The 57,671-nt window shown below is 45.7% G+C and carries 56 protein-coding genes, 1 rRNA gene, 4 pseudogenes and 1 riboswitch (1 of these 62 running past the window's edge); of the genes and pseudogenes, 34 read left to right on the forward strand and 27 right to left on the reverse strand.

The window, feature by feature from the left end:
• Positions 1-472 (reverse strand): 16S ribosomal RNA (locus L2755_RS11690); the annotation flags it as partial.
• Between the two features lie 763 nt (positions 473-1,235).
• Here L2755_RS11690 and L2755_RS11695 point away from each other — a divergent pair.
• Complete coding sequence (locus L2755_RS11695) at positions 1,236-1,694, forward strand: RNA recognition motif domain-containing protein (RefSeq protein WP_248980878.1); 459 nt, start codon at positions 1,236-1,238, stop codon at positions 1,692-1,694.
• A gap of 1 nt (position 1,695) precedes the next feature.
• Here L2755_RS11695 and murI read toward each other — a convergent pair whose 3' ends face one another.
• The gene (gene murI, locus L2755_RS11700) at positions 1,696-2,499 is read right to left on the reverse strand and encodes a glutamate racemase (RefSeq protein WP_248980879.1); all 804 of its coding nucleotides are present in this window, start codon (positions 2,497-2,499) and stop codon (positions 1,696-1,698) included.
• Positions 2,500-2,685: 186 nt separating this feature from the next.
• Between murI and trmA the strand changes: the two genes are divergently transcribed.
• Positions 2,686-3,783, forward strand: a complete 1,098-nt coding sequence (trmA, locus tag L2755_RS11705) for a tRNA (uridine(54)-C5)-methyltransferase TrmA (protein ID WP_248980880.1) — start codon at positions 2,686-2,688, stop codon at positions 3,781-3,783.
• A gap of 58 nt (positions 3,784-3,841) precedes the next feature.
• On the opposite strand, the gene fabR is transcribed toward trmA, so the two are convergent.
• Positions 3,842-4,456 (reverse strand): HTH-type transcriptional repressor FabR, encoded by a 615-nt coding sequence (gene fabR / locus L2755_RS11710; protein WP_248980941.1) that lies wholly within the window; start codon positions 4,454-4,456, stop codon positions 3,842-3,844.
• A gap of 140 nt (positions 4,457-4,596) precedes the next feature.
• Here fabR and L2755_RS11715 point away from each other — a divergent pair, with 140 nt between their 5' ends.
• The 3 genes from L2755_RS11715 to mnmH all read left to right on the forward strand — a co-directional run bounded on the left by L2755_RS11715 (position 4,597) and on the right by mnmH (position 7,988).
• Positions 4,597-5,703: an acyl-CoA desaturase gene (locus tag L2755_RS11715; RefSeq protein ID WP_248980881.1), complete on the forward strand. Its 1,107-nt coding sequence runs from the start codon at positions 4,597-4,599 to the stop codon at positions 5,701-5,703.
• 150 nt (positions 5,704-5,853) lie between these two features.
• The gene (gene selD / locus L2755_RS11720; protein WP_248980882.1) at positions 5,854-6,891 is read left to right on the forward strand and encodes a selenide, water dikinase SelD; all 1,038 of its coding nucleotides are present in this window, start codon (positions 5,854-5,856) and stop codon (positions 6,889-6,891) included.
• Positions 6,891-7,988, forward strand: coding sequence for a tRNA 2-selenouridine(34) synthase MnmH (mnmH, locus tag L2755_RS11725; protein WP_248980883.1), 1,098 nt, complete (start codon positions 6,891-6,893; stop codon positions 7,986-7,988). The genes selD and mnmH overlap by 1 nt, the downstream gene beginning before the upstream one ends.
• 67 nt (positions 7,989-8,055) lie before the next feature.
• Here the strand turns inward: mnmH and L2755_RS11730 are convergent, their stop codons facing one another.
• The 3 genes from L2755_RS11730 to nudE form a co-directional block, all read right to left on the reverse strand.
• The gene (locus tag L2755_RS11730; RefSeq protein WP_248980884.1) at positions 8,056-9,717 is read right to left on the reverse strand and encodes an MFS transporter; all 1,662 of its coding nucleotides are present in this window, start codon (positions 9,715-9,717) and stop codon (positions 8,056-8,058) included.
• A 105-nt stretch (positions 9,718-9,822) separates the two neighbouring features.
• Positions 9,823-10,638 (reverse strand): 3'(2'),5'-bisphosphate nucleotidase CysQ, encoded by an 816-nt coding sequence (cysQ, locus tag L2755_RS11735; protein ID WP_248980885.1) that lies wholly within the window; start codon positions 10,636-10,638, stop codon positions 9,823-9,825.
• A gap of 41 nt (positions 10,639-10,679) precedes the next feature.
• Positions 10,680-11,234, reverse strand: coding sequence for an ADP compounds hydrolase NudE (gene nudE / locus L2755_RS11740; protein ID WP_248980886.1), 555 nt, complete (start codon positions 11,232-11,234; stop codon positions 10,680-10,682).
• A gap of 98 nt (positions 11,235-11,332) precedes the next feature.
• On the opposite strand from nudE, the gene yrfG reads away from it, so the two are divergent.
• Positions 11,333-12,007 carry a GMP/IMP nucleotidase gene (gene yrfG, locus L2755_RS11745; protein ID WP_248980887.1) on the forward strand — a complete coding sequence of 225 codons (675 nt, stop codon included), beginning with the start codon at positions 11,333-11,335 and terminating at the stop codon, positions 12,005-12,007.
• A gap of 62 nt (positions 12,008-12,069) precedes the next feature.
• Here yrfG and L2755_RS11750 read toward each other — a convergent pair whose 3' ends face one another.
• From L2755_RS11750 to gspC, 12 genes and pseudogenes are all read right to left on the reverse strand, one after another.
• Positions 12,070-12,828: a type II secretion system protein N gene (locus L2755_RS11750; protein ID WP_248980888.1), complete on the reverse strand. Its 759-nt coding sequence runs from the start codon at positions 12,826-12,828 to the stop codon at positions 12,070-12,072.
• Positions 12,829-12,837: 9 nt separating this feature from the next.
• Positions 12,838-13,314, reverse strand: a complete 477-nt coding sequence (locus tag L2755_RS11755; protein WP_248980889.1) for a type II secretion system protein M — start codon at positions 13,312-13,314, stop codon at positions 12,838-12,840.
• A 1-nt stretch (position 13,315) separates the two neighbouring features.
• A complete protein-coding gene (gspL, locus tag L2755_RS11760; RefSeq protein WP_248980890.1) occupies positions 13,316-14,506 on the reverse strand; it encodes a type II secretion system protein GspL in 1,191 nt (396 codons plus the stop codon).
• A 44-nt stretch (positions 14,507-14,550) separates the two neighbouring features.
• Positions 14,551-15,531 carry a type II secretion system minor pseudopilin GspK gene (gene gspK / locus L2755_RS11765; protein WP_248980891.1) on the reverse strand — a complete coding sequence of 327 codons (981 nt, stop codon included), beginning with the start codon at positions 15,529-15,531 and terminating at the stop codon, positions 14,551-14,553.
• A 15-nt stretch (positions 15,532-15,546) separates the two neighbouring features.
• Positions 15,547-16,176: pseudogene (gene gspJ, locus L2755_RS11770) on the reverse strand (type II secretion system minor pseudopilin GspJ); the annotation flags it as partial.
• Positions 16,157-16,528: a type II secretion system minor pseudopilin GspI gene (gene gspI, locus L2755_RS11775; RefSeq protein WP_248980892.1), complete on the reverse strand. Its 372-nt coding sequence runs from the start codon at positions 16,526-16,528 to the stop codon at positions 16,157-16,159. The pseudogene gspJ and the gene gspI, both read right to left, overlap by 20 nt.
• 44 nt (positions 16,529-16,572) lie before the next feature.
• Complete coding sequence (gspH, locus tag L2755_RS11780; protein ID WP_428847796.1) at positions 16,573-17,166, reverse strand: type II secretion system minor pseudopilin GspH; 594 nt, start codon at positions 17,164-17,166, stop codon at positions 16,573-16,575.
• A gap of 1 nt (position 17,167) precedes the next feature.
• Entirely contained in the window at positions 17,168-17,602 is a 435-nt protein-coding gene (gspG, locus tag L2755_RS11785; RefSeq protein ID WP_248980894.1) for a type II secretion system major pseudopilin GspG, read from the reverse strand.
• A 70-nt stretch (positions 17,603-17,672) separates the two neighbouring features.
• Entirely contained in the window at positions 17,673-18,896 is a 1,224-nt protein-coding gene (gspF, locus tag L2755_RS11790) for a type II secretion system inner membrane protein GspF (RefSeq protein WP_248980895.1), read from the reverse strand.
• A gap of 3 nt (positions 18,897-18,899) precedes the next feature.
• Positions 18,900-20,471 carry a type II secretion system ATPase GspE gene (gene gspE, locus L2755_RS11795; RefSeq protein ID WP_248980896.1) on the reverse strand — a complete coding sequence of 524 codons (1,572 nt, stop codon included), beginning with the start codon at positions 20,469-20,471 and terminating at the stop codon, positions 18,900-18,902.
• Complete coding sequence (gene gspD, locus L2755_RS11800; RefSeq protein WP_248980897.1) at positions 20,464-22,611, reverse strand: type II secretion system secretin GspD; 2,148 nt, start codon at positions 22,609-22,611, stop codon at positions 20,464-20,466. Before gspD ends, gspE begins: the two co-directional genes overlap by 8 nt.
• Positions 22,612-22,695: 84 nt before the next feature.
• Positions 22,696-23,613, reverse strand: a complete 918-nt coding sequence (gene gspC, locus L2755_RS11805) for a type II secretion system protein GspC (protein WP_248980898.1) — start codon at positions 23,611-23,613, stop codon at positions 22,696-22,698.
• Between the two features lie 270 nt (positions 23,614-23,883).
• Between gspC and hslR the strand changes: the two genes are divergently transcribed.
• The 7 genes from hslR (at position 23,884) to L2755_RS11840 (ending at position 30,706) form a co-directional block, all read left to right on the forward strand.
• Entirely contained in the window at positions 23,884-24,282 is a 399-nt protein-coding gene (gene hslR / locus L2755_RS11810; RefSeq protein WP_248980899.1) for a ribosome-associated heat shock protein Hsp15, read from the forward strand.
• Between the two features lie 15 nt (positions 24,283-24,297).
• A complete protein-coding gene (gene hslO / locus L2755_RS11815) occupies positions 24,298-25,158 on the forward strand; it encodes an Hsp33 family molecular chaperone HslO (RefSeq protein WP_248980900.1) in 861 nt (286 codons plus the stop codon).
• Positions 25,159-25,374: 216 nt separating this feature from the next.
• Positions 25,375-26,916, forward strand: coding sequence for a phosphoenolpyruvate carboxykinase (locus L2755_RS11820; RefSeq protein WP_248980901.1), 1,542 nt, complete (start codon positions 25,375-25,377; stop codon positions 26,914-26,916).
• 218 nt (positions 26,917-27,134) lie between these two features.
• On the forward strand, positions 27,135-27,560 hold the full coding sequence (locus L2755_RS11825) for a hypothetical protein (protein ID WP_248980902.1): 426 nt from the start codon (positions 27,135-27,137) through the stop codon (positions 27,558-27,560).
• Positions 27,557-27,766, forward strand: a complete 210-nt coding sequence (locus L2755_RS11830) for a helix-turn-helix transcriptional regulator (RefSeq protein ID WP_248980903.1) — start codon at positions 27,557-27,559, stop codon at positions 27,764-27,766. Before L2755_RS11825 ends, L2755_RS11830 begins: the two co-directional genes overlap by 4 nt.
• A gap of 166 nt (positions 27,767-27,932) precedes the next feature.
• The gene (locus tag L2755_RS11835) at positions 27,933-28,655 is read left to right on the forward strand and encodes a helix-turn-helix domain-containing protein (protein ID WP_248980904.1); all 723 of its coding nucleotides are present in this window, start codon (positions 27,933-27,935) and stop codon (positions 28,653-28,655) included.
• 188 nt (positions 28,656-28,843) lie between these two features.
• Complete coding sequence (locus tag L2755_RS11840; protein ID WP_248980905.1) at positions 28,844-30,706, forward strand: M14 family metallopeptidase; 1,863 nt, start codon at positions 28,844-28,846, stop codon at positions 30,704-30,706.
• Positions 30,707-30,772: 66 nt separating this feature from the next.
• Here the strand turns inward: L2755_RS11840 and L2755_RS11845 are convergent, their stop codons facing one another.
• On the reverse strand, positions 30,773-31,576 hold the full coding sequence (locus L2755_RS11845) for a class I SAM-dependent methyltransferase (RefSeq protein ID WP_248980906.1): 804 nt from the start codon (positions 31,574-31,576) through the stop codon (positions 30,773-30,775).
• Between the two features lie 226 nt (positions 31,577-31,802).
• Between L2755_RS11845 and L2755_RS11850 the strand changes: the two genes are divergently transcribed.
• The 3 genes from L2755_RS11850 to L2755_RS11860 all read left to right on the forward strand — a co-directional run bounded on the left by L2755_RS11850 (position 31,803) and on the right by L2755_RS11860 (position 34,277).
• Positions 31,803-32,558: a DUF4097 family beta strand repeat-containing protein gene (locus L2755_RS11850; RefSeq protein ID WP_248980907.1), complete on the forward strand. Its 756-nt coding sequence runs from the start codon at positions 31,803-31,805 to the stop codon at positions 32,556-32,558.
• A gap of 851 nt (positions 32,559-33,409) precedes the next feature.
• Positions 33,410-33,730, forward strand: coding sequence for a hypothetical protein (locus L2755_RS11855; RefSeq protein ID WP_248980908.1), 321 nt, complete (start codon positions 33,410-33,412; stop codon positions 33,728-33,730).
• Positions 33,731-33,932: 202 nt separating this feature from the next.
• Positions 33,933-34,277, forward strand: a complete 345-nt coding sequence (locus tag L2755_RS11860) for a hypothetical protein (RefSeq protein ID WP_248980909.1) — start codon at positions 33,933-33,935, stop codon at positions 34,275-34,277.
• Positions 34,278-34,759: 482 nt separating this feature from the next.
• Here the strand turns inward: L2755_RS11860 and L2755_RS11865 are convergent.
• Both L2755_RS11865 and L2755_RS11870 read right to left on the reverse strand, forming a co-directional pair.
• Positions 34,760-35,017, reverse strand: a pseudogene (locus tag L2755_RS11865) (GIY-YIG nuclease family protein); the annotation flags it as partial.
• Between the two features lie 11 nt (positions 35,018-35,028).
• Entirely contained in the window at positions 35,029-37,236 is a 2,208-nt protein-coding gene (locus L2755_RS11870; RefSeq protein WP_248980910.1) for a S9 family peptidase, read from the reverse strand.
• 139 nt (positions 37,237-37,375) lie between these two features.
• Positions 37,376-37,632: riboswitch (FMN riboswitch) on the forward strand.
• 188 nt (positions 37,633-37,820) lie between these two features.
• On the opposite strand from L2755_RS11870, the gene ribB reads away from it, so the two are divergent.
• Complete coding sequence (gene ribB / locus L2755_RS11875; RefSeq protein WP_248980911.1) at positions 37,821-38,459, forward strand: 3,4-dihydroxy-2-butanone-4-phosphate synthase; 639 nt, start codon at positions 37,821-37,823, stop codon at positions 38,457-38,459.
• Positions 38,460-38,865: 406 nt separating this feature from the next.
• A complete protein-coding gene (locus tag L2755_RS11880) occupies positions 38,866-42,087 on the forward strand; it encodes an EAL domain-containing protein (protein ID WP_248980912.1) in 3,222 nt (1,073 codons plus the stop codon).
• A 91-nt stretch (positions 42,088-42,178) separates the two neighbouring features.
• On the opposite strand, the gene ftnA is transcribed toward L2755_RS11880, so the two are convergent.
• Positions 42,179-42,703, reverse strand: a complete 525-nt coding sequence (ftnA, locus tag L2755_RS11885) for a non-heme ferritin (protein ID WP_248980913.1) — start codon at positions 42,701-42,703, stop codon at positions 42,179-42,181.
• A 381-nt stretch (positions 42,704-43,084) separates the two neighbouring features.
• Between ftnA and moeA the strand changes: the two genes are divergently transcribed.
• The 14 genes and pseudogenes from moeA (at position 43,085) to L2755_RS11955 (ending at position 53,856) form a co-directional block, all read left to right on the forward strand.
• Positions 43,085-44,329: a molybdopterin molybdotransferase MoeA gene (moeA, locus tag L2755_RS11890; RefSeq protein WP_248980914.1), complete on the forward strand. Its 1,245-nt coding sequence runs from the start codon at positions 43,085-43,087 to the stop codon at positions 44,327-44,329.
• Positions 44,330-44,373: 44 nt separating this feature from the next.
• Positions 44,374-45,153 (forward strand): molybdopterin-synthase adenylyltransferase MoeB, encoded by a 780-nt coding sequence (gene moeB / locus L2755_RS11895; RefSeq protein WP_248980915.1) that lies wholly within the window; start codon positions 44,374-44,376, stop codon positions 45,151-45,153.
• 269 nt (positions 45,154-45,422) lie between these two features.
• Complete coding sequence (locus L2755_RS11900) at positions 45,423-46,670, forward strand: HlyD family secretion protein (RefSeq protein WP_248980916.1); 1,248 nt, start codon at positions 45,423-45,425, stop codon at positions 46,668-46,670.
• Complete coding sequence (locus L2755_RS11905; RefSeq protein ID WP_248980917.1) at positions 46,670-48,829, forward strand: peptidase domain-containing ABC transporter; 2,160 nt, start codon at positions 46,670-46,672, stop codon at positions 48,827-48,829. Before L2755_RS11900 ends, L2755_RS11905 begins: the two co-directional genes overlap by 1 nt.
• Positions 48,830-48,925: 96 nt before the next feature.
• Positions 48,926-49,075, forward strand: a complete 150-nt coding sequence (locus L2755_RS11910) for a hypothetical protein (RefSeq protein WP_248980918.1) — start codon at positions 48,926-48,928, stop codon at positions 49,073-49,075.
• A gap of 78 nt (positions 49,076-49,153) precedes the next feature.
• Positions 49,154-49,339, forward strand: coding sequence for a hypothetical protein (locus tag L2755_RS11915; protein ID WP_248980919.1), 186 nt, complete (start codon positions 49,154-49,156; stop codon positions 49,337-49,339).
• Between the two features lie 266 nt (positions 49,340-49,605).
• Positions 49,606-49,818, forward strand: coding sequence for a hypothetical protein (locus L2755_RS11920; RefSeq protein ID WP_248980920.1), 213 nt, complete (start codon positions 49,606-49,608; stop codon positions 49,816-49,818).
• A 56-nt stretch (positions 49,819-49,874) separates the two neighbouring features.
• Positions 49,875-50,024 (forward strand): hypothetical protein, encoded by a 150-nt coding sequence (locus L2755_RS11925; RefSeq protein WP_248980921.1) that lies wholly within the window; start codon positions 49,875-49,877, stop codon positions 50,022-50,024.
• Between the two features lie 158 nt (positions 50,025-50,182).
• Positions 50,183-50,569: an IS4/Tn5 family transposase DNA-binding protein gene (locus tag L2755_RS11930; RefSeq protein WP_248980922.1), complete on the forward strand. Its 387-nt coding sequence runs from the start codon at positions 50,183-50,185 to the stop codon at positions 50,567-50,569.
• Positions 50,570-50,915: 346 nt separating this feature from the next.
• Positions 50,916-51,119 (forward strand): class IIb bacteriocin, lactobin A/cerein 7B family, encoded by a 204-nt coding sequence (locus L2755_RS11935; RefSeq protein WP_248980923.1) that lies wholly within the window; start codon positions 50,916-50,918, stop codon positions 51,117-51,119.
• Between the two features lie 139 nt (positions 51,120-51,258).
• On the forward strand, positions 51,259-52,185 hold the full coding sequence (locus L2755_RS11940) for a M23 family metallopeptidase (protein ID WP_248980924.1): 927 nt from the start codon (positions 51,259-51,261) through the stop codon (positions 52,183-52,185).
• A gap of 151 nt (positions 52,186-52,336) precedes the next feature.
• Positions 52,337-52,459: pseudogene (locus L2755_RS11945) on the forward strand (ISAs1-like element ISKpn9 family transposase); the annotation flags it as partial.
• A gap of 513 nt (positions 52,460-52,972) precedes the next feature.
• Positions 52,973-53,074: pseudogene (locus L2755_RS11950) on the forward strand (molybdopterin-synthase adenylyltransferase MoeB); the annotation flags it as partial.
• A gap of 197 nt (positions 53,075-53,271) precedes the next feature.
• On the forward strand, positions 53,272-53,856 hold the full coding sequence (locus tag L2755_RS11955) for a DUF333 domain-containing protein (protein ID WP_248980925.1): 585 nt from the start codon (positions 53,272-53,274) through the stop codon (positions 53,854-53,856).
• 29 nt (positions 53,857-53,885) lie between these two features.
• Here L2755_RS11955 and L2755_RS11960 read toward each other — a convergent pair whose 3' ends face one another.
• From L2755_RS11960 to L2755_RS11980, 5 genes are read right to left on the reverse strand one after another with little or no spacing between them, the layout of a single operon-like run.
• On the reverse strand, positions 53,886-54,608 hold the full coding sequence (locus L2755_RS11960) for a hypothetical protein (protein WP_248980926.1): 723 nt from the start codon (positions 54,606-54,608) through the stop codon (positions 53,886-53,888).
• A 7-nt stretch (positions 54,609-54,615) separates the two neighbouring features.
• The gene (locus L2755_RS11965; protein WP_248980927.1) at positions 54,616-55,104 is read right to left on the reverse strand and encodes an RNA polymerase sigma factor; all 489 of its coding nucleotides are present in this window, start codon (positions 55,102-55,104) and stop codon (positions 54,616-54,618) included.
• Positions 55,097-55,894 carry an HvfC/BufC N-terminal domain-containing protein gene (locus L2755_RS11970; protein ID WP_248980928.1) on the reverse strand — a complete coding sequence of 266 codons (798 nt, stop codon included), beginning with the start codon at positions 55,892-55,894 and terminating at the stop codon, positions 55,097-55,099. Before L2755_RS11970 ends, L2755_RS11965 begins: the two co-directional genes overlap by 8 nt.
• Entirely contained in the window at positions 55,885-56,739 is an 855-nt protein-coding gene (locus L2755_RS11975) for an MbnB/TglH/ChrH family RiPP precursor modification enzyme (RefSeq protein WP_248980929.1), read from the reverse strand. The genes L2755_RS11970 and L2755_RS11975 overlap by 10 nt, the downstream gene beginning before the upstream one ends.
• Entirely contained in the window at positions 56,739-57,023 is a 285-nt protein-coding gene (locus tag L2755_RS11980; protein WP_248980930.1) for a BufA1 family periplasmic bufferin-type metallophore, read from the reverse strand. The genes L2755_RS11975 and L2755_RS11980 overlap by 1 nt, the downstream gene beginning before the upstream one ends.
• Before the next feature lie 241 nt (positions 57,024-57,264).
• On the opposite strand from L2755_RS11980, the gene folX reads away from it, so the two are divergent.
• Together folX and folE are read left to right on the forward strand one after the other, a co-directional pair.
• The gene (gene folX, locus L2755_RS11985; RefSeq protein ID WP_248980931.1) at positions 57,265-57,630 is read left to right on the forward strand and encodes a dihydroneopterin triphosphate 2'-epimerase; all 366 of its coding nucleotides are present in this window, start codon (positions 57,265-57,267) and stop codon (positions 57,628-57,630) included.
• Positions 57,631-57,663: 33 nt separating this feature from the next.
• Positions 57,664-57,671, forward strand: the 5' portion of a protein-coding gene (gene folE / locus L2755_RS11990) for a GTP cyclohydrolase I FolE (RefSeq protein ID WP_248980932.1). The gene runs 631 nt beyond the window's last position; only the first 8 of its 639 coding nucleotides appear in the window; its start codon is at positions 57,664-57,666; its stop codon lies beyond the right edge, outside the window.

Here is a 57,671-nt window from a genome sequence, read left to right on the forward strand (position 1 = left end):
GCTATTAACACTTGAACTTTCCTCCTCGCTGAAAGTACTTTACAACCCGAAGGCCTTCTTCATACACGCGGCATGGCTGCATCAGGCTTTCGCCCATTGTGCAATATTCCCCACTGCTGCCTCCCGTAGGAGTCTGGACCGTGTCTCAGTTCCAGTGTGGCTGATCATCCTCTCAGACCAGCTAGGGATCGTCGCCTTGGTGAGCCATTACCTCACCAACTAGCTAATCCCGCCTAGGTTCATCCAATCGCGGAAGGCCCGAAGGTCCCCTCCTTTCCCCCGTAGGGCGTATGCGGTATTAGCAGTCGTTTCCAACTGTTATCCCCCACGACTGGGCAGATACCTAGGTATTACTCACCCGTCCGCCGCTCGACAGCAAAAGTAGCAAGCTACTTTCCTGTTTCCGCTCGACTTGCATGTGTTAGGCCTGCCGCCAGCGTTCAATCTGAGCCATGATCAAACTCTTCAATTAAAGTTTTTTGCCTTACTCCGTTAAGAGCAAAGCGGCTCAATGAATTATACTGTTTTTCAAATACCCGAAGATATTCGAAGTTTACATATTGCTATGGTCACTCAGTGGTTCATTGAGTTAATATTTTTGATTGCCGACATTCCGAAGAACAGAAGGCAATTTCGAATAACTCAACACCTGTGAGTGCCCACACAGATTTGCTTGTCATATTGTTAAAGAGCGTGAAGTCATCTTTCATACTTCGCCGAAGACGCTAGGTCGTTGGCTTGAGGAGGCGTATTCTACACTCTCCAGTGTCGGCGTCAAGGGCTTATTTTAATAAGTTTTTCAAGCGATGATTTCTTAATCACTCTCGTGAAAAGAAGCAAAACCCGAAGCCCTTAAAGCGCTTGTCACCTGAGTCAAATCTCGTGAGAAATTTAACTCTCTAACACCGCTGCAAGTCCCGTACTATCTAACCTTGCGGTAAGTTAGTTGGCCTGCTGTGCCGTGTCAGTGGGTGCGAATTATAGGGAATTTCTGAGCAAGCGCAAGGGCTTTTTTAAAAGAAAAGGATCGCTTGCCGATCTTTTCACCAAGACGGTCATTTGTGTGCATTAATCGTGCTTTTTATGATGATAATTGCGTCTATAAAGGGGAAGAATGTAGATAAAGTTCATTTTTTCAGCAACACACTAGTGTATTGGTTAATAATTCATTACCATAAGCAAGTTATTAACAGTAAGTTATAGATTCATTCATTTACACTTCAGAGACTATATATATGCAGAAGTCATTCTTTATCGTTTTAGCCGTTGCCATTATTGGTGCATTAGCTATTTTTCAGATCGCTCCAGATCTAAACGCTGCCATTGCTTTCTTTACTGGCGCTATCATCGCAAGCGTTATCTTTTCTATCCAATCTAAATCAGGAACGTCTGCAGCTACCAGCAACGAACCTTACACTGGCCCTACTATGACTTTATATGTAGGTAACCTGCCATACCGTGTTCATGAAGGTGAAGTGAAAGCTTTATTCGGTGAGTATGGTCCGGTCAACTCTGTACGCTTAGTGCGAGATCGTAAAACAGGTCGCCGTAAAGGCTTCGGGTTTATCGAGATGTCTGAAGCTGGTGCAAAGAAAGCCATGTCCAAATTAAACGAATACGATTTTCAAGAAAGAACCCTTAAGGTTCGTGAAGCTAAGTCTCAAGATTCAGATAAAGCAGAAAGCCAGGAATAGCCTAGCTAAGGTGTGTTGAGGAGTGTGGTTCTACTTTGGTGAACCCCTCTTCAACTAACTTTTCTCTCAGTCCTACCGCAATGTCGTCTGTAGTATGCACCGCGCTATAATCCACACGTTTTTTACCATCTGATTTCACCGCAGCATCTATCAGTAAATACGCGACCCGATCTGCTACCGCTTTACCCGAATCTAGCAAAGTAATGCTATGTCCAAGCACTTGCCTAATTTCCGCTGCCAGTATTGGGAAATGAGTGCAGCCTAAAACTAACGTATCAAGTGCTGATTCTCGGATAGGGCTAAGCAGTAGAGCGAGCTTTGTAAGATCTACTGCTGTGCCTGCTAATTTGGCTTCTGCCATCATAACAAGTTCAGACGAGCCAAATAGATCAACTCTGCACTCCTCAGCAAATGCATCAATCAGCTCCTTAGTATAAGGACGTTTAATCGTACCCGGTGTTGCGAGTAACCCTATATGCCGCAGTTTCGATATTTTGGCTGCGGGTTTGATCGCAGGGACGACGCCAACGATTGGGATTGATAATCGCTTTCTTAGTATAGGCAGCACTAAGGTACTGGCAGAATTACATGCCACCACGACGATAGCCGCATTAATCTGTTTTGCTTGTTCGCAGATAAGCGAGACACAGCCAGCAATAAGTTGTGACTCTTCTAACTCACCATAGGGTAAACGTGCATTATCAAATAAGTAGCAGCAGTCATGGTCAGGAATCACTTTTCTGATCTCATCCAGAATAGATAATCCACCGATTCCAGAGTCAAAAATAAGAATAGGTCCAGACAAATGTGTTCTCCACGATTATGTAAATGCGTTCATATCACCGCCAAGTTAGGGTAACTCTCGGCAGAATTGGCTATATTGGATTAGAATTTTCCCACAAGCGTGGCTAAATCGGAAGCGGGAAACTGGACATCCCTGCTATCTAGTATAATATTCCGCCCCTAATTTAATGCTCACGGTGATCAAAATATGAATTTAGCAGCAATGGATCCTTCAACCTATGATGTGCAACTCGAAGCAAAGCGCGTCAAACTAAAGCAGCTATTTACCGATTTTGATACTCCAGAACTTGAATCGTTTGGTTCTGAACCTGCCCATTATCGTATGCGTGCTGAGTTTAGAATGTGGCACGAAGGTGAAGACCTCTACTATTACATGTTCGATAAAGAGCTCAATAGTAAAGTGCGTTGCGATCAGTTCCTACCAGCCAGTGAGCTTATCAACAAAATGATGCCTGTTTTGGTTGAGCTATTAAAGCCTAACACTATCTTGCGTCATCGCTTATTCCAAATTGATTTCCTGTCGACACTCAGTGGCGAAATTTTAGTATCACTGCTTTATCACAAGCAACTCGATAGCGAATGGGAAGAACAAGCTAAAATCTTAAAGCAAACACTAAGCAGTCAGTTTAAGGTTAACTTAATTGGTCGAGCTCGTAAGCAAAAACTGGTCTTTGATAAAGACTTTGTCATCGAATCCCTTACCGTTGCTGGCGAGCAGTTACAATATCATCAAATTGAAAATAGCTTTACCCAGCCCAACGGCAAAGTGTCAGTCAAGATGCTTGAATGGGCGATTGATGCAACTAAGAACAGTAGCGGCGATCTGCTTGAGCTTTATTGCGGTAATGGCAACTTCTCTATCGCACTGGCACAAAACTTTGAGCGAGTATTAGCAACCGAACTGGCTAAGCCATCAGTTGAGTCAGCGCAATACAATATCAAAATGAACAACGTTGAAAATTTACAGATTATTCGTATGTCAGCGGAAGACTTTACTGATGCGATGGCTAAAAAACGTAGCTATCGACGCTTAGCGGGTATCGATCTTGACGGTTATAACTGTAATACCATTTTCGTTGACCCACCTCGCGCAGGACTGGATGACAATACGGTTAAATTAGTACAGGGTTACGAGCGTATTGTTTATATCTCATGTAATCCAAATACACTGTTAGAGAATCTAAAAGAGTTAACTAAAACCCATAAAATCACTCGATTCGCGTTATTTGATCAGTTCCCGTATACCGACCATATGGAGTCTGGTGTTTTTCTAGAAAGAAAATAAATCCTGTCATTAAACAAAAACGGCATCCAAATGGATGCCGTTTTTGTTACTAGACTGGTTACTTATGCTCTCTTTTACTCTGTAGAGCATCTGCACCTTTAGCAATCATATGCAACTGAATGACCAATCGGTCTGCCAACACTTTACGATCTGTGCGTTTCATATCCAGTGCTGCAGCGCCGGCATTAAACACCAAGGTAACCAATGCTTCGGCTTGCGCATGCGCCAAGTCAGGCGCTCTATTGGCTGTAGCTTCGGTGTAGTGCGCTAATTCAGAGATAAAGTGCTCTATCTCTCTCGCTACCGCGGCTCTAAATGGCGCTGAAGTGCCAGAGCGTTCATGCAATAGAATTCGAAACACGTTTGGATTCGATTCCATCACTTCCATAAAGGTCTCGACCGAAATACGGATGACACTGCCACCCGCCTCAGCACGTTGACGGCCTTTACGCATCATTTGTCGTAAAGTAAGTCCACCTTCATCGACCATGGTTAAGCCCAGCTCATTCATATCTTTAAAATGACGATAAAATGAGGTCGGAGCAATTTTGGCTTCACGCGCCACTTCGCGCAAGCTCAGGCTAGAAAAGCTACGTTCAGCACTCAACTGATTAAACGCTGCATCGACAAGTGCGCGTCGAGTCTTCTCTTTCTGTTGTGCTCTTATGCCCATGTTGAACCTACTCATAAAAATTATGCTTCGAATAATACCGCTTTTTCAGATAAAACGCAGCATCAACAAACTTGACCCCAGTTGTTATCCAAGTTAAATTAGCGTACAGCTGTACGCTCAACTAGAGATTATATACAATAATGAAAAAACCTCCTCTTATTTGGATGAATGTGAGTCTATTTAGCATCACATTCGCCAGCGCGGTAATATTCGTTCCTTGGTATGGTATCGCCTCTGGCTTTGACGCCATAGAGTGGGTTGCTTTTGTAGTACTGGCTTTTGCTAGCGGCTTGTCGATCACTGGCGGCTACCATAGACTCTGGTCTCACCGTACTTACAAAGCTCATGCTTCGGTACGCTTCCTCTATGCTCTTGGTGGCGCATTAGCGCTACAAAACAGTGCACTACATTGGTCATCAGATCATCGAGTTCACCACAAGCATGTCGATAACAATGATAAAGACCCCTATTCTGCCAAAATGGGATTTTGGTATAGTCATATCGGCTGGATGCTGCGTGAATATCAATCTCAGCGTTACCATGACTACAAAAATGTGCGCGATCTACAGAATGACAAAATTGTGATGTGGCAGCATAAATACTACCTACCGTTACTGATCATCATGAATTTTGGCTTGCCAATTTTGCTTGGTTGGTTAAATGGCGACATCCTCGGCATGCTACTCCTCGCGGGTCTGCTGCGCTTAGTGGTGGTGCATCACTGCACTTTCTTTATCAACTCGCTTGCCCACATTTGGGGTTCACAGCCATATACCGATAAAAATACTGCGCGTGATAACGGTTTTATCGCCCTACTGACCTACGGCGAGGGTTACCATAACTACCATCATATTTTTGAGAATGACTACCGTAACGGTATTCTCTGGTGGCAGTACGATCCAACCAAGTGGTTAATTGACGGTCTAGCATTAGCTGGCCTGACCCATAGTCGACGCATTGTGCCACAAGAACGTATTGAAAGTGCTCGCTTACAGATGCAGTTAAAGCGCACTCAAAATAAGGTCGCTAATCTACCGAATAGCGACGAAATAGTCGAAAAGCTGCAAGCTGAATATGAAACATTGAAAGCCCATTTAGCTGAATATTACGCTGCTAAAAAGGCCTTGCTCGAAGCCAAGCGTAAACAACTGGCTAATAGAGACCTTATGGCGGAAGTCAAAGCCCTCAAACTTCGCTTCAAACAACAACAGAAGAGTTGGCACAGTCTTACCGCTAGCTTCGGCTAACATTAGAGCCACTCAATCGAGTGGCTTTTTTTATCTGTACCTCTAAGTTATCAGCAAGATTAGGCTTAAGCTTTATTGCTTCATTGAAGTCATAGGGTGATGGGTCTATGATGATCGGCTAATTAGCTTCTTTTAGGGCGTTTCAAGCTCATGTCAGATCAACAAATCAAACTTACCGAGTATAGCCACGGCGCGGGTTGCGGCTGTAAAATTTCTCCGAAAGTGCTTGGCACAATACTCGCGACTCAATTGCCAGTATTTGACGACCCTAAGCTGCTTGTCGGTAACCAGACCCGTGATGATGCCGCCGTTTATAAATTGAACGAAACCACTGGCATTATCAGTACCACTGATTTCTTTATGCCGATTGTGGATGATCCATTCACCTTTGGACGCATCGCTGCGACCAATGCCATCAGCGACATCTATGCCATGGGCGGAACACCGATGATGGCCATAGCTATCCTGGGTTGGCCGGTCAATAAATTACCCGCTGAAGTCGCTCAACAAGTCGTGGATGGTGGCAGACAAGCCTGTGCAGATGCCGGCATTATGCTGGCAGGTGGCCACAGTATCGATTCGCCTGAGCCTATTTTTGGCTTGGCCGTCACCGGACAAATACCGCTTGAAGAGCTCAAAAAGAACAATACCGCTAAAGTCGGAGACAAACTTTATCTCACCAAACCTCTCGGCGTCGGTATTTTAACCACAGCGCAAAAGCAGAAAAAGCTTGCTGACGCTGACCTTAATACCGCTGCTGATGCTATGTGCCAACTCAACATTTTGGGCCCTGATATCGCCAAGATCCCTCAGGTCAACGCATTGACTGACGTAACAGGGTTTGGATTAGCCGGACATCTTCTGGAAATGTGTCACGGTGCAGATCTTGGTGCCAAAATTGATATCAGCTTGCTACCGCTTTTACCGAATGCACTACACTATTTAGCAATGGGCTGCATTCCTGGAGGAACGCACAGAAATTTCGACAGTTATGCTGAGCACCTACCTCCGTTGACTGACGAACAGAAAGCGATTATTTGCGATCCTCAGACAAGTGGCGGCTTACTGATTTCAGTTTCAGCTGACGGCGACGCTGCGTTACAAAAATTGCTTGCCGATAACGGCGTAGAACCTATCTGCATCGGCCAGTTTGTCGAAAAAACAGCTACGACTGTGGAGCTTATCTAATGTCACGCAACGTTGTCAGCGCAACTGAATACCGACGAATACTCGTCAGTGATCATCCCATAATGGATGCGCGAGCACCTGTTGAATTTGATAAAGGCGCGTTTCCTGCCAGCACTAATCATCCGTTAATGGAAGATGAAGAGCGCAAACAAGTTGGCACCTGTTATAAAGCTAAAGGCCAAGAAGCAGCCATCGCACTTGGCCACTCGCTAGTAACCGGAGCGGTTAAACAGCAAAGGCTTGATGCTTGGCTGAGCTTTTTTACCGAAAACCCTAAGGCTTACTTGTACTGCTTTCGCGGTGGCCTACGTTCTCAATTAACCCAGCAATGGTTAAAAGAGGCTGGCATCGACGTCCCCTATATTGAAGGGGGTTATAAAGCGATGCGTCAGTTTTTGATTGAAACCATCGATAATGCACCAAGCCAAAAGCCAATGTTGATCCTAAGCGGGATCACCGGCAGCGGCAAGACTGACTTTTTATTACAACGCAATGATGCGGTCGATCTTGAGGGTATTGCTCACCATCGTGGTTCAAGCTTTGGCCGTTATCATGAACCTCAACCAACGCAGATTAACTTTGAGAATGCGCTTGGGGTGGCACTGCTAAAACACCAAGATAGCGATGCCAAACATCTGCTACTTGAGGATGAAAGTTTTCTTATTGGCCGCTCCGCACTGCCAAAGCCTTTCTATCATGGGATGCAAGCAGCTAACATTGTAGTGTTAGATGAGCCGCTAGAAGCCAGGTTGACGCGTTTACTTAATGAGTATGTGCATAAGATGCATGACGGCTATATTGAGCGTTTAGGTGAAGAAGCGGGATTTAATGCATTCGCAGAATACCTGGCGTTAAGTATCACAGGCATTAAGAAGCGTCTTGGTGGAAAGCAGCATGACGAATTCCAAGCCATCATTACTAACGCACTTAACATTCAGCAAAGCCGTGGCGACACCACAGCACATCTTGAATGGATTGAATTGCTGCTAAACAAGTATTACGACCCTATGTATCAATATCAGATTGATAAAAAAGCGCAGCGTATTCTATTTAAAGGCAACCACGCTGAAGTTCACCAATGGCTAGATGCAATCTAACCATTAAAACAGCAGCAATCGGTTATCAGGCAAAGCTTGCAGGTAACCGATTGTTCATAGCAACTGTTCATACCGAAAAGCCCACCTCTATTTCTCCTCTTAGCCTACTGCCTGGCTTATATTCGATACTGCAGTTAATTGTTTTGGCGTTTTCTATGGATGGCCGAGCTTGGGCGCCTGGGATGCAGACCAATACTGGTGCAGCTCCTGACCATACAGCACCTTCCCACAATCGCTGATTAATAATGTACCCCAGCAAACCCGTTTGTGCAGCTTTTTGCGGGTCGGTCACGAAATACACTGAACGATTAAACATTCCGTGAATAATCAACAAGGTTCGCCAATTGAGCAAGACTGATTCAACAATGAGCGGAATGCTTTTATCCTGCAGTAACGGGGTAAACTGAGCCTTATTAAACACTGTCACCCTATTCAGCATTCGACGCACAACATAACTCATCACGCTGATCACAAGCTCAGGCCAAAAAACCAAAAACAGCAAAAGCACCAACACGTTACCCCAAGAAAGTAGTAAAAACAGTTGCTCTATATTCCACTGCAATGCATTTAAGACTAGCATCGCAAAAATGGCTGATGCCACCATAAAGAGTGCATTGATGATGTTGTTACTGGCAATAGCTTGCGCGCACTCTGTTTCGTCAGCGCGAGCTTGAATAAAGGTATATAACGGCACGATAAACAGACCACCGCCAACGCCTATCATGAATAGATCAAACATCAGTCGATAATGGCTAGCCTCGGCGATAAAGGCGCTGATATCAAAGACCGGATCTGACACTAAGACCACGGGTAATGCGCTATACAGATCAATACCAAAGTAGCCAAGCATAATAATGCCAATGGGGGCGACACCTAATTCGACCTGCTTAAATGACAAGCGCTCACAAACGAAAGAGCCAATACCTATGCCGACAGAAAACAGTAGCAGTAACAAAGACACCACGGTTGGATCTGCATTAAGCGTGATTCGGGTAAAGTTTGGGATCTGGGTTAAGTAGGTTGCCCCCACAAACCAAAACCAGCTAATAGCCAAGATGGCTAACCAGATATCTTTATTTTTTTTAGCCTTGCGAATACTAGCAACCGTAGCCGAGATAATCGAAAACTTGGGCTTTACGCGATTGAGGGTTGGCACATGAGGGATCATCCAGCTGGCAAGCATACCAAGTAGCGCCAATATTAAGACACTGCCAGCCGCCCAATAAGTGGCATGGTCACTGGCGACAATCAGCCCCGCTGACAACGTGCCGCTTAAAATAGCTAAAAACGTGCCCATTTCTACCCAAGCATTACCCGACACTAGTTCACTTTCTTTGAGGACTCGCGGCAATAACGAGTACTTAACGGGACCAAAGTATGCCGACTGCGTTCCCATTAGAAACAGCAAAAGCAACATAATAAGATAACTATGGGAGAGTATGGCGAACACTGCCACCGACATAATCAAAAATTCGACAGCTTTGAGGCGACGAATAAGTATTGCTTTATCGACACTATCGGCAATTTGACCCGCATGAGCGGAAAAGAGTAAAAATGGCAGAATAAACAAACCCGCTGCGAGGTTTACAAATAGATGTACATCTATCGGTAGCGCCTCTATTTGCGAGTAACTCACCATCAATAACAGCACATTTTTAAATACATTGTCATTTAGTGCCCCTAAGCACTGAGTGATGAAGTAGGGCAAGAAGCGGCGGCTAAATAACATAATTTTCCTTTTGAAAAGACTTACGATATTTACAGTTAAATGATAATGACATAATGAGCCAATAAAAAAGCCATCACACTGTGATGGCTTTAGGCTGCTGAAGACTTAGCTCTCAGCAGTGAGGATCTCGTCCCAGGCTAAATTTGGCGAACCCACAACAATGAAATTTGGATTCTCTAAACTTTCACGCTCATTATAGCTAAGGGGTTGCAGCTCAAGATCCATAATCTGTCCGCCCGCCTCCTCCACAATAATCTGCGCAGCACCTGTATCCCACTCCCCTGTGGGGCCAATACGCACATAACTATCGGCGCGACCTTCAGCCACCAAGCAACTCTTCAATGCAGCCCCGCCGAGTACCACCAGTTCACAGTGCTTATTTTGGTTAAACAACTTAATCACCGATTGAGGATCTTGGCGTCGACTTACCGCCAATCGCAACGGGCTATTATCATCTTTGCTGATCTGACGACTACTGATGCGTAGATCATTACCTTTGACCCGCTTATAAGCACCTAGCCCTGCAATGGCGTAATAACACACTTCGGTCATCGGCACGTACACAACCCCTACGATAGGACGGTTGTGCTCGACCAGTGCGATGATGACCGAGAAGTCACCACTGCCCGCTATAAATTCACCGGTACCATCGAGTGGATCAACTAGCCAATATCGTTGCCAGCCGCAACGCTCTGCAAAAGGGATATCAGCATCCTCCTCCGATAATACGGGAATATCGGGGGTGAGCTCATTCAACGCCTTGGTAATAATATTATGCGCTGCAATATCAGCCGAGGTGACAGGGGTGTTATCTGACTTTATCTCGCGTTCATAATCACCTTGCTGGTAAATATCACGGATGTTCTTACCCGCCATAGTGGCGATTTCAATGACTTGATCGATGTAACTCTCTGGCTTCATAACGACTCCAACAGCCTTACTACTTGGATATGTTTGTTGAACTACTTTAGTTGTAGATGCTTTTGCGCCAAAAATAAAGCACTTACACTACGTGACTCAGAAAAATCCTGCTCTTGTAATAAACTCAACCACTGCTCAAGTGGCCATTTGACCAACTCTATCGGCTCAGGTTCATCCCCTTCTAGCTCACTTTGATAAAGATCTTCAGCCAGAAATATCTGCATTTTACTGGCAAAATATCCAGGCGCTAAGCTTAACTCCATTAAATGAGTCAGTTTTTTTGATCCAAAGCCAATCTCCTCCTGTAACTCACGGTTGGCAGCCTCTGCTGCGGTTTCACCCGGATCGATAAGTCCTTTAGGAAAACCAAGCTCGTAACTGTGCGTTCCCGCCGCATACTCTCGACCTAACAGCAGTTGCTTTTGATCCAGCACTGGCACCACCATGACCGCACCACGGTTATTGCCTTTCATCCGCTCATACTGACGCTCGACCTGATTAGAAAACCTTAAATGCACTCGTTCTATTTGAAATAGTCGGCTCTTGGCAACGACTTCAGCGTGCAATATTTCTGGTTTAACGTTCTTTTGAGTCATACACATCCCAGTGTTGATGCAGATAAATTAGCGAGATCAGTTACAATATTACTATTCTATCCCTAATCTACAACCTGAATTTTTAGGATCAGCAAACTATGTTCCCATGGCGCGAAATTGATACCGTTCTACTCGATATGGATGGCACCCTGCTCGACCTTCATTTCGATAACCATTTTTGGCTCAACTTGATCCCCAAAGCACTCAGTGAACAACGCAATATCTCTGAGAAAAGCGCAATGGAATGGGTTGAGAAAAATTACCAAAACGTAGAGGGCACCCTCGACTGGTACTGCTTAGACTACTGGGAGCAGAAGATGGGGTTAGATATTATGACCCTACATAAAACACTCGTAGATAGGATCCAACTGCGCCAAGACAGCTTACCGTTTCTGTATGGGTTAAAACAAGCAGGTAAAAACCGTATTTTGGTCACCAACGCTCACCCTAAGGGCTTAGCGCTAAAACTAGAACATACTGACTTAGCACTTGGGCTCGATGAGATGATCTCTAGCCATGAAACGGGTTACCCCAAAGAGCATCCGTTGTTCTGGCAGCAACTTTTTAGCCGTTTCAATCTAGATCCAAGTCGCTGCTTATTCATCGATGACAATGAAGCGATTCTAGCGGCCGCCAAGCTGGCCGGTGTGGGTTATCAATTGGGTGTTGCTAACCCAGATAGTAACAAGCCCAACAAACAATTCGCCGACTTTCCGGCCATCGCGGACTACCACCATCTGTTAGATGATTTACTCGCCAGCAATAGTATTTAGCGCAGACTACAGATCTAAAAAAGGCACTTAAAAGTGCCTTTTTTGATCATTAACAATGCTGGTTAGATAGGTAGTCGGCCTTGATAAGTTATTGGATAATAGCCTTGGCTATCTTTCTTACCCAAAAACCCCAGTGCTTTTTTCAAATCATCCGGCTGAGTATTCACTTCACGTATCTTGGCATTTACCTGCATCATCTTATTGTCGGCTAATACGATGGTGCCATCTAACCCCAACCCATTAAGCTTTTCATCTGTGGCTAACTGCACATTACCATCGATACAACTTAAACCCAAAGCGATGTCACCGAGTGGGTAGTTACCAAACTGGTTGGTCACTTGCACCCTATTTAAAAACAGCTTACCGACAAGCTGCTCGCACCAAGGTAATCCTTGAGAAAAAGTGTCAACTAACGCACTCACATCGCCATTGATCTTAGTCTTAAACGGTAAACGCGTATTGCCTAGTAAAAAATCACTTGGCGCTTCAAAACGTAAACCACTGACATCAAGCCCACCAAACGAATAAGCCACGACACCTTTGCCGTTAACGGCACTGCTGCGAGTACCGATACTGATGTCGGCCTTAATCGTTCCGGTTAATAATGACGCGATACTTAAATCCCAACGTACCAGTTCAACTTGACGCTTTTTCACGCTAAGCATATCAATGCTACCGGACCAAACAGTACCCGACACCCCACTGATAACAATGTTTGCAGGGATGGGTGCCAACTTAACGGCCATACTCGCTGGAAACAAAATCACTAGGAACACCAAATAGATGAAAAAACCTAGCGCTATTTTTTTTACTAATTTCACAACAACATCCTACTTGGATAACTGAATTCGGCGAACATTGACAAAACCGGGTGTATCAGACTCAGCCAAATCGAGGCTCTCTAAAGACAAACCCTGATTTTGAACCAGCTCATTTAGGTAGCTAAGCAAGGTATCGAACCGTACTTCATCCATCCATACTTGGATTTTATTCCCTTGGGGCTGCATCCGAGTAATGGTCAAACCAAAACTGCCTGCAGTCTGGTTAACCGCGGCACTTAAGCTGCCTTTAAAAGCACTAGCTTGACCTGTCTGTTTCAAGCCTTCGATACGGTTAGCGGTTTGCTTTACATAATTTAGGGTACTAAGTTGCCCTTCAAGATTACGCTGTGCCTCAATTTCAGCGTTAGCAATTGGGGTCCAAATACCCCAATACAAAATGCCGATCAATAACACTACACCACACGCGCTGACCATCTGCTTTTCACGCAGAACCAGTCCAGCCCACCATACTTTGATGTTATCCATCTTATTTGCTCCTTATGGTCAAGGTGCTAGTGACTTCTGATTCACCGCTATTCATTGCGCCACCGTCGAGCTTGTATGAGCGAGAGATAATCTCTTTAAATTTTTCAATTTGATCGTAACTCTTAGCTTTAACCTGCATACGGATCTCGCTACGACCGCTGTCAAAGCGCAGTGAAGTTGGTTTTAAATCCGTGACTTGAGCAAATGCTGCTTTTGTTCCTTCCAGCATCGCAAAAAATTCACTACCGCTGCCGCTGCCCTGCATCTTACGCACATAGCTTTCCATTTGAGCCCGCAAATTAACCACGCGAGAACTGCCCGGAATAACCTGCTTATAGATCTGTTCGCTCTGGGCCTTTACCGCATCTGCTTTGGCATTCATCTGGTGAATATTGAGGCCTTTGTTCACTAGCGCCAACACCACCACAACTGCAAACACAATGGCGGCATTACGCCATAGGCTCAAATGTTTACCATATTCGCGCTTAGGCTGATAAACACCAGACAGAAGGTTCATTGGCGCATTGAGTATGCCCCGAGCTAATACCAACATAGGCAAGTCGAGCGGCTGCGCTTTAACCTCGGCTCCTGTCAACGCCAATTCGGTATAACCTGCAACTGTTGTTGTGCCAGTGTTATCCGCTAACAATTGCGGCAAAACCACATCTAACCAGTCTTTGTTAAGACTAGTACCGCTTCCCTCACCGGTACGCAGCAAAATATCTTGGCCAAAGGTAATCGCTGCCCAGTCACATTCTGCCAGTGGCAGTGCTAAACAATCAGGCACGATACATTTAACTTTAAGGCCCGCCTCTCCTAGCCATTCAATCCAATTTTGCATCTGCTCATGGGCGACAACCGCAATACTGAGTGTATCGCCTTGACGTGGACCGACAACAAAATGCAGTTCATCAACATCTTGCGCCAAATTTTCTTCCAGCATAAACGGCAGCGCTTTAATCGCTTGACGCTGCCCCTTTTCCGGTAGTTCCACCGCGGTCAATGTCACGCTAGATGCTGGGACTAAAACGTCAACCGCACGGTTACCCGCTCTTTCAGTAAGCGTCGATAGCGCCCTGGCATCACTGAGTTCGCCAGAACCTATAATTTCTTGCTCCTGTTCAGACCAAATGAGCCACGAACATGGTTGCTCAAATGATTGCCCTAAACGGATGAATAGTCTTTCACTCACTGATCTGTCTCCACGAGTCTCTTTAACTCATTAAAGGACTGTTGTTATTTTTGTCCGCCAAACTGCCGGGATAACACTTCTAAATTTTTGCCATCGACTTTGAGTACGCTTTCGAGCCTAAATACCGCGCTATCAACTTTGGCCCCCGCTTCCAGTAAAAAATAACTACTGGTCACGCCAAAGCTTGACTTAAGCTGTATATCACTGGCTAAACTGCTGATAGAGGAGTTTTCCCAAAACTCATCTGGTGTCTCAAAACCGTCACCTGGGCGTTGGTTAATGATGCTTTCGGCTTCACCCACCGAAATTTTATTATCAAGCATGCCCGCAATTAACGCTGCATGTTCGACAGGCACAGTATTAACATTTAGCACCTGGGTGTTATTACCCGGTACAGCACAAACATAGGGTGCTATTTTCAGATAGATATCTTGGGTAAAGCCCATCACAGCACGCAGCTCGCTTTTATGACTCATCAAGGTGTTGGCTGCGCGATAAGGAACATTACGCGACTCATACTCGGCATCTTCAGCACCGTATGGCCCAGCAGTCATATCCTCATCGATATAATCTTTTAAGGTCTGCGCTAAGCGCTCAGCGGCAAAATCATCCATACCCAATGCCACTAACAAGCCTTTAAATTGCACCGCAGGCAAAGGCATTTTGGGTTGACCATTTTCTACTTTCTTGGTCATTTGTGACAACGCATTTAGGTTAAAACATGACTGCATATCACTAATTTTACCGGCGATCTCACCCTTTTCTGCGGGGAAAATCACATCGGCTTGCGCCCAGTACTGCTGCATATGCACAGTATCTGAGTCGTCTAAATCTTGTTTCAGTACTTTCTTGGCTATCTCTTCGGCGGATATGGCGTACCAAAAGGCTTGATCGTATTGCGCTAGGTTTATCGTACGCCTAACTGACAACTGATTTCTTGAAGTGATATTGGTGGCAATAATAGCCACTATCGCCACGATCAATAACACCACAATGAGTGCAACGCCACTTTGTTTAGTCGGCATAATTAATCACCATTAGCTACTACCGCCAGCAGGCGCACCTACCGGCAATAAAAACTTACGCTGCACCTTGCCTAGGTCTTCAAATTCTATTTCCATGGCAATTGCCTTGGGCAGATTAGTCGCATCTGTTTTGCGTTCCCACTTATCGTTAGTGAAAAAGGCGTACTCAACAGAGATAACCTTTTCCATTATTACGGTTTTAATCGGTTCAGCGCCTATTTCAGGCTCAGGATAGGGGTAATACCAACGCTGCAGTTGCCCCTCTATCACCACATAAGCAACTGACTGCAAGCTGCCACGAGGCAACATTCCATCAGGGTTGAGCCAGCCCAATCGGAAAAAGACTAATGACTCAGATTCTGAGTCGAGCATGTTGTCACCGGTCTGAAATACCGTGGTAGCACGCCCCCCTTCCAGCAGCCTTGTCGTGCGAGCCACCATCTGATTTAGATCGCGCTCAATAATGCCAAAGCCTTGTTGCATCGCTTTTAATTTGCCCGCGAACTCGCGAGTCACAACGTCGTTTTGCAGCACTGTGTGCAATACCGTATTGGCGGCAAGCCCTAACATGGCAAAAATTGAGATAGCGATCAGCATCTCTAGCAGCGTAAAGCCACGGTTAGATCTAGTCTGACTTGAGGACATAACTGCTCACCTCAGCAATGACACGAGCAAAACGTTCATCGTCGCTGATGGTTATCCGTATCATTCTAAAATTATCATCGGTGGTCTTAACAACCTGTTTGCGCCAGTACCAATCTTTGCCCGCTAACTGCTCTTGACCATCTTTACGACCAATATCGGGGAATGTTGACTCTAAACGAGCTTCAACCATTTGGTTATGCGCGACCCACTGTGCCATAGTGCGCTCTTCCAATATCGGCATATTGGCCATCTGCTCGCCTAAACTCTTGGTAATCGATACCGCGGCAATAGAAAAGACCGCTAAAGCGACGATGACTTCAAGCAAGGTCATACCGCGCTGCTTATTAAACATAAGCACTCATGCTATTGCTAGCTGTTGTAAATTGCCGTGAATAGCTAGAGTTCATCATCTTCATGATCCAATTTTAATCTCCCCAACACATCACCGACCACAACCACTTCGATCTCTTTATCCATTTCATTTTTAGTCACAAATGACAGCTCAAAGGCACTCATTTCGCCACTTGGGAACAGCAAGATTTGCGGCTCCGGATATTTCTTTTTATCGTCAGCTGACTTCTCAATCAGAGGTTCATCAAACCAGCTGTCATCCTCTTCGTCGTCTTGTACTAGCGGTAAACCATCCAGCACAAGGTGCAACTCAATACCAGGTTCCATCTGCCTTGCAGATAAAAGCCGGTCTTGCTCTAAACGTTTCCATTTACCCTCTTCGTCGTAATAGACATATTCATAACTGTCCTTTTCGACCACTATGCCGATGAATTGGCCACTGAGTACCGTTTCATCTAGCACCATCTCTGCTGACATCATAAATTGCACCGCCAGACGTTCGAGCCCTTTCTGTTGGCTAGCGCCGCCCATACTTAAGGTCACAGCCGACGCTGCTAACCCCATCAGTAACACCACGAGCAACACCTCCATTAAGGTGAAGCCTGCTTGACGTGCTTGAGCAACGCGTGGCGATGTCATCTTATTGGAAGTTCTGCAGATTCCAGTTACCAATATCATCTTCTGTGCCAGCCTGACCATCAGGTCCTACACTGAAGATATCTAACTTGCCATTTTCACCTGGGCTTAGAAGCAGGTAGTCATTGCGCCATGGATCTTGTGGTAAACGCTTAACATAGCCATCTTCACGGTAGTTGCGTGGCTCTGGCGACATATTTGGCTTTTGCACTAATGCTTCTAGACCTTGCTCTGTCGATGGATAGATACTGTTATCTAATCGATACATATCTAGCGCATTTTCCAGCGCGATAATGTCTGAAACCGCTTTTTGTTGATCGGCTTTATCTTTGTTACCCATCAAGTTAGGCACAACCATTGAGGCTAAAATACCTAGAATAACGATAACCACCATCACTTCTAAAAGCGTAAAACCTTTTTGTTTATTACGAGTTTGCATTAAAAAACTTCCTTTAACTGAATGACTTAAATATCTCACAATATGGCAATGCCAACATCGAAACGATTAATTAACCACCGATCAGATTATTCAGCGCTAAAATCGGCTGAAGAATCGCTAACACAATAAAGAGAACTACCGCCGCCATGCTAACAACCAACATAGGCTCAAAGACACCAAGAGCAATGGTAACATTTGACTCAAACTCACGATCTTGGTTATCTGCGGCCCGCTCCAACATCTGTTCAAGTTGGCCACTTTTTTCACCCGAGGCAATCATATAGAGCATCATTGGCGGGAAAAGTTTGGTATTAGCTAATGCCGTTCCCAAACTGGTACCCTCACGCACCCGCAGAGTGGCATCTTCGACGGCGGCTTTGACTCTTACATTAATCAATACATCACTCGCAATACGCATGGCCTCAAGCAATGGCACCGAACTCGCGGCTAAAATACTCAAGGTACGCGCAAAACGAGCCGTGTTTAAACTTTTACTGACTTTGCTGACCACGGGCAAGCGCAACAATAGCGTATCGTATTTCATTCTATTGGCGGGCACCACGAGTAAGCGCTTCAATAACACAAACAGTCCGATAAGCAACCCAATAACCAGCAAGCCGTAATCTCGGATAAAATCTGACGCGCTAATGAGTAACTCAGTGGTCCACGGTAGCTCTTGGCCCATATGCTCAAACTGACCAACAACTTCTGGCACTACCGCTGCCAGCAAAATGGCAATCACACCAACAGCGACACAGGTCAGTACGATCGGATAGATCATCGCTTGGGTCATTTTGCTTTTCAGCTGTTGACGACGTTCGGTATAGTCTGCGAGACGGTTCAAGACCACTTCTAAGTGACCCGACTTTTCACCTGAAGCCACCATAGCGCGATAGAGTTCGTCAAAAATATGCGGGAACTCCGCCATGGAGTCGGCTAAGCTATAACCCTCAACAACGCGTGAACGAACCGCCATAATCATACTGGCTAGACGATCTTTTTCACATTGTTGGCCAACGGCTTTAAGCGCCTCTTCTATCGGTAACCCCGCGGCAACCAAGGTGGCAATTTGACGCGTAAGCAATGCCAGTTCAGACACCGATATGCCGCGCTTAAAAAAGCTTGCGCCAGCGGATTTAGCCTTACTCTCTTTTTCTACCACTGGCGTTATTTCCAGTGGCATTAAACGTAACTCTCTTAGTTGGCCTCGGGCATGCCTTGCGGTGTCTGCTTCAACAACGCCTTTTTGTTGCTTGCCGGCCTTATCTAATGCTTTATATTCATATGCTGGCATCGGTTATTCCTCGCGAGTCACGCGCAGCACTTCTTCCAGAGTGGTTTTCCCTAGCAGTACTTTACTCATACCGTCATGACGAATACTCGGCACCGTTTTGCGAATATGTTTCTCAATCGCTAACTCGCCGCGACCCGTATGGATCAACTCACGCACGCTATCATCAACAGTGAGCAGCTCATGGATCCCCGTACGACCGCGGTAACCATTATGGCCACACTCTTTACAACCTTTAGCACGACAAATAGTGCGTGGATCATCAAATGCAATACCCAGCAGCTCTCTTTCACGCTCGTCAGGTACATGTTCCTCTTTACAGTGCTTACATAAAGTTCTGATCAATCGCTGCGCGAGTACGCCTAGCAAGCTCGACGATACAAGGAAAGGTTCAACCCCCATGTCTTGTAAGCGCGTAATAGAACCTGAAGCCGTATTGGTATGCAGTGTTGATATCACCATGTGACCGGTTAACGAGGCTTGCACTGCAATTTGAGCGGTTTCAAGATCGCGAATTTCACCAATCATCACCACATCGGGATCTTGACGCAAAATAGCACGCAGACCACGAGCAAATGTCATATCAACTTTGGCGTTTACCTGTGTTTGACCAATACCCTGTAATTCGTACTCGATAGGATCTTCGACGGTTAGAATATTGGTGTCGATTGAATTGAGTTCAGTTAAGCCGGCATACAAGGTGGTACTTTTACCGGAACCGGTTGGCCCAGTGACCAAGATAATACCGTGGGGTTTGCGGATCAGTTCATCGAACTGCAGCCGCACAGCTTCGGTCATGCCCAGTTGGACCAGATCTAAATTACCGGTATTTTTATCGAGTAGACGTAGTACCACACGCTCGCCATGGCTTGATGGCATCGTCGATACACGTACATCGACCGCGCGGCCAGCAATACGCAGTGAAATACGGCCATCTTGTGGTACTCGTTTTTCAGCAATATCTAATCGTGCCATTACCTTAATACGCGATACTAACAGTGATGATAGTTTGCGGTTCGGCTTTAGGACCTCTTTTAAGATACCGTCGACACGGAAACGCACCACCAGTTGTTTTTCATAGGTCTCGATATGAATATCGGACGCTTCTTCTTTAATCGCTTCAGACAGGAGCGCGTTAATCAGTTTAATGATCGGTGCGTCATCGTCACCCTCTAGCAAGTCCTCTGTTTGAGGTAGCTCTTCAGCGAGGGTAAACAGGTCCATCTCGTTACCAATATCTTCCATCATCTGCTGCGCTTCTGATGAATTAGCTTGATAGGCTTGGGTTAAGCGTGTTTCAAACGCTACCTCCTCTAGCTTAATCAATGGTAACGACTTACCACTATAACGACGAGCCTCCAATAATGCTTCTAGAGGCGTGCCGGTCGTATGATAGAGCGATAAGACACCATTCTCATCTTTATCTAATGCGGCATTAAACCGATGGGCAAATGCAAAAGGCAGCCGCTCTTTGCTGGTCGAATGGAAAACTTCGTCAGCTTCCGCTTCAGACACGAGTCCAAGTTCATTTGATACTTGTGCTAGTTCATCATCTGCTTGGATCTTATTATCACTCATCAGCTACATCTTTTTCAGTGTCAGCTGTTTCTACCGCTTTCTTTGCGTCAGCATCTTTGCTCTCAGAGATCCGCTTCAACGCTGGGTCGGTTTGGCGCATTTTAGTGTCTAGCCCTTTACCTGCTTTATAGCGATTCAGAACTTCATTCACCTCTTCAGGTAGATACGCCTCTTGATCCCACTCTTCTAGAATAGGTACATTAGTATTTGGCATTAAATTAACACCACGCGCTTGCTGCTCAAGTTGCAGCGCACGGAAGTACTTATATTTGCGGCCAGCAATACCTTGCATGGTGATGCCATCACGAATAATCGTTGGTTTGATAAACACCATCAAGTTAGTCTTTTTCTTGCCACTTGAAGATGACTTGAACAGATGACCAATGAAGGGGATATCGCCTAAGAACGGCACCTTTTGCACCGACTCTTGTACCTCTTCCTTAATGAGACCACCGAGCACCACAATCTGGCCGGAGTCTGCCATTACCGTGGTGGTTAAGCGGCGAGTCGCGAAGGTCACATCGACACCGGTTTTACCGTTGATGCCCGACACTTCTTGCTCAATGGTTAACTTAACCGCATTGCCTTCGTTGATCTGTGGGATCACCTTAAGCTTAACTCCGACCTCTTTACGTTCTACCGTCTGGAATGGGTTACTGTTGCCATTACTAGAGTTTTGGCTACCCGTAAGGATCGGTACCTCATCACCGACAATGAATGAGGCTTCTTGGTTATCAAGGGTGGTAATTGACGGTGTTGCTAGTACGTTGGACTTGGTATCACTCGACACTGCTTGAATCAGTGCGCCAAAGTCTCCCATCGCCACGCCCCATGCCATACCATTCACTTTACCTAAAGCTTGTGCCAGCAGGGTAATATCACCTTGTGTGTCAGGATTCTCGGTACAGGTTCCGTTCTCTGTACAAACAGTGGTCCCTTCCTCGCCCTGCGCCTGCCATACACCGGCGCCAATCTCACCAATGGTTGGGCCTAAGTTGTTAAACTGCGTTCCACCGCCTGCGGCCGTGGCCCACTGCACCCCGAAGCCGACATCATCACCTTCGCCGACTTCGACAATAATGGCTTCAACCAGCACCTGCGCCCGGCGAACATCTAACTGATTAATCACACTCTCAATGGTGCGCATCTGATCGGGATCGGCGGTGATCACCAAGGCATTGGTGTCGGCATGGGCCATGATATTAATTTCTTTACGGCGCTTGTTACCACCTTGCGCTGAGCCGCCCTTGTCATCTCCCAGCTGCTGGGCAAAGCCAGTTAGCACTTCGACTAAGTCTTCAGCATTGGCGTAGTATATATAGCGTACTTTAGTATTGCCCGTGCTCGCTTGCTCGGCATCCAATTGCCTAATGAGCTTAACAACCCGTTGACGACTCTTTTCGTCACCACTAACAATCACGGAATTAGTCCGTTCATCAGCCACTACTTTAGGCGCTTGACCCGGTAGCTGCGCTTGATTCGCCGTGGAGCGATACAGGGCATCGACGATACGGACAATTTCACCTGCTGATGCAAATTTAAGATTGACCACTTCGACCGCGGTATCTCCCTGTTTATCGACGCGACGGATGATCTCAACCAATTTGTTAACCACGGCGGCACGGCCGGTGATCATCAATACATTTGAGGGGTTGTAGTTAACCACATTACCGCCGCCGGCATTATCGTTTAGCTGACGTAATAAGGGCGCAAGCTGTTTGGCATCGGTGTTATACACCGGCACGATACGGGTAACCATCTCATCACCGATCCCCGGTGTATCATCGTCAGCAATGCGAATCGATGCGGTTTTGGCATCTTTATCCTTGATGACCTTAATGATGTTGTTTTCCATCTCAACCACGGCATAACCGTAGACTTGCAGCGTGTTGAGAAAGAATTGGTAATACTGCTCATCGTCTAGGAGATCGTAGCTACGAACATTGATTTTGCCGCGAACGGTAGGATCGACAATAATAGTGCGGTTTAAGTTTTTACCAACAATGTTGATAAATTCTTGAATATCTGTGCCCTTAAAGTTAGCCGCATATTGTTCAGACCAGGCAAGCTGCGGCGCTAATAATGACGCCCCCATGACCATGCCGGCAATTAGTCCGCGTCTAATCCTTTTATTATTCATTGTAATACGTCCCCTAAAACCTTTAATTGCGGCAAGCTCAATGAGTTATTGCAGCAGCCTTTATTGTTATTGGTTGCTGCTCTTCTATTGCGGCAAGCTAAACATGATTTCGATCAGTTGACCTTCGCGTTCAACCATTAAGGCAATTTCAGTCATCTCTGGTAATTGCCCCATTACCTCTAATGCCTGACCCATATTAGTCAAGTCGTAACCATTTATCGACTTTGCCAAATCATTGGGTTTAAAACCTGCCTCGATAAATAACTTTCTGTCTTTACCTGGATTGAGGCGATAGCCCGCAAGCTCTCCATCTCTTTTAACTGGAGAAATCGCTAAGTAATCGGTGATTTTGCTCGGGTCAGCTAAGATCTGCTCACGTGATTCGCCTAACTCTCGGGCCACTTCACGGTTTTGACGTTGATCTATTCTGTTACCCTTAGGTAAGCTCTTGGCTCTTTGCAGTTGCTGATTAGCATTACTGTTGGTGTTGTATTCAAGACCATCCAGCATCAGGGTTTCGTATCGCCCACTGTTGGTGATGATAATACGATCGGCATAAACCTCTTTTAACGAGGCCGATGTGCCTTTAATTTTGTCGCCTAAGCCGTAAGTATCTTGGCTACCCCCTGATGCAATGACCGCTAAGCCCTTTTGCTCGGTCGTTGACGCGACCACACCAGTCAACTGAATTGACAGCGAGGTTTTAGGTGCATCGGTAATCACTTCTTCTTTCGGAGCGACCTTAGGCTTGGCTGAAGCACTATCGGCGTGACCAAAAAGCCCTAATTCTTGCAAAGCAGAAATGTTTATCACCCCAGAAGATGTCGAAGAGACAGGCGTAGGCGTCCAGCGAGAAACAGCTGAATTTTCAGGAACTAGCTTCCATGTGATCTGTGCTAATAGCAATAGCGTTAGCACGACACCTAGACCAAATATCGCTGAGCTAACGGGCTTTTGAGGCACACCCGCCGCTTTGGTTAAAAACTTATCTAATAAATCCATATTTATGTGGACCCTCTGCACAGGTCTCTGTTCTGATAATGATAATTTAGCAAATCCTGACTCATGCTAACCCACACTGCACCCTGCAACAAGCCCATAACAGCAGCAATGTTGGCGATAATAGGCCAAATATGCTAACTTTACGCGCCTTAAAAGGGTGTGAAGCTTGCCACTCTTTTGCGAGTAGAGGCGTAAAGATTTGTATATTAATACTCAGCTTGTGAACTTCCCCCTACTTTAATCAAGGTTAATCTACCACTGGAGTCGCTCATGAATGACAACGAGCAACAAACATTAAAAGTCCGCTTAGATAAATGGCTCTGGGCTGCACGCTTCTATAAGACTCGCGCCATCTCAAAAGAGATGATTAATGGTGGTAAAGTACACTACAACGGCCAACGCTCAAAATCGAGCCGATATGCAGAGGTTGGCGCGACCATTAGATTAAGGCAAGGGTATGACGAAAAAGAGATCGTCATAGTAAAAATATCCGAACACCGCCAGAAAGGGTTAATCGCGCAAACCCTTTATGAAGAAACACCACAAAGCATAGCGAAACGTGAGACATATGCCGAACAAAGACGCTTGAATATTCTTCATAATCCGGCACCCGACCATAAACCGGATAAGAAACAGCGTCGCCAAATAATGCGCTTTAAAGAAAGCTAACACTGGAATACCGAAATGACTAAAGACAATTTATATCGCTACCTGTTTGAAAATGCCAGCGTGCGTGGTGAACTGGTACAACTAGAGAAGAGCTACCAAGAAGTGATAGCCGCCCATGACTATCCGTTAGCAATTCAGCATCTATTGGGCGAATTGATGGCAGCAACATCACTGCTAACGGCGACCTTGAAGTTCAGTGGCGATATTAGTATTCAATTGCAAGGTGATGGTCCAGTATCGTTAGCCGTAATCAATGGTAATAACCTGCAGCAGCTGCGCGGCGTGTCTCGCTGGACTGGCAACATTGCTAATGACACACCAATACAAACCCTGTTTGGCAAAGGACACATGGTGATCACCTTAACGCCAGATGATGGCGAGCGTTATCAAGGTGTGGTTGCACTCGATAAAGAAACACTAGCCGAATGCTTAGAAACATACTTTGAACAATCAGAGCAGTTACCAACCAAAATAAAGCTGTTTGCCAATACTCAGCAAGCAGCGGGAATGTTCCTGCAGGTGTTGCCTACTAACGGCGACCATAATGAAGAGTTCGAACACCTATCTGTATTAACTGAAACCGTTAAACAAGATGAACTCTTTGCGCTTGAAGCGGAAGAGGTACTGCATCGTCTCTATCACGAAGAGGAAGTGCTGCTATTTGATCCGGTAGCGATTACTTTTAGCTGCACTTGTTCAAAAGAGCGTAGCGCGCAAGCGATTCGCACCGTCGCTAAAGCAGAGATCGATTCGATTATTGCCGAGCAAGGTAAAATCGAAATGGGTTGTGAGTACTGCAACAGCAAATACATTTTTGACACCATTGATGTCGAAGCCATTTTTACCAATGCAGCAAGCAGTGACGTCACTCAGTAAGTATTTACCCTATTAATTCGATTAAGGCGCTCATTGAGCGCCTTTTTTATCCCATCATCAAGCAACCATCCTTTAGTAGTACCTCTGTCACTTTTTGAGCTTTTTTTTGATCTTGTGCACATATTCAATTGCGCATACGTTACAATCGCTTCAAACAAAATAGCTGGCGCCATAGACCGGCACATAACAACGACCCTACTGATGGAGACCTTACACATGGCGGATGGATCTAACCGCGAGTACCTTAACCTTTCTACAGGCCAATTAGTCGAGCTTGCGCTAGCGCGTGGCGAAGGTGAATTGACTGCAAACGGTGCTTTAGTTGCAAAAACTGGCGAACGATCTGGTCGTTCACCCAATGACCGTTTTATCGTTAAAGAGTCTAGCTCAGAAGCTGATATTGAGTGGGGAGCAGTCAATAAACCATTTGCAGCTGACGCATTTACTGCCCTTTGGAATCGTGTTGAAGCTTATCTAGCAGATAAAGACACTTTCGTATCGAATCTTGAAGTTGGTGCAAGCAAAGAGCATTATCAGCCAGTGACTGTAACCACTGAATATGCATGGCACCAACTATTCGCCCGTAACCTTTTCATCATTCCTGAAGAGTTTAATGCAGCAGATAAGCCGACTTGGCAGATCATCAATGCACCGGGGTTTGAGTGTGTACCAGAACGTGACGGTACTCATTCGGACGCGACTGTTATCTTGAACTTTGCAGAACGCAAAGTGCTACTTGCTGGCCTTAAATATGCTGGCGAAATGAAGAAGTCGATGTTCTCAGTGCAGAATTTCCTACTGCCAGCGAAAGGTGTATTACCAATGCACTGCTCAGCTAACGTGGGTCACGACGGCGACACTACGCTGTTCTTTGGTCTATCAGGAACAGGTAAAACCACACTTTCAGCAGATCCAAAACGTTTCCTTATCGGTGACGATGAGCACGGCTGGGCACCCGGTGGCGTATTTAACATCGAAGGCGGTTGCTACGCAAAATGCATCGACCTTAGCGAGAAGAACGAGCCGGTAATTTGGGATGCGATCCGTTTCGGTACAGTACTAGAAAACGTCGTTACTGATGAGAACCGTGTACCTGATTACACTAACTCTTCATTGACAGAAAATACTCGCGCAGCCTACCCGCTTGAGCACATCGCTCAACGTAAAGAAGAAAACTGCGGTGCAGAACCTCATGCCGTTGTATTCCTAACGTGCGACGTTTCAGGTGTATTACCACCGGTTTCTAAGCTCACTAAGGAGCAAGCAGCCTATCACTTTTTATCGGGTTATACCGCTAAAGTGGGTTCAACTGAAATGGGCTCAACGGCAGCCATTCAGTCAACGTTCTCGACCTGCTTCGGCGCACCATTCTTTCCACGCCCCGCTGGCGTATACGCCGAACTGTTAATGAAGCGTATCGAATCCTTCGGTAGCCAAGTTTACTTGGTCAATACGGGTTGGACAGGTGGTCCACACGGTATCGGTAAGCGTTTTGATATCCCTACGACGCGTGCCATTGTCGATGCGATAGTCAGCGGTGAACTCAAAGATGTTGAAACCCAGTACCTTGAAAAGTTAAACCTGCATGTACCAGTGGCGGTAACAGGGGTCGACAGCAACTTATTGAACCCAGTCAACACATGGGAAGATAAGCAACAGTACGCAGAGTTTGCACAGCGCCTCGCTGAAAGCTTTAAAACTAACTTTGAAAAATACCAAGTACCTGATTCAATCAAGAATGCTGGGCCAAACGCCTAACGCTACCCACTAGCGTAAACGCTTAAGGATCCCAATTTAGCTAAGCTAAGTTGGGATTTTTTTTGGATTAAAGATTCTCCATTTAACAATGGATTACGGTCGCCTACGAGTAAAGCACCTTGAACTTTAAGTAAAGCATGCTTGACATTTATATCAAGTAAGCATAACTTTAAGTCAAGCTTACTTTACAGGCAAGCAAAACAAAAGGAACTGTACCGATGAAAAAACTACTAGAAGCAATCTGCGTCAAAGGGCTGCCAAAGCGCGATATTAAAAATGCCAACCTGGTTAATCTATTAGCACTGCTGTGGGCTGTCTCCCTTTTGATTGGCACCTACCTTGCCGAAGAAGGCATGCTGGACAGCCCGTTAACCATTGCTATTGCCTTTGGGATACATACCATTATCGGCATCGCCATGCTGCTGTCTTATAAACGCTTTCTAATCCAGCTCGATGAAATGGAACGTAAAGTGCAGCTAGGTGCACTAGCACTGGCTGTCGGTGTGGCCATCATTAGCTTTTCAAGCTATTCAATTTTAGAAAGCGCAACGACCTTGCCACCCTTACAAACCTCTTATCTCATTGCGCTTATGGCCTTAGCCTATTTGGTTGGTATTATTAAAGGAAGGTTGGCTTACCGATGAAAAATCGCTTAAAAGTACTCAGAGCGGAACGAGATTGGACTCAAGCTGATCTAGCCGACAAACTTGAAGTATCACGGCAAACTATCAATGCGATAGAGAAGGGGAAATACGATCCCAGTTTGCCACTCGCCTTTAAAGTTGCCCGCCTATTCGAGATGCCCATTGAGGCCATCTTCGAAGATGAAACAGAACTTGAAGTGGGTTAGTTATAATAGGTCCTCCGTATTGGAGGACTTATTTGTTAGCGCCAGGATTTAGCTAATATTCCTTGTTATGCTGCAATATTCCACTTCATATTTATCCATGAATAGCCAAGAGTAGTCACTGTTTCACGAACTAAATAACTTGAGATGGATAACAAAGGATTGAACTATGACATTAGGTAATCAAATTAAACAGTGCCGCACAGCTCGTGGCTTGAGTCAGCCGGAGTTGGCTGAAATGGTGGGAATTGAGCAGTCTTACTTATCGAAACTAGAGAATGACAAATCAGTGCCGTCCAATGATGTGTTTCGCAGCCTACTTAGCGCCTTATCGCTCAGTATCAACGAATTCCTAGCTGCTATCGACACTAAAATGTACCGCCAGCAACTCAACCAAGTCGCCGACATAGAAGCGATATTGTCTCAAAAAGACAATCTAAAGATCCGCTCGCTGCGGCGCTTTCTCTATCTTGCTGCCACGCTAATAGTCTTAGGCATTACGACCTTCTACGCAGGTTATAGCCGACAGATCTTTTCAGAAAATCAATACCAGTACCAATCCCTAGGGGTAGTACAGCCAGGTGAGCCACTCGATATCTATTCGTCTTGGAGCCGCACTTTGGACGCAACAGTTGAGAATAGCCATTCTATTAGAGAGCAGAAAAGGGTTGAAATGGCTAAGCGCAGAGATGACCACTACCTGCTAACGACTGACAACAGAAGCCAAAGATTTAATATCGACGTTGATGGCGGAAAAAGGATGTATTCCCTCGATAAAAAGGTCTCGGTACCACGAGCAATCAATGCATGGCTGCAGCTATTGGGAGTCCTGTTTTTTGCAGCAGGTATTGTCGGTTTTGGCCTAGAGCGACGCTTATACCAACGACAATAAGGCCATACACAGAATATCTAGCGGCAAACATCCATCTTTAGCAGCGCAATATCAATGACAATGCGGACAGATTCAGTCGAACAGTCCGCATGATTCGACACAGTTATCCTCTTGCACTCATCAGCATTTTGATGAAGTATAACCCCTTATAATAATTCTAAATTTATCTAAAAGATGGATGCCCTATCATGCGCCTAACACCGATATTGACTCGCAGAGCAGCCCTTACCAGTCTAGTTGCTCTTGCGACCAGTGCCATCAGCTTAAGCACCATTGCCGCAGAGCACGATGCCACACCTCAATTAGCGACCACTTACGTGAATGACGCCATTTTGCCGCCGATGATTGAATGGCACGGCAAAAGCGAATCACTATTGGTCGCACCAGATAGTGAGTGGGCCACTCCATTTGAAAAAAATGGCCTTAAAACTAGTCCAAGCTATGACGAAACATTCATCTGGTTAGATAAGCTTATTGCTCAAAGTAATATGCTCAAAAAAGTCAGCATAGGTAAGAGCCCACAGGGACGCGATATTTGGATGATTGTCGCCTCTAAAGAGGGCGCAGAAGATGCAGCGGCACTCTCAAGCAACGATAAGCCTAGCGTATTGGTGCAAGCTGGGATCCATTCAGGCGAGATCGATGGTAAAGACGCTGGCATGATGTTGCTACGCGACATTGTATTTGGCAATAAGTCAGCCTTGCTTGATAATGCCAACCTCCTGTTTGTACCGATTTTCAGTGTCGACGCCCATGAGCGTTCAACTCAGTTTAATCGCGTCAATCAAAGAGGCCCTGTCAATATGGGCTGGCGTACTACCGCCAATAACCTCAACCTCAACCGTGATTACGCCAAAGCAGACACCCTCGAGATGCAGCACATGCTGCGCGCCATCAATATCTGGCAACCCGACCTGTACATTGATGCGCACGTTACCGACGGCATTGACTATCAATATGACGTCACCTTTGGCTACAACCTTGCGCAAGGTCTTAGCCCTGCAAGTTATAAGTGGTTAGAGAACAGCTATCGCCCTGGGATTGAATCCGCACTCACCGATGAAGGTCATGTCCCAGGGCCATTAGTTTTCGCACTCGATAATACCGATATCACCAAAGGCATGTCTTTATGGAATGCAGGCCCACGCTTCTCCAACGGCTACGGCGATGCCCGTCACTTGCCGACCATTCTAATAGAGAACCACAGCTTAAAGCCGTTTAAGCAGCGCGTACTCGGCACCTATGTGATGCTCGAAGCCACGTTAAAAATCATTGGCAAAGATGCAACCAAGCTAAAATCCGCGATCCAACAAGATAAGTACCGCTACGCACCACGACTGACATTAACCTGGAAGCAAGAGCAGCAAAAACAGGGCTGGGACTTTAAAGGCATCGGTTACTCAATGGAGCAAAGTGCCATTAGTGGCAACGAGATTGTGCGTTGGAATGGCAAACCTAGGCTATATGAGAACCTACCCGTCATCGGTGGCACTAAAGCGGATATCAAAGTGAATCGCCCAACGGCCTATTTTATCCCGCCGCAATGGACAGACGTGATTGAACGTTTAAGTGTGCATGGCATACGCATGACCGCGTTAACTAAACCTAGTAAACAGAAACTACAGCAATATCAATTTGCCGAGCCTAAATTTGCGGTAGCGGATTACGAAGGTCGACAACGTGTTAGCGCTGATATTAGTAGCCAACGAATCGACACCACTTTAGCTGTCGGTACAGTGCGTATCGATACCGATCAACCTCTGGGCGATCTCGCCATACTGCTGCTTGAGCCACAATCAGCTGATTCGCTATTTCAGTGGGGATTTTTCAACCCTATCTTCACCCGCACCGAATATATCGAAAACTATGCCGTAGAGCCGTTGGCAGCGCAGATGCTAAAAGCTGATCCGGCACTGCAAGCCGCATTCGATGAGGCGCTCAAAGATAAGGACTTTGCCGCTAATCCTCAAGCGCGACTACGTTGGTTCTACGAGCGCAGCCCGTATTATGATGCCCAATACCAGATGTACCCCGTGCTAAGAAGCAACTAAAAGCAGTTGCACTTCACAAACAAAAACAGCGCCAAAAGGCGCTGTTTTTTGTTATCTCAGTATGACTTAGCCTTTCTTAACGCCTGAAATAGCATAAGTAAGCGGTAATCTTTGTCCCTGTTGCTCAACAAAGTAACGTAAACGCGACGCTTTACCTTGTGGCAGTGCGACTTCAACGCTCTCCTCTGTCAGTCCATCAAAACAGTCGTAGGGGCTAAAGGGATACTCATTGAAAGACTCGATCTCTATGCCTGCACGGATCAATGCATTCAGCACATCAGACAGGGAATGCGACCAACTGATAAAGGTTTCAGTCTCATCACCGGCATTCTCGGTGTAGGTCGGCTCATCTTCCACATCGGGTTCATCTTGATGAAAGTAGCTATAGCCTTCAAATACCGCTTGCGCAGGATGAAACTCCACCATATAGAACTGGCCACCAGCGTTGAGCTTACTCGCTATGGTCTGTGCCCACTTGTCTAAATCAGGTAGCCACACGATGGCGCCATAAGAGGTAAATACGATATCGAACTGCCCAGCCACCTGCTCAGTCACCTTATAGACATCGGTACAAACGAAATCAGCATCCAGCCCAGCTTGTACAGCCAATGAATTGGCTTGCTCAATAGCCGCAATAGAGAGATCGACACCCGTGACCTTGGCTCCAAGCCTCGCCCACGACAGTGTATCCAAGCCAAAATGGCATTGCAGGTGTAATAGGCTTTTGCCTGCTACATTCAACGCCGCTAGCTCTATCTCTTGTAAAGAGCTATTACCCTTTAAGAAACCAGCGACATCGTAAAAGTCAGAAGTGACATGGGTTTGCACACGGCGATCCCAACCCTGTTGGTTAACTGATAAATAATCCATATGTTTGCTTCCATTCTAATTACGCTAACTGATTTGGCTATTCGCTATCAAACCCTTGAGTAAATTCACCAATAATGTCGATTTTGGCCAAATTGATGAGCGAATTCACCACTGCAAATTAAGATAACAATAAAACATCACAACTAAAACAATTAGATAACCACCTGGCACGTTATCTGCATTTACTAAGAACAAAAAAACAAAACAATAACAAGGACACCATCTAATGAAACTACTCTCTAGCCTTTTTGCCGCAGCGATTACGCTCACTCTCTCTGGTTGCATCATCAATGTTAATGGTGCCCATGCAGGACCGATGGATCACCAGAAGAAGACCATTAAGATTGAAGCCGCAGGCATCGACACACTCGTCGCCGATACCGGTGCTGGAGACTTGAAGATCCAAGGCGTTGCAGGGCTGACTCAAATCACCGTCATTGCCGACATATACACCTACGGCGATATCAAAGCGGATTTGACCCTAGATAAAAAGGGTAGCAACGCAAAATTGGTGGCTGAGTTTGACAGCAATATCAATTTCAGCCGCTCTCCTTACATCGATCTAACCATTCAAGTTCCTGCCCATATGATGCTAAAGCTTGAAGATGGCTCTGGTGATATTGAGATTAGCAATGTCACTGCAAATATCCAGCTTGAAGATGGCTCAGGTGACCTTTCGATTCAAGGCGGTAATAACCTCAACATCATCGATGGCTCGGGCTCGGTATCGATTAGCAACACCACAGGCACACTGACCCTTGAAGACGGTTCTGGTTCAATCAACTTAAACGGCATCGGCGGCGATACCAACATTGATGACGGTTCAGGCGACATGACAGTAACAAACGTCAATGGCCACGTAGTGATTGATGATGGCTCAGGCGATATCGAAGTCGACAACACCAAAGGACTTAGCATTGTCGATTCAGGTAGCGGCGATCTCAGTGTCGACAATATCAATGGTTCAGTAAGCATGAACTAGCTTGGCATTGAGTCGAATTAATCATCCAGATGAGCGATTCAAACTCACTTTCCTAACTAATGCTTAAATTTGATCTAAAATTAGTTCTTAAATGAGCTCTTAAATGAGTTCATAAATGAGTAAACCTTCCCGGCGCAGGTGCTGTTGTCGATTAATGTGCTAACGGTCAGTTATGCTGACCTTAAGCACACTAGAGTACAGCAGCGTCCTGCCCACCCTTTCAGGAACTCAGCTGGATTATCAGCTGAGGTTCGATAATTATCACATCCATCTAGCACGTTGTTCTTAAGCATCGACGCAATATCTAACATTTGTGGTTCCAATGACCTGCGGTCGGCGTATGTGCAGACGCTACTGAGGCTCGCCGCAAGTTCGTCCATGAAGGCTCAACGAAAACATCCCTGTTTTCGAAGGCCTCAGCCGCATCTACACCGGATTATAAAAGCGCAAACTCTTGGCATTTGAGTTATCAAGTTTTAAAGCACCAACCCCTCCAACAAACTCCAGATTCATATAAACCGCTACACTGTATTCGCATCAAATGCCGCTTTCTACGTGCAAAAATATGCCTACAGCACGCATTCTAGGCATCGATAATTCTTTAACATTCAGTAAAGTCGATAAAAATCAATAGGCTAAAAAACAGCAAAAAATGATATGCGGACCTCGCAAACAACTAGGCTCTCTTTCTCCGACTAAAATAGCCCCACTTCTAACTGTGGCGTGATAAATAAGTCATTTGCAACAATAACTTAGCAGTGCTAAGTTGAAGGGAGTTAACATAGTTGCAAAGAACGTTATCAAGCAACTAATGAATGAGTTGTTAAGTTACTTCAGGGAAGAATTATAGGATGTCTAAGTTAAATGCACTCAAACCTCTCGAATGGTATATATACGGTCAAGGTTATCTTCTTGTCGCATGGTTATACATACAGATTGTGATATCGCCTATGGGAATTTTCGCAATATTCACTTTCTTTACTTTGGATATTTTTGGATTAGAAAAGTTCTTCCCTGCATTGTACTACTCATTAAGCGGAGGCTTTGTAGTAGGTATACTTTGGGCTGAACGAATAAGAAGAACTATAGGTATTTTAACATTTCACGCTTATTTGCTATCAACACCAGAAATTGAGGGATGGCGAAATCGTAATGGGAGTGTGATTCGGTAAAGTTAACTGAACAAGCCTCTGAATTAAGATTCACCAAGGCTGTCATGCCATTAGCTGAGCAAGTCGCCCACCAGCACATGGTTCACTTATTAGAGGGGCGTTATGTTTCAGGGGGAGTTCAGTGAAGCTCTTTATGTTTTTTATCTTCATATTATCGCAAGCGACAGCATTTGCTGACACAGATAGAGGAAGAGCTGTTTCGATGTATCAGCTTATAACTTCGCCGGAGGAGTTTGATTTAAACTTGGTGAGTTTAACAGGAGTAATAGTGGTTACCGATGCGGGGTATCCTCAACCTGGTTATAGAGTGTATCTCTTCCCTAATAGTTATTCCGCAGAGTACTTCATTGTGCCTGAGGCGATAGAATTAACGGTGAGTTTTCCAGAGGATATACAACAAGATTTTCACGATAAGTGGAATCACAAGACAGTGGAGCTATACGGGGAGTTTTATCGTAAGACCTATAGCTTTTCCCCTGAGCCCGCTGGAGCTCTAAGTTCTGTGTATGCATTGCGAGAGATAAAACCGCTTAAATTCAGTAAGTAATAGAAACATAACAAGGCCAAGTAAGCCGACTCCGTCAGCTGTCGCGTTTTTTGCAAAAAAAAAGGCAGGGCGGCCGTATATTCTATTAAGTATCTATTTCAAGCTCATATGCCGAATTAGTGCGCTTTCCAACCTTGTGTAGATACGGCTGAGACCATCGAAAACAGGGTGAGAGATAACGCAGTTATCAAGCTTTCGAACGAGAGGCATGGATGCCGAACTGGCCTTTAAATAAGGATATTGTTTGTTTTCGTTGAGCCCATAAGGCCAATTATGTTCCAGACAGAATTTGGCATTCCCTCCGTCCTTGGAGGTCAGATGTGCTTGCGGCGAGTCTCAGCAGTGTCTGCACATACGGTCGTTCATTCACATCTGACCCAAAGGGATATGGGAAATTTCGTTATGATGGCAGGAACATCATCGACCATGTGATCACGACATTCAGACATCCTGTCCAGCACCACCGCAGGCAATTGGAACCACTAGGCCGACTCTCCTGCTATCAACGCCAGCTTCTTAACCCTTGGCCACTTCTTTAACGCTATCTCTCGCTTAAGTGCTTCCGACCGAGTACCGACCGTCTCGCTATAAGCCAAGCTCAACGGGCCTTTGCCGCGCAGGAACTTGGCCGACTTGGCACTGTTACTCTGATGCTCATTAAAGCGCCGTGCCACATCGGTGGTGACGCCTATGTATAGGTGGCCGTTGGCACAGCGCACCATATACAAAAACCAGACTGACTCAGTCGCCACTATTTGACATCAACCTTATCTAGGTTCTTATCTAAGCCACTATCTAAACTACTATCTAAACGACTATCTAAACCGAGCAAGCCGATGAAGAAGGCGTACTCTTGCGCTTTGTCTTCATACTGGCGATAACGACCACTCTTACCACCGTGCCCCGCTTCCATATCGGTATCAAACAGCAGCACATTATTATCAGTCTTCATGTCGCGCAGCTTAGCGACCCACTTGGCAGGTTCAAAGTACTGAACTTGTGAATCATGTAAGCCGGTGGTGACCAACAGATGCGGATAACTCTGGGCTACGACATTGTCATAAGGCGCGTAACTGAGCATATAGTCAAAATAGACTTTCTCGTTCGGGTTGCCCCATTCATCATATTCGTTGGTGGTGAGCGGGATCGATTCATCCAACATGGTGGTAACCACATCAACAAACGGCACGTGGGCTGCAACGGCAAAGTAGCTTTGTGGTGCTTGGTTTATCACCCCACCCATTAGCAAACCACCGGCACTGCCGCCCGCGGCAACCACTTTGTTTTTATCGCCATAGCCTTGCGCAGTTAATGCCTCGGTGACATCGACAAAATCATTAAAGCTATTTTGCTTATTGAGCATGCGACCATCGTCATACCAGCCACGGCCGAGCATTTCAGAGCCACGAATATGGGCAATCGAGTACACGATGCCGCGATCAAGCAAGCTTAAAATCGACGAGCTAAAGTCGGGTTCAACCGTATAGCCGTAGGAGCCATAGCCATACTGATACAGTGGATTAGTACCGTCTTTGTTGAACATATCTTTACGGTATACCAAGGTTACCGGGATCTCTTTACCGTCTCGGGCGTTAACGAATACCCGCTCAGCTTGGTATAACGTCCCATCAAAACCACCGAGCACCTTTTCTTGCTTCAGCAGCTCACGTTGATTGGGCTCGGCCAAGTCATATTCGTAGACAGACTCTGGTGTGGTCGGGCTAGAGTAATACACTCTGAGCTTATCGCTTTGCTGGCTGGCATTCACATCAAAGCCAACCACGTAAGCTGGGTCATTGAATTTAAGCTCAAAGCCCGCCGTCATATCAAAGTCTTGCCCCTTCAACGGATAAACATGAATACGGCTGATGCCACGTTCACGGGTTTGCACCGCCATATATTGATCTAACAGCAATACATCTTCAATTCTTGATTGCTCATCGTGGCCAATGACATCTTGCCAAGCTTGCTTGTCAGCGGCTTTAGCTACCGCGACTTTCATTAAGCGAAAGTTACTCGCTTGCCAGTTAGTTAAGATGTAATAGCTGTCAGCCAATTTGGAGACCGAATACTCATGCCCCTCCTCCCGTGGCAATACAGGCTTAAACTCGCCTAACGCCGCATTAGCATCCAGCATTGATACTTCGCTGGTAATGGTGCTTTCTGCGTACAGGGCGATTGAGGTTTCGTCGAGTGACTTACCGAGACCGATGTAAAAGGTGTCATCTTTTTCTTCATACACCAGTACATCTTTAGTTTGCGCAGTACCCAGCTTATGGCGGAACACCTGATAACCGAGCAAGGTCTGTGGATCTTTAGCAATATAGAATAGGTGTTGATTATCATTGGCCCATACGACGTGGCCGTCAGTCCCTTCAAGCTGATCTTCTATTAGCTCGCCGGTGCTAAGATCTTTAAAATAGAGGGTGTAAATTCGCCGACTTAGCAGGTCCTCCCCAAATACCAATTTGCTTTCATCAGGGCTAACCGATATGCCCCCTAAACCGTAAAAATCATGACCTTTAGCGCGCTCATTGACGTTGAGCAACACCAATTCATCGCTACTTTCTAGCTCGACTTTTCTAGCCACTACTGGGTATTCAAAGCCCGCTTTGTAGTAGCGATAATACCAATGATTATGCCAAAAATAGGGTACGCTCGATTCATCCTTATCGAGTCTGCCGATCAGCTCTTCAAATAGCTTTTTTTTGAGTGCGTCGTAAGGCTGAAATTGCGCCTTGGTATAGTCATTTTCGGCATTAAGATGAGCAATGATCTTAGGGTCTTTACGCTCGTCATCACGCATCCAGTAATAGTCATCGATACGAGTTTCACCATGCAGCTCCATGCTATGAGGTATTTTTTCCGCTTTAGGGGCCGTTGTTTGAGTCTTAGAGGTCATATTGGTACATCCGAGTAGCATTACGGTGCTTAGTGTGAGGGCGAAAAGTAGTTTCATTTTGCACATCCTTATGAGCAAAAATAGAGCGGCGAGACGATTCATCGCCATGGCCACACTTCTGTATGCTGCAGCTTGTCATTTTAATCAAATTGAAGCAACATAGCGGCGCTTATCTCGTCAACAAACGTTAGATAAGCATAATTCTCAGGGCGGGGTGTAACTCCCCACCGGCGGTAAGTTGTGCATGATGTCGTTATACATCGTCATAAAAGCCCGCGAGCGCCTACCGATACGACAAGATGTCCACTGGTAGGGTCTAGCAGATCTGGTAAACACGCCTTAATGATGACGCCCGTCATATTAAGGTTGCACCTATTCCAGAGCCGACGGTAATGATTACTACAGCGTACTATGTATGCTGCGTGTACTGAGTCCGGATGAAAGAGAATATAAGATTGAACAATGTTGCCTGCGCAGCAGTGTCATTGTGTTTTGCCGAGTGCGAAGCACTTACATACTGCCTGTATGCCATCATTTATTTCAGCTCTTATTAAGCACCTGCATTAATCACCAATGTGAGTGTCATTTTCTGTACGCCCTGATTCTGGCAACCCAATGTAGTTTATTAAAGGATGTTAACCATGAATCAGTCTTTACTCGCGCCTTATGGCAATGCTATCGAACGCGTCAATGCCGCACTTACCGCCCTTCGACAAGGGAAAGGGGTGTTAGTTGTTGATGATGAAGATAGAGAAAACGAAGGCGATCTTATCTATGCAGCAGAAACCCTTACCAATGAGCAGATGGCGCTGCTTATTCGCGAATGTAGCGGTATCGTTTGCTTGTGCCTTACTGATGAGCGTATTGCGCAGCTAGAGCTGCCGCCGATGGTCGTTGATAACAATAGCCAATACGGCACCGCCTTTACCGTCAGCATCGAAGCCAAAGTAGGTGTTACCACCGGCGTATCGGCAGCAGATAGAGTCACCACGGTAAAAGCGGCCATTGCAGATGGCGCCGTTGCTGATGACCTTGCCCGCCCAGGACATGTCTATCCTCTACGTGCTCGCCCAGGGGGAGTATTGGAGCGTCGCGGTCATACCGAAGGCACCGTCGACTTAATGAAGCTGGCAGGATTGAAACCTTTTGGCGTTCTGTGTGAAGTGACGTTACCCGATGGCACTATGGCACGCTTACCTGAAATCGTCAGCTTTGGGCAGCAGCATGATATGCCGGTGCTAACCATTGAAGATATTGTAGCTTACCGTAACTCACAGTAATGCCGCTGATCCGCTCTCTGCCGTAAGTCGCTTGAGCGTATTCACCCAAGCTGTACATAGGCCACATTTTACTTGTGGCCTTGTTATTTTAGTCATACTCACCCCTCAGAAAACAACCGCTGAATTAGCGGCGTAGTATTACTCTGCCTCATGCCAAGGCAATTTAGCAAAAGCGCATTTATCATCATTAACAGCGTCAAAAAAACTCTAATAAGAAGAGACTTTTAGCCACCCGTTTGACACTACTCGCTAAATTCGTGACCTAGATTAGACTTTGGTAAATTAACTGAGACACCACAATCTGGATATGGTTATTATTTGGCGCAATTTGTTAAAATCTCGGGATTTTTAAGATTAAACCAACAATGTTAACCATGAGATTGTTACGCCAAAGGGTTGTCGCCGAATGTTAAGCCTATTGAGCCGTTTGAGCTTAAAGCAAAAGCTATTCTTATTTGCCTCATTGCCAATGCTGATATTGGTGGTGTTTGCTGTGCTGCATTCAATATCACTATCCAAGCAATATCAAAATGCCTCCGCTAATGCGTTAACCACCCAGGTCACACTCGGCGTCGAAAAGGTTATTTTCGAGCTACAAAAAGAGCGCGGCTTGTCAGCAGGCTATTTAAGTAGTGGCGGCGAGAAGTTTAGCGCAGAGCTACAGCAGCAATGGCAAACAACCGATCAAGCATTGCAAGGTTTGCTGCAAAACGGTGCACTAAAAAAAGTATTAGAAACCACCCAAAACGACTACCCGTTATTTATTGCGTTACAGGAGCGAATTGGCCGCACGAGTACTGAACGAGAGCGCCTAACCCAATTTCGTCGCCAGGTGTTCAGCCTAGACAATAACCGATATTTTAACTATTACTCGCAACTCAACCAAAAACTAATTAGTTTTATTTCGCAACTGCGCTTTAAAAGTGAAAGTTCCTATTTGGTCATAGTTCAATCCGATCTTGTAAACGCCTTAAAAATCCAAGAGCTGGCGGGACAAGAGCGGGGTTTAGTCAACCAACTCCTTGCAGCAGCAACGATTAAGCTTGACTCATTCGATGCTATTGCAGATATCACCGAGCAGCTCAATAATACTGTTAACAACGCTAGCTTGGTGATGACCAAAGAGAATCGCGCCAAGTTCAGTGCATTTGGGGATAGCCTTGAACAGCAAGAGATCGAAGCGCTTCGACAGCAATTACAGCAACAAATAGCCCTCATCGAACATGCGCATCGTGTTAGTAAACTCGTGGGCTATGATGGCTTAATGCACGACTTTAATCGCTATGTGATCTCCGCAAAACCTCAGCATAGCATCAGTTTTGAGCAGCATTACTTTGACATTGGGATTGCGCTAACAGAGATGGAGCGTCAGCCAAACTTAACTGAGCAGCAGCTAGAACTTATTGCTGTCATCAAACGCACTGTCGATAGTTATGCTGACTATCTGCAACAGATTAAAAACAGTAAACAGCCTTTGCCACCAATGACTACGCTGGCAGGTAAATATGAGGTCATGCATCAAGCATTACTGCAATTGCAACACCAGGCTCCACTGATTAGCAGCGCACATTGGTGGTCAACGGCGAGTACAGGTATTGAGTTGATGTATCAAATGAACATTCAACTGACTGAAAAAATTGCGCGCCAAAGTGATATCGAGAAGCAACAAATTTTGTCCTCTCTGTATATCAGCCTACTCACTGGCATGTTATTTTTTTACATTCTCTTTATCTTAGGGAAGTACATCTGCAATCACCTTATCGATTTGATCACTACCATAGTGCAAGATGTCGAAGAGATGGCAAAAGATCCTAGTCTACAACTACAAATTGACGTGAAAGGCAGCGGCGAGCTAGCGCAAATATCCACTGCACTGAATCAGATGTTAAGTGAACGCTTGCTTGCTAAAAACTCCATGCTGCAAGCATCAGCAGTATTTGAACACTCATCTGAAGGCATCATGGTGACCGATGCCGACAACCGTATCGAATTGGTTAACCCCGCCTTTACCAAAATCACCGGCTACACTCTTGACGAAGTTAAAGGCCATAAACCGAGTATTTTAAGCTCGAAGCACCATCGCCCAGAATTTTACAGTGAACTTTGGCGAACATTAACTGAGACCAATCATTGGGAAGGCGAGATCTGGAATAAGCGCAAGGACGGCAACGTCTACCCAGAATACCTCTCAATCACTGCTGTGAAGAATGCCAAAGGTGATATTTGCCAACACATTGGTTTATTCCTCGATGTCAGCAACCATAAGCAGTATGAACAAGACTTGTGGTACAAGACTAATTACGATTCACTGACTAAGTTGCCGAATCGCCATCTGTTTTCATCACGCTTGCAGCATGCGATAGATACCGCTAGCCAACATCAAGCTCAGGTTGCGGTTTTCTTTATCGATTTAGATCGTTTCAAATTTATTAATGAACTGCACGGCCATGCTGCCGGAAACGATATTCTTAAGCAATCAGCCCAGCGCCTTGCGGGTGTGCTCGGGCCTGAAGATTCTATTGCCCGTTTCGGTGGCGATGAATTTGCAATCATTTCACCACAACTCAATAGCAGCGAAACCGCTGAACAGTTGGCACAGAAGCTGACGGATGTGTTACTGCAACCGATAAAACTCAGTGCGATTGAAAGCAATATCTCTGCCAGCGTCGGGGTGGCATTCTATCCAGAAGATGGTCAAGACATAGAGATGTTACTGAGAAATGCCGAAACTGCCATGTATCAAGCCAAACGAGATGGCCGCGCGCATTTCCAGTACTTCTCTCCCGAGATGAACGTCGAAATGTTAGAACGGATGCGACTCGAGCAGCGATTACGAAAAGCGGTAAAACAATCTGAGTTTTACTTAGAATATCAGCCTATCGTTGATATGCAGCACGGCACAGTTTCAAGTGTTGAAGCGCTTATCCGTTGGCAAGATCCTGAGTTTGGCATTATCTCTCCGGCACGATTTATTCCCATCGCTGAAGAGACAGGGCTTATTGAACCTTTAGGGGAGTGGATTTTAGAGCAAGCCCTTAGCGATCTAGCACAGTGGCATGCACAGGGTCATATGCTTAAAATCGCCATTAACGTGTCTGGCCGCCAATGTATTAACGCTCATGGTCACAGTTTTTATGAAGTACTCAAGGAAGCACTTGAGCGGCATGGTGTTGCGCCACAGTATCTGCATGTAGAGATAACAGAAAGCATGCTCATTGAAGATAAGCCTTACAGCTTACAAATGCTTGAATCCATAAGACAACTGGGTATCGATATCTATCTCGATGACTTTGGCACTGGCTATTCGGCATTAAGTTATTTAAATCAGTTCCCAATATCCGTCATCAAAATTGATAAAAGTTTCATCGACAATGCCACGGTTAACCCGTCTGACGCCAAGCTCGTTAAAGCCGTAGTGATGATGGGGCAGAGCTTAGAGATGCCGCTAGTTGCCGAAGGCATAGAAACCGAAGAGCAGTGGGACTTCTTGCAAGCGCTCGGCTGCGATTACGCTCAGGGCTATCTGATGTCCAAACCGTTATCCAGTGAAAGACTCATCACCTTTCTTGAGAATGAAACGGCAATTAATCGTATCGTTAACCGCAAAGCTCTGACATCGGTAAAATAGATGCAGTGAGTTAAGCTTCGCTCTTGAAGCGTAAATTATGGCCATAAAAAAGAGCAGCCTAGCTGCTCTTTTTTATGTGCTAGCTTACTTATCAAGCAACGCTAGTCATCACACTGGCAGATCCTTCAACCGCCATTTGTGCTAAATCTTTATCGACGAAGAACAGCGCTTTACCGTCTTCACCCACCAAACGAATTTTATCTACGATTGATTTGAATAGTTTCTCCTCTTCATGCTGCTCTGAAACATACCACTGCAGGAAGTTGAAGGTAGAATAATCTTGATTACTGAATGCAGCGTGAGCAAGCTCATTAATCTTTTTAGTGATCAACTGCTCGTGCTCATAAGTGTATTCGAATAGCTTCAGCAACGAAGGAAAGTCAGCTTGTGGTGCTTCAATCGTCCCTAACAGCGGCATGCCACCTGTTTCGCTGACATAAGTGAACAAACGGTGCATATGCCCCATCTCTTCGTTTGCATGGGTACGCATAAATTTAGCTGCGCCTTCAAAACCTTTATCTTCACACCATGCACTCATCTGTAGGTACAGGTTAGAGGAGAAAAACTCCATGTTGATCTGGTCGTTTAACTGGTCAATCATCTTCTGGGCCAACATATTAATTCCTCAGGGTATTCTGTTTATGGACGCTATTGTTATCAAGCTAGCTTAGAAAAGCAATAAAATTTACTTAAGTTACTGTTTAATAAATAGTAATGGTTTTCATTCACGTACAGGGGCGATTGCTAATATTGCTAGCGTCTTATAAAAAAACCAAAAGAATCAGCCCTTAGCTTAAGTTTTCTGCAGCAGAAAATAATCACTACAAGCGATATCCGAACGCTGATTTATTTACCTTATCGGGAGAGAAATAATCAGAAAGCCACCATCAGCTGCAAAAACTGCCAAGCAGATCATAGTCATCTGTAATCACCATGGCATAATGCGTTATATTCGTTTTTACTTAACGTACTCTTATTAAGCCTCAAGGATAGATAGATGCAGATTAATGCAGACCCATGTGCTCAACCTAGCCTAATGCATCCCACGTTGGCTATCGAAAAATTGCTCGAGCAAGTACAAGCTGTTACAGACTCTGAAGTCGTAACATTGCCACAAGCCTTAGGCCGAGTCTTAGCCGAAGACCTCGCTTCTCATGTCGATCTGCCTCCTTTCGACAACTCAGCAATGGACGGTTACGCTTTTAACTTTGATGATCTTGCTGCAGGTAAGCCGTTAACGCTGCTTGGTCAATCATTTGCCGGACACCCCTTTAATGGAGTGTGCACAGCAGGTGGCTGTATTCGTATTATGACAGGCGCACCATTGCCCGCCGGTTACGACACAGTGCAGATGCAAGAAAAAGTCACCGCTGAAGGTAAAAAGATCAGCATTGCAGCGCCTAAAGCAAAAGGGGCTAACGTCCGCTACCGCGCAGAAGAGCTGACCACAGGCACAAAAGTCCTCATGGCAGGCACCCTTATCGGGGCCGCAGAGATGGGCGTACTCGCTACCATCGGCGCCAGCCAATTACGGGTGTTTCGTCCACTAAAGGTCGCTTTCTTCTCCACCGGTGACGAACTGCGCCCCGTGGGCAGCGAGCTTGGCCCTGGCCAAATATATGACTCTAACCGCTATAGCATCCAAGGATTACTTAGCCGCGCTAACGTAAAGTGGATTGACCTTGGCGTTATTGAAGATGACAAAGAAGCCATTCGCCAAGCCTTTAAAACAGCTTCAACCCAGGCCGACATGGTACTGACATCAGGCGGTGTTTCTGTTGGTGATGCCGATTACACTAAGCAAATTCTCGACGAAGAGGGTCAAATAACCTTCTGGAAGCTGGCGATTAAACCGGGTAAGCCGTTTGCGTTTGGTCACTTAGGGGATGCTGTGTTCTGTGGTTTACCTGGAAACCCAGTTTCTTCTATGGTGACGTTTTATAAGCTTGTTTGGCCATTATTGCAAAAAATGCAGGGGTTACCGCAAATTAAACCGGTCACCTTCAATGCCACGCTAACCCACGACATTCGCAAGTTCCCAGGCCGAGTAGAATATCAACGGGCGGTACTTAGCTATAACGAACAAGGTGAAGCACAAGTCGCCGTCACTGGTGGGCAAGGCTCAGGCATGCTGACATCAATGACCCTAGCCAACTGCTTTATCATCTTAGAGCAAGACTGTGATGGTATAACTGCGGGCAGCAAGGTCACCGTTGAACCTTTCAACAGTGTACTTGGTTAACTCACGCTAATGGCCGCAAGCAACTGATTGAAGAGAACATATTGATGTCAATTGAACCAACTGACACGGACGAGATATTAACTGACGCGGAAATATTGCGTTATAGCCGGCAAATATCCATTAAAGCGATGGATTTTGAAGGGCAAGAAAAACTCAAGCAAGCCAAGGTACTGATCATCGGTGCCGGCGGTTTGGGCTGCGCTGCTAGCCAATATTTGGCGGTAGCGGGAGCTGGCTTAATCACACTAGTCGATTTTGATACGGTTGAAGTCTCTAACTTACAGCGGCAAGTATTGCATCAAGACGCCAATGTAGGCCAAGCCAAAGTCGACTCAGCTAAAGAGACGTTAACCGGCTTAAACCCACACATTCAGGTTGATACGATTAATGCCGTGTTAGATGATCATGAGATTGAAGCTCTGGTTAAACAGCACTCAATCGTGATGGACTGCACCGATAATGTCGCCGTGCGTGAGCAACTTAACCAAAGTTGCTTCACCCATAAAGTGCCTTTAATATCGGCCGCGGCCATTAGAATGGAAGGCATGGTGACGGTATTTGACTATCAAGCCGACACCCCTTGCTACCACTGTTTTAGCCAGCTGTTTGGTGAGCAACAGTTAAGTTGTGTTGAGTCGGGTATTCTCGCGCCAGTGGTCGGCATGATCGGTTGCCTGCAAGCCGTCGAAGCCGTAAAAGTGATTGCCGCTATGGGCCGTACTTTAGCCGGACGCGTTTTGATGATCGATGCCATGACCATGGAGTTCCGTGAAATGAAACTGCCGAAACAGCCGAGTTGTGCGATTTGTTCTACTGCGAGTTAACTCTCTTAGAAATTGAGATATTTGGCATGAGCTGAATATCTCTCCTATATTCATAACAATCACTAGCGCTAATGACTTACCACAAGTAAACCGTCGTGAACTTTAATACTATCCCGCCTTGTAATACGTGAAAATAACTATTGCCATTGCCATTGCCATTGCCATTGCCATTTAAAAAACTTTAATCTATATTGCATTCCCGCTATGAATACGGATTAATTATTAGCGGCCAATTTATTAACTTATTTTTTATTAAACATGGAAGTTGAATGTCAGCATTATTTCGTCAACAGGCCGTTGAGGCGCAAAAACAAAAGTTACACGGTGACATATCATTAGCCCAGCCTATTTCAATTTACACTTCTACGTTTATTATTCTGTCTATTGTTGCCGCCATTGTTTTATTCCTGTCTTTTTCTCACTACGCCCGTAAAGAAACGGTTCGTGGTTATTTAGTTCCCGACAAAGGTTTAATTAAAACCTTTGCCAACCGCAGTGGTAACGTCGAAATATTACATGTATCTGAAGGTGATATTGTTACTAAAGGCTCACCGCTAGCGACAATAGTATTAAGGCGCAGCATGCTCTCGGGTGAAGAGTTAAGCGAGTCACTCATTGATGAGTTAAAACAACAACTCGCGCTACTGCAAACAGAGCAGAGCGTTAATAGCACCATGGAAGTGAAACAAGCCGCACGTTTAAAAATATCCATGACGGATAGTCGTGCATCGCTGGCGGTAATAACTAAACTCCAAGCGTTATTGGCTGAAAAATTAGCGCTGCAGATGGCGCAGCAAGTTCAGCACAATAAGCTATATAAAGACGGTTTTTTATCAACGTTAGATTACCAATTCCAGCAAGAGAAGTTAATTGCTGTTCGACAAGAAATAGAAAACTTAGCATCCAATCAAATACAAACTCGAAGCCAACTTAATTCGGCAGCAGCAGAGCTTGAAGTGTTACCTAGCCAATATGCGCTTAAAGACGGTGATCTTGCCAGACGGCGCTCAGAGCTCCTACGTCAAATAGATGAGACTGAAAATAATTATCGCTATGTTATTCGAGCTAGCGAACCTGGCACGGTGGCATCGATACAAGTGGTAGAGGGTGAGTTTATTGTTAATAGTCGCCCATTGATGAGCCTAATTCCACAAGGGGCGGTGTTGGTCGCAGAGCTTTTACTGCCCACTCGCAGTGCGGGCTTTGTGAAACAGGGAGATGAAGCTCGGCTGCGCTTTGATGCCTTCCCTTATCAACGCTTTGGTTTCCTCGAAAGCCGCATTTCACGAATTGATAAAGCCCTGCTGCTTGAGGGTGAAGCCCGGGTGCCAGTGACACTGTCTGAACCCGTCTATCGCATTAGAACCCAGCTGTCTAAGCAAGACATGCTCGCCTACGGCAACAAATTCCCCCTAAAGAGCGGCATGTTGCTTGAAGCAGACATTGTACTCGATAGGCGCAGCCTGCTTGACTGGTTGCTTGAGCCCATTTACAGCTTGAATGGCAGGGTAGGATAATGGATAACACTAGGCCAAATGAGACCAATAATCCGATAGAGCTGCTAGAGTTCTCCGGTAAAAAACATGTGCCGATTATCTTGCAAGCGGAGATGGCTGAGTGCGGCCTCGCCTGCGTCGCCATGATTGCCAGCTTTCATGGCCACAGGCTTGACATGGCAGCCCTAAGAAAGCGCTACAGCGCCGATCTTAAAGGCATGAGCTTGCAACAATTGATTGCGCTGAGCGACAGCATGGGGCTGGCGAGCCGAGCACTCAGGTGCCCAATCGAAGAGGTCGGCAAGCTAGCTCTGCCCTGCGTACTCCACTGGGACATGAACCATTTTGTGGTACTCACTGGCGTCACCAAGTCTGGCGTACTTATTAATGATCCCGCCTTGGGCAAAAGAAAGCTCTCTTTTAAAGAGTTTGCCGAGCACTTTACCGGAGTTGCGCTGGAACTCACCCCCACCAAAGGCTTTGAGCAACAAGATGAGCGCCAACAGATGCGCTTAACCCAGCTGTGGAGCAAAATGACCGGGCTGGGGAAAACCCTAATCACCCTGTTTGTTTTGTCTATTTTATTGCAAGTTTTTGCGCTGGTGACCCCCTACTACATGCAATGGGTGGTCGATGAGGTACTGATCAGCCAAGACAAACCCTTACTGATTGTGCTCGCGCTAGGCTTTGGCTTACTCGCCATTATCAATGTGATAACCACTGGGGTGCGTAGCTGGCTGGTGATTAGGGTATCGAGTCTGCTCAATATGCAGATGGGCGTCAATCTATTAAGCCACCTGCTAAAGCTCCCCATGAGTTACTTTGAGAAACGTCATATTGGTGACTTAGTGTCACGCTTTGGCTCACTTGCCCAAGTACGTGAACGCCTCACTACGGGACTGGTTGAAACTGTTGTTGATGGGGTGATGTCGATAGCCGTACTGGTAATGATGCTGATGTACAGCGTTAAGCTCACTATGGTGGTGGTCGCAGCCATCCTTATTTATGCCCTGCTGCGGTTAGCGCTATATCGTCCGCTGCACCGCGCAACTGAAGAGTCAATTCAAGCCAGCGCCAAAGAACAAACCAATTTTCTGGAGAATATTCGCGGTATTCAAACCATCAAGCTGTTTACCTGCGAACCACAAAGGCAGAGCATTTGGCAAAACCGTTATAGCGAAGTCATCAATGCCGATATCCGTTTAGGTAAACTAAAAATCAGTTTCGACGCGGTCAATAAACTATTGTTTGGTCTGGAAAACATCATTGTTATTTACTTGGCGGCCACCATCGTGATGACAGGTGATTTAACCATAGGCATGGTGCTGGCGTTTATCGCTTATAAAAATCAGTTAACTGACCGTTTTGCCAGTTTAATCGAGCAGATTATTCTATTTCGCATGTTACGCCTACACCTAGACCGCATCTCAGACATAGCGCTGCACAAGCAAGAAGCTAACCGAGATAGCAGCATGTCACTCAATGAGGTCAGCGGCAGGCTCACGCTTGAGGGGGTCAGCTACAGTTATGCTGACAATGAGCCTGCTGTGATTGATGATGTTTCACTAACCATTAATGCCCATGAATCTGTAGCAATAGTGGGGGAATCTGGTTGCGGTAAAACCACCCTAGTCAAGCTGATGCTTGGGCTGCTCACGCCAACCCAAGGGCGCATTTTACTCGACGGGCAAGACATCACCCAAATAGGCCTGACTCAATATCGCCAACAAATTGCGGCGGTGATGCAGGACGATACCCTGCTCTCGGGCTCTATCGCCGACAACTTAACCTTCTTTGAATCTGAGCCTAATTACTTGCGCATGCAGCAGTGCGCCCAATTAGCAGCCATCGACGGCGATATCAGCAAGATGACCATGGGCTATAACACGCTGGTCGGTGATATGGGCAGTCAGTTTTCCGGCGGGCAGGTGCAACGTCTTTTACTGGCAAGGGCGCTATATCAGCAACCAAGTTTACTGTTTATGGATGAAGCGACCAGCCATTTAGACATCGATAACGAAGCCAAAATCAGCGAGCAGATAAAACACCTTGAGATGACAAGAGTCATCATCGCCCATAGGCCTGAAACCATTAAGCAGGCCCAGCGAGTACTGGTGATGCACCAAGGCAAAGTATACACGCCTGAGGAATTACAGCAGCTAACCGGTACAGCTGAGTAGCCTAGCAATAACCATTGCGTAAGCACTAACCATTGCGTAAGCACTAACCATTGCGTAAGCACTAAAAGTACCAATAAACAAAACAAAGGATGTTTTATGAAAGAATTAGACTCAAATGAATTACAAGTTGTAGCGGGTGGAGGGGCTGCCCCAGGAAATCCAGGCGGGCCAGTGCCTTGTGGTCCTATCGACTTAGGGCCATTTGGACCCGGGCCGTATGACCCAGGTCGCCCAGGTCAGCCGTAGCCTACGACTCAAGCGCCACTGTTGCTGGAACCAACTTCAGGCTCCGTCTCAGTAAGCAACTAACATAAGGATATTTTTATGAAAGAATTAAATACACATGAAGCACAAGCTGTAACAGGTGGAATTGACAACCTTCCTGGAGTACCTAGCGTACCTGACGGAGTGGGAGTGCGCTTTGGCTCCGATTTGTGGCGTTGGATGAATGGCCAAAACGGTCGAGATGGCGCCCCAAAAGATGACCGCGACCGTTCGCCAAGTCAATAAGCCTGAGCTGAACGATAGTGAGTGGCGAAGTTTTATATAACGATAATAAGTGAATAAATCGTGATTGATTTCAGCAAAAAAGTTAAGCGGTGAAGTCGTTGGCCGGTCTAGTATCGGTCAACGACGGCATCGATTAAAAACAAGGGTACGGCGACTTTTGCGGGAAACCGCACCCTTGGTCAATCGCTTAAGACTGGCAACTCTAATCGAGAAGCTAAGCACTTAGGCAAACATAACGTTAAACAGTTTAAATTAAGGAAAATATTATGCAAGTTTCAAAAATTGAAGAACTAACAATGAACGAGATTGAGCAAGTTAATGGGGGCGTTGGTCAAGCCGGTGTTATTGGTGCTAATTTGAGTATTATCGGAATTGGTGTTGGTATCATGGTTGCGGGTGCAACAGCCCCAGCCTGGTTTGCTGTGGGCATGATTGCCGTCAGCATCTCAGTGACGGCTTCATATCTTTCAAGTAATTAGGTTTTGAATGCTAGGCAGTAGAATAAATCTATTGCCTAGCATGGGGGAATTAAAAAATGTCTAAGAAGAAGGTTAAATCAGCTTGGGTTGATAATAGGCTGTCAAATGGTTGGAATTCAAAAAGTACATTTCAAGATAAGCGTATATTTTTTTCTGGTTTATTGATTGGTATGTCAATAGGTATCGCTATTGGTTTGATTATATAGGATAAAGCACTCATAACCTGACCTATCCGAGGAATTTATCGAGGCATATATGGACGCTCCCGCCCGTACCTGACTCTTCTACACAAATATTGATAAAATTGAACTTTATAGGGTCCCCGCGATCTGATCATAAAATTTAATAGCTTAAAGTTTTAACTATGTCGATTTTCAATGCGGATGAATGGGCCACATCACATTTTCAACAAGCCAAATTAGGTGGTATGCGCCGTGCTGATAGGTTAGTCAGTACCGCTGCAAATATGGCTCGTAGCAGCGGTAAGTCTATCGCATTATCATGCCGTGGTAATGAAGCTGAACTAGAAGGGGCTTACCCAAGAATAACCAAGACATCCATTCTAATTTCGAGCCGTTTAAGGGAGGGCTACATTTTGAGAAAGATACTAATTATTATTCCATTTATATTGTTTTTAGGTTTTTTATCCATTTGGCTATTGAAGTTGGGGAGCGGGTGGGTAACAACCTTAACTCTATCTTCCGCTTGGTACTGTATTTATATTGGCTTATTATCAAAACGGAAAAATTAGCCTAGTTTAAAGGTTTACTTAGTGTATAAATATCAGGCGCTGTTGTAGATAAATGTTGTCTATCCTTATAATTTAGCGTAATTGATTGAGGTTAAAAGAAATGAAAACAAAATTATTTGTGAGTAAGCTTAACCAGATAGCAAAAGATAGGACAGCCACATAATTTGTCTGTTTATGGATGAAGCAACCAGTCATTTAGGCATTAACAACGAAGCTAAAATCAGCGAACAGATAACGCACCTGCCGATGACGAGTATCATCAATCACTTAAGGCTGGCAACTCTAATCGAGAAGCTAAGCACCTAGGCAAACATAACGTTAAACAGTTTAAATTAAGGAAAATATTATGCAAGTTTCAGGGATTAAAGAACTAACAATGAACGAGATTGAGCAAGTTAATGGTGGGAACCCAATAGCTGTAGCGGTAATCGCCGCTGTTGGAGTTGTAGCGGCGGCTTGGGCAAATCAAGTCGGTCAAAACGGTCCAAGCGGAGCACCAAGTACGAAGGTCCAAATGGCACTACAACTTGTGGAAGCGGGCAAAAGTTAAGAGTGGAAGCTAGTGGCGCTACTACCTGTTATTAATTTGCGATATTCTGCCGTTTAAATGAACCTTGCTGCCTGCTTTAACGTAGGCAGCATTAATGATTGGTGACTCTATGCTTAACAGCAAGGCCTTAGCAGCTTTAATGTTCACAAGTGCATACGTTATTTTTAGTTTTGTTTTCTCTGTGCTCCCCGCATCAGCAGATGTTGACTGGTCATTGGCGCCAGACCCCCCTGAGCGCCGCACGACACATATGGGGGGGGCGAATGGTGTGCAATCCATCACATTTATCAACCCAACTAATTATCCGATAGTAGCCGTTTATAATGTACAAGATAAATTTTTATTAGAGTCAAACGAAGTCACCTTCTACCCTAGTCCCGTTAAGGTTCCTGCCCAAACGACAATTCTTGCTGCTAGCTATTTGGCTAAAGAAGGGATTAAGCAAACGGGAATAGGCTTTATCACAGCAACGTCTTTTGCTAACAATACCAGTAATATTCCCCTAAGCCCCTACATCATCCCGATAAAAAAAGAAGCCCTGGTGATGCAGGCACCTAATAAAGACCATTTTAAATTTTGGATGCAGAAGCTAACCAGCCATAAAGGGATCAAAAAAAATGCGGTTGACTTTGATGTTCCCATCGGTACCGCTATTTACACTATGGCCGCTGGAAAAGTGGTCTCAGTGTATGAAGGGTCTAACTTTGGTTGCCCAGGAATAGAGTGCGTGCCGTATGGTAACCAAGTTGAAATCCTACACAAAGACGGCTCTATCGGGTCTTATAGTCACATACGTCAACATGGGGTTGTTGTAGATCTAGACGATTATGTTTCAGCGGGTCAACTTATAGCCTACAGTGGCGATACTGGCGGCGGCGGAGAGCCTCATTTACATGTAGAAGTTCATGCATGGCAATATGACGATGAAGGAAGTACACACTTGAGTACATTGCCACTCACATTTAATGATAACGATGGCAAGGTGTTACAAATATCAGAGGGGGACTATATTAATGCAAGTTCCACTTTTGGCAAGTTGATTAACCTAATAACCGCCAAAAGATAGGACAGCCATACCCTTCAGGGCTAACGCATGATCACAATCTGAGCAAATTGATCATACATCGATCAGTTGAGTATACGGTTCTGCATTGTTTGTTGTCAGCCGATCCTCAGACCTGTATATAGTAGAGATCTTAACAAACCCGTGCTTACTTATGTCCCCAAAACCCTTGATTGAATACCTCTATTCCTTAGAAGACCCACGTCTTGAGTCTAAGTGCTCCCACGTTCTCTCAGAAGTAGTGTTTATGGCTACATGCGCCATGATGTGTGGGTTCTGATACAAACAATAAATCCCAACAATAAACCCAGCCACCCACAACAAATCAATAACATAACACTATACTTCCAAGCTTTCATCTCTCGAATTTTCATGGGAATAACCAAGACACCCATTCTAATTTCGGCGATAATAATCAGCGGTTAATTCAAAATTGAAGGTGCTACTCACTACCAGATAAATCTAATTCTATATCGAACTGCCCATTTATAACACCAAGCAACACTCAAATATTTCATCATGAGTAAAATATCGACTTTTTCTTAAAAATCAGACAACAAAAATCCAAAACGACGATTTAGTTATGCTTAATATGTTATGTCGAACTATATCTATTCGGCTTTGATTAAGTGCTATCTAACCAACGATGATTTACTGATAGCTCCACGCTTATCCTGTTGTTGAATTCGCCCGTATCATCAACAGGTTGCAGATAATCTTTAGCACTGAACATAAGTCCTTTAGGCATTGCTTTATGCTCGTTACCAACAAAGGGCAATAACATATTAGGCTGTTTGGTGAGCAACAGTTAAGTTGTGTTGAGTCGGGTATTCTCGCGCCTGTGGTCGGTATGATCGGTTGCCAACAAGCCGTTGAAGCGATAAAAGTGATTGGTATTATGACTATGCAGAGGCATACAACCGGTGGAAAATAACCATCGATTATTGTCTCTAGCTTCTTATTCTCCCTCTCCTCTTCGCTCATCCAGAAATTTGCCTATAGTTACCTTATATATTTAGCCCGTATATAACCCTTCTTGGAGTTTGTAACGTTATTACGGGTAATAATATCCATAGGAGAGCTCACCCCATGAACAACATCTTAAAAATATGTCTCGTTATTGCGTCGGCTTTGTTACTCAATTCATGTGAGCCGCAGTCAAAAGAGCAAGCTATACCAGTCAAAGAGAATTTAGCAGCAGATAAGGTTGGTCTAGCCAACCCTGCCTCTAGCGACTGTATTACTCAAGGCGGCACTTTAGATATACAAACAGAAGATACGGGTCAAGTGGGCTACTGCATTCTGCCCGATGGGCAACGTATCGAAGAGTGGCAACTGTATCGCTCAAGCAAGCAAACTCCTATTACAGCGCCAGTCAGTAAACCCAATCCGGCTACCGAGTATTGCAACCAGCTTAATGGCACAGTCAGTTTAGCCGGTGGTATATGTACGCTACCCAATGGTGATGCTATTGATCAGTGGCAACTGTATAAGCGTGATCATCAGCAAGCCGTAGAGGTCACTGAAATGCAGAAAACAGCTAATCCAGCGACTCAATATTGTTTAGAGATAGGCGGTGTAGCAGATATTGCTGATGGCAGTTGCACCTTGCCAAGTGGAGAGAAGGTCGACCAGTGGCTACTGTTTCATAAGCACAAATTAATGTCTATTTGAATTCGGATAACGACATTGCTTAAGCAATGTTAATCAACCGAACGGGCGGTTGCCATCAGTAGCCCTTTTTCAACCCAAATCGAAACTGCAACGCCTCGAACCACCAGTTCTGTCGGTTGCTCTCCGCGCTCTAATATCGGTAGCACGCCGTAGAGGCTGGGATCATATTGCACCTCGTATAGGGTGACAAGCTGCTTATCGTTGTCGCTAAAGCGTATTTGCGCTGCTGTCAGCCCTTGAATAGAGCAGTAGCGTCCGCCGAGCATCTTACTGGCGCTATTATTGAGAAAACTCGAATTAACCGGAGTGAAATCAAGCTGGGTAAAGTAAGCTCGCAACTCGCTTAGCTGTTGAGTTTGCACTTCAAGCGGTTTCATTTTCACATGATTTAGCGCAACTTCGTTGGCTATTTTCCAGCTCATGTTGTGCGCCGCTAGGGTATTTGAATCGCCGCTAAACCAGCGCTGTAACTCTATATGAGATGATAACTGATACCCAGCCACCAGCAGCAATACACTGGCAGCTGCGGCATACAGCGCCATGCTTATGCCGCTAGGCGCATTCACAGTGTTAGCGGGATCGGATATTGTTGGCTGTGGTGCCGCATCACTTCTTATCCGTTCATCAACCATCTTGCCAGCCAGCAGCGCTTCGATACGTGTTAAGCCCTCATCAGACAGGTGCTGCGCCTCAACGTACTGCTTTACTGATGATCTGAAACCCTTGTCAGCGGCTTTGTCTTGGTTACTCATAATACGGTTAGCCCCCCTGACCTGTTCTGTTGGCGTTTGCCGCCTCATTTTCCATAATATCGACCGACTTAATTTTAATGCGGTGCAATCTCGATAAAATAGTGCCCCGCGGTTGCCCTAGATCGCTGGCAATCTCAGCGGCGCTATAGCCCTCTACAGCCCATAGATACAGCACCTCTCTCTCCGCCGCGTTTAGCTGTGAAAACAGATACTCGATTAAGTCATGTTGCAAGGTGATCTCTTCCAGGCAAGTTTCATCGAGTAGGGCGGGAGCATGATCATCTATAGGGTCAAAATCAATTATTTTTAAGCGTCTGCAGTCATCAATGAATTGATTGCGGATCGTGGTGCGTAAATATGCCCTTGGGTGTGCCGGTTTTGCTTCACTCTTTAACCAACGCTCGATGGCCGTTTGCAGCAGATCTTCCGCTGCCGCACTATGTCGAGTGAGACATAAACAATAGCGGTATAAGCTCTGCAGCAACTCTCTATCCATGATCTGTTACCGATAACCGATAGCCCGCAAGCCATCCCCGCTGGATTAGCTTGGGCAACACACTCAAATCAACATCAGCCGCCGTTAATGCCCCGAGTGACAAGCCTTGCTTTATCGACTGTAATAGCTGCGCCTCGGCGGCTGCGACTAATGTAAACGTTGCCTTAAAATGGTCGCGGAATATCACTAGGTAGAATAGATTGGCGTCGCTATGCTCTGGCGGTTGCTCGTCAGGTTCTGCTGTAGCTTGGTGCTTTAACCAAATGCGCTGTACTGGATACTGGCAAGTCAGTAGTTCAATGTCGGGCTGTAGCAACAAGACAGCTTGCTGTTGCTGTGCTTCACTGAGTCGCCCCAACGCTTCCAAGCCATACACCTGGGACAGTTTTAAAAATGCACTGCGGTCCTGGGCGTAATAGCCCTGTTTCAGCGACCACTCTAGCGCCGCTAACTCAGGAAGATACTCCAGCCCCTCAAACGCTTGGTGTTGCTCTATCTCTCTAGAGAGCAGCTGCGGAAACTGAGCACCATAATGATTTAAATTAGCATCGTTGAGTGGGTAAGTAATGCCATATTGCTGCGCAAGCTGAGTGAAGCAGCCCTCGCCGAGCACGGTTTGGCACACAGGAAAGCTTGTCTGTAGGCCGTTTAATAGTGCCTGAAACGCATTGTTTCGATAGACACTCAAACGAGACCGTTCTCGCTCGTTAACCATGCTCAGCAATTCACTATCATCGCCATCAGCTTGTAACGCTTGAATAAACGCCCCTTGCCAGTCAGCTAAGCGCATCGGTCAACACTCGTTGATGACGTAGCATTGAGCTGCATCATATCGGCGGCAATTTGCCGCTCTTGCAGTAGCCGATTTAATGACGGGATCTCGCTGTCCCACTCAATCATGGTGGGGATATTGCCATTAAGCTGTATATAGCGCTGATAAGCGTTCCATACCTGCGGATCGACTGGATGGTTATGGGCATCAAGCAGATAATCACCTTTTTGATGAAATCCCGCTAAATGGATCTGTTTAACGCGTTTTGCTGGCACGGCATCTAAAAATGACTGTAGCTGCTGATCCAGATTCACGCTGGTGACAAAAGCATTGTTAACATCCAGCAGCAGATAGCAATCCGCCTCCTCGGCAATAGCGGCGATAAACTCCCCCTCACTCAGTTCATTATGTTGACAGCTCATGTAAGTAGACACATTTTCGAGCAATATTCTTTCACCCATGATGTCTTGAGTTTGCTTTATCCTGTTGCTGATATGCATCACCGCTTCCGCGGTATAGGGTAGCGGCAGCAGATCGGCCACCTTAAAATTGTCGTTACCAGAAAAGCTCGCATGCTCCGAGTACCAATGCCCGCCGCAAGCTTGCTTAAGTGACTTGATCTTGTTGAGGTATTCAACGTCTAGTGTGTTGGCGCCGCCCAGTGACAAGCCAACGCTATGAAAAACCAACGGGAAACGCTCGCTAATGCGATTGAGCAGATGCTGGTTTAAGCCGCCGTCCACCAGCCAGTTATCGACCAAGACTTCAAGCCACGGGAGCTCAAGGCTATCGTCGGCCAAGATCTGTTGCACATGAGGAGTACGCAGGCCAATGCCTGCGCCCGCAATAGCTGTAGCTAGCACTAGCTTTTAGCCGGTTTAACCGCTTTAACTTCGCCGCCTGCTATTTTATCGCAGGTTCCAGCAGGGACATAAACCCACTCAGTAGGCAGGTTGTCAGCTTTAGCTTTGCCCGCGCAACCATGGCTACCATCCAGCGCGCCACAATCATTGGCACCAGCTTTGGCAATACCAGCGCATTTTTCCCACTCTTTGGGTTGATCAGGTACCGCTTGGGCACCTAAAGACAAACTCGCAGCCAAGATCCCCGCCACAGTGACACCAAGTGCTGTTGTTAAAGATTTCATATCGATTATTCCTTTTGATAGATAACACATTCAAACCCTATAACGAGTGAGTTACCGGTTTGATTGCATAATGCACAAAAGTAATTCTAGCTGAAGCGGAAATAATCGCTTAAACCTTAACAATCTGCACCATCTCTGTTGACTTTTAGATCTCCGCTTGCTGTAAATGAGTCGTTAACAGCTGATCCAAATAGCTGAATTTTCCCTATTCTTGCCTATAGTTAATTTTAAAGGACTCTAAATGACGACTAGCAATGCAATTATTAAAGTGACCAACCTGCGCTTGCGCACCTATATCGGCTTCAATATCGAAGAGCGCGAGAAGATGCAGGATGTGGTGATTAACATCGAGATCCACTATCCCGCAAGTAATGCTATTAGAGAGGATAATGTAGATGAAGCACTCAACTACAAGAAAGTGACCAAGGCTGTTATTCAACATGTAGAGGAGGGACGTTTTTTACTATTAGAAAAACTCGTTGCCGACGTACTCGACATCTGCAGCCAACATCCATGGGTGCAGTATGCCCGCGTCACCATTGATAAGCCCCATGCATTAAGGTTTGCAGACTCAGTATCATTGGCACTGGAGTACCGCAAATCTTAATGGCAAATTATTCATTCACAGCAGGAGTCAACTATGGATGT

Source organism: Shewanella abyssi (assembly GCF_023284025.1).
Taxonomy (GTDB): domain Bacteria; phylum Pseudomonadota; class Gammaproteobacteria; order Enterobacterales; family Shewanellaceae; genus Shewanella; species Shewanella abyssi.

Coding starts and splice junctions, on each gene's coding strand:
- L2755_RS11695 (WP_248980878.1), top strand. CDS start 1,236: ATGCAGAAGTCATTCTTTATCGTTTTAGCCGTTGCCATTATTGGTGCA.
- trmA (WP_248980880.1), top strand. CDS start 2,686: ATGAATTTAGCAGCAATGGATCCTTCAACCTATGATGTGCAACTCGAA.
- fabR (WP_248980941.1), bottom strand. CDS start 4,456: ATGGGCATAAGAGCACAACAGAAAGAGAAGACTCGACGCGCACTTGTC.
- L2755_RS11715 (WP_248980881.1), top strand. CDS start 4,597: ATGAAAAAACCTCCTCTTATTTGGATGAATGTGAGTCTATTTAGCATC.
- selD (WP_248980882.1), top strand. CDS start 5,854: ATGTCAGATCAACAAATCAAACTTACCGAGTATAGCCACGGCGCGGGT.
- mnmH (WP_248980883.1), top strand. CDS start 6,891: ATGTCACGCAACGTTGTCAGCGCAACTGAATACCGACGAATACTCGTC.
- L2755_RS11730 (WP_248980884.1), bottom strand. CDS start 9,717: ATGTTATTTAGCCGCCGCTTCTTGCCCTACTTCATCACTCAGTGCTTA.
- cysQ (WP_248980885.1), bottom strand. CDS start 10,638: ATGAAGCCAGAGAGTTACATCGATCAAGTCATTGAAATCGCCACTATG.
- nudE (WP_248980886.1), bottom strand. CDS start 11,234: ATGACTCAAAAGAACGTTAAACCAGAAATATTGCACGCTGAAGTCGTT.
- yrfG (WP_248980887.1), top strand. CDS start 11,333: ATGTTCCCATGGCGCGAAATTGATACCGTTCTACTCGATATGGATGGC.
- L2755_RS11755 (WP_248980889.1), bottom strand. CDS start 13,314: ATGGATAACATCAAAGTATGGTGGGCTGGACTGGTTCTGCGTGAAAAG.
- gspK (WP_248980891.1), bottom strand. CDS start 15,531: ATGCCGACTAAACAAAGTGGCGTTGCACTCATTGTGGTGTTATTGATC.
- gspI (WP_248980892.1), bottom strand. CDS start 16,528: ATGTTTAATAAGCAGCGCGGTATGACCTTGCTTGAAGTCATCGTCGCT.
- gspH (WP_428847796.1), bottom strand. CDS start 17,166: ATGACATCGCCACGCGTTGCTCAAGCACGTCAAGCAGGCTTCACCTTA.
- gspG (WP_248980894.1), bottom strand. CDS start 17,602: ATGCAAACTCGTAATAAACAAAAAGGTTTTACGCTTTTAGAAGTGATG.
- gspF (WP_248980895.1), bottom strand. CDS start 18,896: ATGCCAGCATATGAATATAAAGCATTAGATAAGGCCGGCAAGCAACAA.
- gspE (WP_248980896.1), bottom strand. CDS start 20,471: ATGAGTGATAATAAGATCCAAGCAGATGATGAACTAGCACAAGTATCA.
- gspD (WP_248980897.1), bottom strand. CDS start 22,611: ATGAATAATAAAAGGATTAGACGCGGACTAATTGCCGGCATGGTCATG.
- gspC (WP_248980898.1), bottom strand. CDS start 23,613: ATGGATTTATTAGATAAGTTTTTAACCAAAGCGGCGGGTGTGCCTCAA.
- hslR (WP_248980899.1), top strand. CDS start 23,884: ATGAATGACAACGAGCAACAAACATTAAAAGTCCGCTTAGATAAATGG.
- hslO (WP_248980900.1), top strand. CDS start 24,298: ATGACTAAAGACAATTTATATCGCTACCTGTTTGAAAATGCCAGCGTG.
- L2755_RS11820 (WP_248980901.1), top strand. CDS start 25,375: ATGGCGGATGGATCTAACCGCGAGTACCTTAACCTTTCTACAGGCCAA.
- L2755_RS11825 (WP_248980902.1), top strand. CDS start 27,135: ATGAAAAAACTACTAGAAGCAATCTGCGTCAAAGGGCTGCCAAAGCGC.
- L2755_RS11830 (WP_248980903.1), top strand. CDS start 27,557: ATGAAAAATCGCTTAAAAGTACTCAGAGCGGAACGAGATTGGACTCAA.
- L2755_RS11835 (WP_248980904.1), top strand. CDS start 27,933: ATGACATTAGGTAATCAAATTAAACAGTGCCGCACAGCTCGTGGCTTG.
- L2755_RS11840 (WP_248980905.1), top strand. CDS start 28,844: ATGCGCCTAACACCGATATTGACTCGCAGAGCAGCCCTTACCAGTCTA.
- L2755_RS11845 (WP_248980906.1), bottom strand. CDS start 31,576: ATGGATTATTTATCAGTTAACCAACAGGGTTGGGATCGCCGTGTGCAA.
- L2755_RS11850 (WP_248980907.1), top strand. CDS start 31,803: ATGAAACTACTCTCTAGCCTTTTTGCCGCAGCGATTACGCTCACTCTC.
- L2755_RS11855 (WP_248980908.1), top strand. CDS start 33,410: ATGTCTAAGTTAAATGCACTCAAACCTCTCGAATGGTATATATACGGT.
- L2755_RS11860 (WP_248980909.1), top strand. CDS start 33,933: ATGTATCAGCTTATAACTTCGCCGGAGGAGTTTGATTTAAACTTGGTG.
- L2755_RS11870 (WP_248980910.1), bottom strand. CDS start 37,236: ATGAAACTACTTTTCGCCCTCACACTAAGCACCGTAATGCTACTCGGA.
- ribB (WP_248980911.1), top strand. CDS start 37,821: ATGAATCAGTCTTTACTCGCGCCTTATGGCAATGCTATCGAACGCGTC.
- L2755_RS11880 (WP_248980912.1), top strand. CDS start 38,866: ATGTTAAGCCTATTGAGCCGTTTGAGCTTAAAGCAAAAGCTATTCTTA.
- ftnA (WP_248980913.1), bottom strand. CDS start 42,703: ATGTTGGCCCAGAAGATGATTGACCAGTTAAACGACCAGATCAACATG.
- moeA (WP_248980914.1), top strand. CDS start 43,085: ATGCAGATTAATGCAGACCCATGTGCTCAACCTAGCCTAATGCATCCC.
- moeB (WP_248980915.1), top strand. CDS start 44,374: ATGTCAATTGAACCAACTGACACGGACGAGATATTAACTGACGCGGAA.
- L2755_RS11900 (WP_248980916.1), top strand. CDS start 45,423: ATGTCAGCATTATTTCGTCAACAGGCCGTTGAGGCGCAAAAACAAAAG.
- L2755_RS11905 (WP_248980917.1), top strand. CDS start 46,670: ATGGATAACACTAGGCCAAATGAGACCAATAATCCGATAGAGCTGCTA.
- L2755_RS11910 (WP_248980918.1), top strand. CDS start 48,926: ATGAAAGAATTAGACTCAAATGAATTACAAGTTGTAGCGGGTGGAGGG.
- L2755_RS11915 (WP_248980919.1), top strand. CDS start 49,154: ATGAAAGAATTAAATACACATGAAGCACAAGCTGTAACAGGTGGAATT.
- L2755_RS11920 (WP_248980920.1), top strand. CDS start 49,606: ATGCAAGTTTCAAAAATTGAAGAACTAACAATGAACGAGATTGAGCAA.
- L2755_RS11925 (WP_248980921.1), top strand. CDS start 49,875: ATGTCTAAGAAGAAGGTTAAATCAGCTTGGGTTGATAATAGGCTGTCA.
- L2755_RS11930 (WP_248980922.1), top strand. CDS start 50,183: ATGTCGATTTTCAATGCGGATGAATGGGCCACATCACATTTTCAACAA.
- L2755_RS11935 (WP_248980923.1), top strand. CDS start 50,916: ATGCAAGTTTCAGGGATTAAAGAACTAACAATGAACGAGATTGAGCAA.
- L2755_RS11940 (WP_248980924.1), top strand. CDS start 51,259: ATGTTCACAAGTGCATACGTTATTTTTAGTTTTGTTTTCTCTGTGCTC.
- L2755_RS11955 (WP_248980925.1), top strand. CDS start 53,272: ATGAACAACATCTTAAAAATATGTCTCGTTATTGCGTCGGCTTTGTTA.
- L2755_RS11960 (WP_248980926.1), bottom strand. CDS start 54,608: ATGAGTAACCAAGACAAAGCCGCTGACAAGGGTTTCAGATCATCAGTA.
- L2755_RS11965 (WP_248980927.1), bottom strand. CDS start 55,104: ATGGATAGAGAGTTGCTGCAGAGCTTATACCGCTATTGTTTATGTCTC.
- L2755_RS11970 (WP_248980928.1), bottom strand. CDS start 55,894: ATGCGCTTAGCTGACTGGCAAGGGGCGTTTATTCAAGCGTTACAAGCT.
- L2755_RS11980 (WP_248980930.1), bottom strand. CDS start 57,023: ATGAAATCTTTAACAACAGCACTTGGTGTCACTGTGGCGGGGATCTTG.
- folX (WP_248980931.1), top strand. CDS start 57,265: ATGACGACTAGCAATGCAATTATTAAAGTGACCAACCTGCGCTTGCGC.